Below are 41,662 nucleotides of genomic sequence, written 5' to 3' on the forward strand. Positions count from 1 at the left end.
GAATATAAAATTCTCATGTGTTTTATGAAAATTCTCATGCCTTACTTCACAAATGGAAACAGCAGCTTCTGGTTCTCGGGCCACAGCATGTTATCCAGATCGATCAGCTTCGAGTAGGTATCCACCCGATCGGGAACCTCGATGCCCTCCATGACTTGAACCGCCAGCTGTACGGCTAAATATCCATTATTAAAAGGGTTCTGGATCACCGTCCCCTGCACGATTCCCTCCTGCAGCAGCTCCATCACCTTGGCCGGGCTGTCAAATGTGATAATCTTGACTTTTTCCCCGTAACCCAGCTCCTGAATTTCTTCAGCCGTTCCAATGGATGCAACCTCATTTAATGCGACGATGCCGTTTAGATCGGGATGCTCCGTCATCATTTTACGTGTGAGCTTTCTGGCGAGCTGCTCGTCGGATTCGCAGTATTCAATGTCAACCACCTCGACTCCGGGATACCGTGCCACATAGTCCATGAACCCCTCTTCGCGCTCATCGGCGTTTTTTGCTCCCTTCACAAAATTCATTACGCCGATCCTGCTTTCTGTACCCGTTAGCTTGATCAACCGCTCCGCAGCCTTTTGGCCTGCTTCGTAATTATTGGTCCCTACAAACGTCTTGATCCGGGCGGATGCCACCTCCGAATCCATAGAAATGACAGGAATTTTGTAATATGCGGCACGGTCCGTCACCTGAGCCAGCTTCATATAATCGCTTGCCGATAAAATAATGGCATCCGCATTGTTATGGATTGACTCATCCACAAGACGGATTTGCTCATCGATATCATTTTCATTAGGCGGGGCCTTGAAGGTGAGATTGACGTTATACTCTTTGGCAGCCACTTCCGCACCCATTTTAACCGTATTCCAAAAATCGCCGTGGTTCATTTTGACGATCATGTCCACGTTTTTCGGCTTTTCCAGTACATGCAGGCTCGGAGTCACTCCACTGCAGGATGTCAGCAGGATCGTCAGCGCCAGCATTAAAATGCCCATTATCCGTTTCGCAATCTGACTTGTCATGAGATCCCCCTTTCCTGCCGCTCCGCTTCGTTTTTCTCCACAGGCAGTGTAATCGTCACCGTCGTGCCTTCCTCAAGCTCGCTTTCGAAGCTCAGCCCATAATTTTTACCGTAGTACAAACGGATCCGCTCATTGACGTTTTTGACACCGACACCTGAGCCGCCGCTTCGGATGCCCCCAACGAGCAGCTGATCCATGACCTGCCGGGTCATTCCAAGCCCGTCGTCAGAAATCTTGATCACCAGACGCTCCTCCTGAACGAAAGCATAAATGCGAATAAAGCCTTCATCGGACATTTTCTCGATGCCATGATAAATCGCGTTTTCCACTATCGGCTGAAGAATCAGCTTCAATGTCATACAAGCAAGCGCATCCTCTTCGCATTCGATAACATAGCTGAATTTATTTTTGAAACGTATTTTTTGAATGATCAAATAATGCCGAACATGCTCCAGCTCTTCCTCCAGCGTAATAATGTTTTTGCCTTTGCTTAGACTGATCCGGAAAAACTTCGAAAGAGATGTGATGGTCGCGACAATTTCCTCTTTCTTTCCTTTCTCCGCGAGTCGTATGACCGAATTCAAAGTATTGTAGAGAAAATGCGGATTGATCTGGGACTGCAGCACGTCAAGCTCGCTTTTCCGCTTCGCCTCCTGCTCATGAATGATCTGTTCCATCAGTTGGCGAATGCGATGAAGCATAAAGTTGAACCGTTTGGATAGCTGTACCACCTCATACGCCCCGCTGACTTGAATCGGCGTACTGAAATCACCCTGCCCCACGCTTTGCACCGATTTTTCCAGTCTGCGTAGCGGCTGCGATATTTTCATAGAGACGAACACCGCAAGCACCACAACCGCAGCGCAAACGACCAGCAAAAACCAGAAAACAAACTGATTCAAGTCTTTTTGGGTTGTAATGATTTCATCCGGATAGGCAACCCCGACGATTTTCCAGTTGATCGGTTCAACCGTCCGAATCGTGATATATCTGGTTTCGCCTGTGGATTTGTCCGTGTAACTGCCATAGGCATATTCAAAAACGGGTTCGAGGTTTTCATACTTCAGACCGGCATAAATGAGCTGCTGCTGGGGATGATACACGATATTGCCCAGGTCATCGATGATGTAGGCATATCCTCTTTTGCCCAGGCTGACCTTGCGGCTTAGCTCATCGATCGTCCGGAAATTGACGTCCACCAGCAAAATGCCTTCTTTAGTGACTCCTTGATCTTTGTATTTAATAACCCGGCTGAGCGAAACCACCCATTTATATTGGCCTTTGTACAAATTCTGGATATGCGGAGCCGAAAAAGAGAGCTTCTGAGGCTGATCAAGTGCCGATTCAAACCAGCTCTGCTCTTTCAGCAGGGTGTTGCGACGCATTTCCAAATTCGGAATATCAAGTACAAGCTTTCCCTTCGGTGTAAAGAGCCCCACAGACACCAGATCCTCACGGGTATGAAGCAAAGTCGTCAGCTGCTCTCGAAGTACTGGGCTTGAAATGTCCGGCGTATTGTTGATCTGCTCCTCCACCACTTCATAGATATCCTGCATTCCTTTTACATACAGCTCCAAATGATAGTTGACCTGCTCAATAATCTGCTGAATGTTCAGGTAGGCGTTTTCCTCCGCTGTTTTGGTGAACTTGTTATACAGCATGAAGCTGACCGCAACGACAACAAGAATGGTCATCAGTGTGAATGAAAAGGTAATGATGGTCTGAATGCTCCGAAGCTTAAAGGACATACGAATCCGCGGTAGCTGAATGATTTTTCGTTTACGATGTATCTTCAATCAGTTACGCACCTCCCGCGCCGTTTCTGTATTCTTTAGGTGAGATGCCGAATTTTTTACGGAAACAGAAGCTGAAGTAATTCGGATCCGAAAATCCAATCCTTTCAGCGATCTCAAACGTTTTCAAATCAGATGATCTGAGCAATTCCTTCGCGGCCTCCATCCGGATCTGCATCAGATAATTCACAAAGGTCATTTTGACTTCTTTTTTAAAAATACTGCTGAAGTAGCCCGTGCTGATATGTAAATGCTTGCACACCTTATTTATGGAGATCTCGCAGTCCTGATAATGAAGCCGAATGTATTCTTTCGCATTTTCCACCAGCTGGTTATATCCCGACTGTCTACCTTGCGCAATGGAGTTCATCAGTTTCAGGCAAATCCCGCTCATCCACTGCTTAACCTCCTGCAGATTGTTGTATTTGTAAATTTCCGCGAAAGGATAGGTTCCTGCGCCGAACAATTCCTCCAGTTCCACGCTGAATTCCTTGGCAACTTTCATGACGCAGGTGAGGATTTCCATGAGATATACTTGACAATCCTGCACAGATAACTGCGCGAGCTGCATACCGCTGAACAACTGGCTAAGGACTGCATCCATCTCTTCCGGTGTGCCAACCTTAATACAGCGAATCAGCGTCTGCTCCTTCAATTCGTCAAAGCTTAGCGACTCGTATTGTCCAGATTCGACATCTCCAATCCAGATCACGCGGTCATTGCCAAGAATAAGCCGGTAGTCGAGCGCTTGCATCGCTTTTTGATAGGACTGGTGAATTTCTCCGGGCTGAGTGCATACCGTTCCTGCTCCCACGGTGATGGTAAGCTTCAAATATTTGTATACATTTATGCGGATTTCCTCTAGTACGGCTAACGTCAACTGTGCCGCCTGGCCCGAATCCTGCTCTAACTGGGCAGACAGCAATACGCAATCCTCCAGGTGGATAAACACCTTGAAGCCTTCAAGGCGCTGGCAAATTTCTTCCGCGATATTCAGAACTGCGAACAGCTGAAGGTAGCGGTCCTCCGAATATTTTAATGAGCTGGATGATACCATCTGCACGCCTTCTTCAGGTTCCGTCAAATGGTTATGAACATAATCAAGCCGGAGCACTGAAGCCATAAAGCTCTGACCTTCAAGTTCCATGCCATAGCTGCTGCTCTTCTCCCGTATTTCATCGGTTGACATACTGCGCGATACCAGCTGAGATAAAAAAAGCTCCCTGAGCACAGGAATGCTTTTGCGGTAATGCTCCATCAGGACATGAATATTTTCTTTTTCAGACCTTTCGGCATCCATTTGCAGCTTGACCTTGAGTACAACCTCAACCAGCTCCTGTGACGAAAACGGCTTGAGCACATATTCATCGATTTGCAGCTTGATCGCTTTTTGCGCATACTCAAATTCGTCATATCCTGTCAAAATAATAATCTTGGTCGCCCGGTAATGTTCCCGGATCCAGCCGGCAAGCTGCAGCCCATCCATAAAAGGCATCTGGATATCCGTCACCACGACATCGGGAATATGTTTGTCGATGAGCTCTGCGGCTTCCCTGCCGTTCTCGGCGGTATCCACCACTTGAAAACCGCAGCTTTCCCAATCGATCTCTTCTACCAGACCGTCCCTTACATCTTCCTCATCTTCCACCAGCAACAACTTGTACATTGTCCTCATCCATCCTTAAAAGTCAGTTTTCAGTAAGAAACCCACAGCATAGACGCTGTAATATTGTAAACGCTTACTCATTTTTACAAAGGTATTCTATATCACGGACCGAGAGATTGTAAATACACATCGACACACGGATCGTGACGCAAATACAAAAAGCTCGCCCCCTGCAAAAGGAACGAGCATATCATCATGTACAGTGTATTATTTCAGTTTTCTCACGAATTGATATCCAATTTTCTCAAAACCGATATGTTCATAAAAAGCATGAGCCGGTGCACGTTCAACGCGATTGCCGCTGGTGAGGAACAGGATTTGGCTTCCCTGGTTTTTACTCCATTCCTCGGCGCTGCGGATCAGCCGTTTGCCGATGCCCTGTCCACGGTGCTCCTGCGACACGATCAAAGCAGACACCTGTGTTGCCGTTTCGCTTCTCGCAAAGGATTTCACCTGATTAAGCGCAATCATGCCGATAACTTTCCCATCCAGCTCAGCCACCATCGTACAAAGCTTGGGATTGTTCTCGGAAGCCTGGATACGTTCACGCATAACATTAATGGTTGTCGGATAATTCAATTCTCTCATCAATGCTGTGACTGCTTCGAGATCGCAGCTGCAATCGGTGCTACGAATTTGCAAGGCCGGAGCCAAAATACTACTGTTCATGATCATATTCCTCCACTTTTAAAAGACTGGCGGCTTGTTTAGCCGTATTCCGTGCTTTCTGAAGATCCGTATCAGCGCTTAGGGCGACAGCCATTCTCCGACCATCCCTCGTTTCAGGTTTACCGAATACGCGAACCTGGGTACGGGGCAGGCTGAGCGCATCCTCCATACCACCAACAGTAAAATTCGTACTTGCATGTTTCGCTTTCAAAGTTGCCGAAGCTCCCGGTGTCAGCAATTCAACCGATGGGATCGGAAGTCCGAGAATAGCTCTGACATGCAGGGCAAATTCGGATAAATCCTGGGTGATCATGGTCACCATCCCGGTGTCATGCGGACGTGGGGATACTTCACTGAATATGATTCCTTCTTGGGTAACAAACAGTTCGACTCCGAATATGCCATATCCACCGAGTTCATCGGTAATGGCTTTGGCAATGGACTCTGCTTCCTTCAACTGTTCAGCACTCATCAGATGAGGCTGCCAGGATTCGACATAATCGCCATCCTTCTGAATATGACCAATCGGTTTACAATACATCGTTCCGCTTACAGATCGAACCGTAAGCAACGTGATTTCACTTTCGAATGAAACAAAGGATTCCACGATGACGCGTGTGCTTTTGGCACGTCCGCCTTCAATCGCCGTGTTCCAGCAGGCTTCAGCCTCATCCTCCGTATGGCATACGCTTTGACCTTTACCCGAAGAGCTCATGATCGGCTTGACCACGCACGGGGTTCCAAGATTCGAAACCGCCTCTTTCAACTCCTCAAGATTATCGGCAAAACGGTATCCTGCGGTCGGTAGACCTAGCTTCTCGGCTGCCAGACGCCGTATACCTTCACGATCCATCGTGAGCCTTGCGGCCCGCGCGGTCGGTACGACATGAAACCCTTCTTCTTCAAGCTCAAGCAACGCATGTGTAGCTATAGCCTCAATTTCCGGTACAATTACATCCGGTTTTTCCTGATGAATAATCTGTTTCAGGGAATCGGCATCGAGCATATCAATCACATGGGACCTGTGCGCGACCTGCATGGCAGGCGCATTTGTATAGCGGTCCACGGCAATGGTCTCTACTCCCAGTCGCTGGGCTTCGAGTACCACTTCTTTTCCCAATTCGCCGCTGCCTAGCAGCAGCATTTTCTTGGCATGTGCAGAAAAAGGAGCACCCCACACCACTTCCCAATTCCCCCCTACTAATGTATACCACGAATGTATACCACACTAGCTATTTTCAGGGTTTAAAAGAAAGAATGCAAGAGTGCTCCGACATTTTTCTGTAAAATTCACAAACTTGCCTCATTTTTAGGCCTTAGGGCTGTCGAATTCCAGGGAAAGATTATTGAAATGACAGAAGTTTGTTGTTGAATCTTCCAAAATTCAAGAAATCAAATAAATCTGAACTGCGCTTCAATGAGACCGAAATAGGTACCGCGCTGCTGCATCAACTGCGCATGGTTGCCTTGTTCCTTGATTTCACCGTGATCCAGTACGATGATTTTGTCCGCGTGACGGATCGTTGACAGACGGTGCGCCACGATAAAGGAAGTCCGGCCTTTCAAAAGGACCTTCAGCGCCTGCTGGATTTTCAGCTCGGTTTCCGTATCGATGCTTGCCGTTGCCTCATCCAGAATCAATATTCTCGGATCAGCCAGAAGCGCACGGGCAAAGGACAGAAGCTGGCGCTGACCCATCGAAAGCATGTTGCCGCGTTCCTCAACCTCGGTATCATAGCCGCCAGGAAGCTTCTCGATAAACTCATGCGCATTAACGGCTCTCGCTACGGCTTCAATTTCTTCATCCGTCGCGTCTAGCCTTCCGAAACGGATATTATCGCGGATGGTACCGGAGAAGATGAACGTATCCTGCAGCACGATCCCGATCTGGCTGCGCAAGGTATCCAGCTGCACATCCCGGATATCGTAACCGTCGATCGTGATTTTACCGCTCGAGATATCATAAAAGCGGCTGAGCAGATTGATGATTGTACTCTTCCCTGAACCGGTATGCCCAACGAGAGCGATAGTTTGCCCTGCATCTGCATCCAGATTGATACCCTTCAGCGCCTGACGCCCTTTTTCATATTCAAATACGACGTCCTTAAGCTTAATATCGCCTTTGATCTTAGGCAGTGGTAACGCATCCGGCTTGTCGTCGATACTCGGCTTCTCATCGATGAATTCGAAGATCCGTTCCGAGGAAGCCATCGCCACCAGCAGCTGATTATACATTTGGCCCAAGCGGTTGATCGGCTCCCAGAAGCTGCCTACGTAGCTCGAGAATGCAACCAGGAGACCCACAGTCAGCTCGCCTTGCTGAATCAGATAAGCACCGAACCAAAACAGGATGAGCGTTCCGAATCCACCCGTAATTTCAATCAACGGGCCAAAGCCCTGATTCAGCATCGAAGCACGGTCCCAGGATTTTTTGCTCTCCATGTTCATTGTGTCAAAGAACTGGATGTTTTCCTGCTCCTGTGTGTAAGCTTGAGTAACACGGATGCCCTGAATGGATTCATTCAAATGGGAGTTGATCCGTGAGTTTTTCATCCTTACATCCTGCCAAGCCCGGCGGATCCGCACCCGCAGTTTAGTCGAAATCACGAACATAACAGGCACGGTAAGTACCACTGCGAGTCCCAGCTTCCAGTTGATCATCAAGAGAATGACGACGATGCCCACCAGCTGCACGCAGTCAATCATCAGATTCACGACACCGCTTGTGAACAATTCCTGCAGCGAGTTGACGTCATTCGTCACGCGCACCAGAACGGAGCCTGCGGGTCTTTTGTCAAAGAAGTTAAAGGACAGCTTCTGGATATGCTTAAACAAATCACTCCGCAAGTCATAGATGACCCGCTGTCCGATAATATTCGTATACTTGATCCGGTATGTACTCGCCAGCCACTGAATAATGTACAAAACAAGTACAACAGCCGTAATTGTGTATAACAAGGTGATGCTTGTAGGGCCTTCTTTTGGAGCAATCGCTTTATCGATCGCCATACTGGTGAGATAAGGTACGGTCAGCTTCGTTAAGGTACCTAGAACCATCATCAGAATAACGAGCGGCAGCAGCTGTTTCGTATAAGGCTTCATGTAAGCAAATAGCCTGGTCAGCTGTGCCCAGTTAAACGGCTTTTCAATGATTTCATCATCCTGGTAGACAAAGCGTTCACCGGTCTTCCCGGGTGTTTTGCCCTTCAGTTTCCCTGCATTTCCGTGCGGGTGCTTTTCGGTATTTGTGACCGTGCTCATGAGCTCACCTGCTCTCCTGCATTACCATTCATCCGGGCAATGTGGTCTGCATATTGTATATGGTACACATCCTGATATGGACCAGGCTCGTTGATCAGCTGATCATGCTTCCCGCGCTGTACAACCTTGCCTTCATTCAGAACAAGAATCTCATCGGCATGCCGTAAAGAAGAGATGCGGTGGGCGATAATAAATGTGGTGCGGCCCCGCATAACCTCCTGGAATCCTGATTGGATCTCGTGTTCGGTTTCCATATCGACCGCGCTTGTCGCGTCATCCAGAATAAGAATTTTCGGATTCTTCAGCAGGGCGCGTGCAATGGCTATACGCTGCTTCTGTCCTCCTGACAAGCCCATCCCCCGTTCGCCGACAACGGTGTCATAACCATCGGCCATTTCCATGATAAAGTCATGGGCTTTGGCCAGCTTCGCGGCACGGATAATCTCATCCATGGAAACATCCTTCATACCATAGGCGATATTGTTACGGATGCTGGAGGAGAACAAGAAGGTCTCTTGGAATACGGAAGCGATCTGGCTCCGCAGGCTCTTCACTTGAATATCATTAATATTCACGCCATCCAGCTTAATGCTGCCCCCGTTAACATTGTAAGCATGCATCAGCAGCTGAATGATCGTCGATTTACCTGATCCGGTTCCCCCAAGCAAGCCGATCACCGTTCCTGGAGGCGCCTCCAAATTGATGTCCTGGATCGCAGCCAGCTTGTTTCCGTAAGCAAAGGTTACATGATTGAAAGTCACATGCCCTTTAACGTCCTCAGAACGAAGTTCAATCGCGTTCTCTTTATCCTGCACGTCAATCGGCTGATTCAGAAGTTCCATGACACGTTCCCCCGAGGCCTCCGATTGCGTATAGTTGTTGATGAGGTAACCGATGCTCCACATTGGACCGATGATGTACCAGATTAAGCTGAAGAATGCGACCAGCTCACCCAGCGACAACGATTTGTTGATGACAAGGGTCCCCCCGACGCCAAGCAAAATGACGACACAGGTGCACGCCAGCAGCTCCATTAGTGGGAAGTATCGGCTCCACAAGCCCGACGCATTAATTTGGTTGCTCTTATAACGCTCATTACGCAGCGAGAATTTATCGACCTCGTAAGGCTCGCGCGCAAAGGATTTGACTGTTCTTACTCCCGTAATATTTTCCTGAACGGAGGTGGTCAATGCGCTGAGTGCCAGACGCATTTCCTGAAAAGCAGGATGGATACGATTCTCAAACTTCAATGCGACAATGGTGAGAAAAGGAACGCTGATCATTGTGAGGAGCGTAAGCTGCCAGCTGATGGACAACATCACAACGGCTCCAAAAACCACCATCAGTATCGTATTTAAGATTTGCGGGATACCGAAAGCGATAAACTGGCGAATTGCTTCAAGATCCCCGGTCAGACGGGACATCAGATCGCCTGTTCTGGCCGTGTCGTAATACCGGAAAGACAAAACTTGCAGTTTCTCGTAGCAGCCGTTCCGTAAACGGTATGCCAGATAGTTCCCCATTCTTCCGCCTAGAAGACCGCTTAAGAACTGCATAAGCGCTTTCGCAGCCACTACGACAATAACCGCGATGGCCAGCTTGGGAACACTTTCAAATTGCCGCGGCACGATCGCTTCATCGATCAGCTTCCGCAGCAGGTTCGGGGTAACAAGCCCCAAGGCAGTCGCTATGGCGAGGCAGAGTATAGATAAATATAAATAACTCCGCTTCTCCCAAAAAAAGCTCTGCATTTGCCTGAGAACATTCATGGTTCTCCTCCTTCGAGTCATCTCCAACTTAATCGCTTCACATGGAAGCGATATTGAATATTTATGAAGTTTAACATCGTCTTTCACAGGCGGCAAAGAGGATAACTGGGCATATTTTCGCGGCTTTGGCAATCACTGGGCATTATGTTTGGAAAATCATAAATTACTTATCAAATCATAGAAAATCCTCGATATCTCTGCCTATCCCAACAAAAAAAACTTTTCAGTTGTCAAACACCTTCCAATTCATGTTCCAAGGCTCCTCATGATACGCACGGCCTCCCGAAAACGCTTTAAATTATGTTAACCAACACAGGAATATAATAGGTGTTTATACATAATAATGGGGTTGCTTAACTAAGCGATAAATGGACAAATAATAGGGCTCACTACTGAAATTAGTTCTAGATAATGAGCAAAGTGGCCGCCTCTGCTTCGAAAGAATCGATTCCGTCTCTTTCGCTCCAAAAGCGTTCGTATGAAATAGGAATATCCCAAATAAGAAGCGAAAGGACCTCAAATCCCACTGTAGGTGGGGATGAGGTCCTTTTTTAAGTTAAGCCAGTGATTGTTCCATTTGTTGAAGCTGTGAAGACAGCTGATCCCAAGCTTCAGGTTGTTCCCCTGAATCAAGCGATACGATCGCAGCCGCCATGGCTTCTTCAAGCTGTTCCTTCAGATCTTCTTGCTGTCTCGCTTGAGCTTCCGCAACAATTCGATCGTAGAACGAGGCGAGCACCTCCTGCTTGCGGGACGCTTCCGTACTCAGCGCTTCCTTGATCAAAGGCTCCACCGCATTTCTCAGCTTCTCCCTGCCGCCATCCTCGAAGAAATGCTTCGGCGACTTGAATAATGACCAAAACGATGACCAATCCACAAAGCTGGTCAGACCGGCATCATCCCACTTCGGTGAAGCCCACTGCTGTTCCTCCGGCGGATTTAGCATAATGACCGCGTCATATTCGCGGATGTCATGCGCTGCCTCTTGAGCCGCTGTATGAAGCACCGTCTTGCCCTTGTTCTCCAGCCGGAGTGTCGTTGCCCACAGCTCCTGCTCAAGCTCGTGCACGATCGTCCGCTCCAGCTCTCTTCCACAGTCTGCAAAGATCCGCTTCAGCTGTCCCGCATCCTCCCGGAGAACGGACGGATGGAAGGCCTCGGTAAAGAATTCGCCAAGGCTGAAGCCGATGCGCTGCTTCACGTGGAAGAGCAGCTCACGGGTCTCCTGCTCCACTTCTCGCGAAAGTTCCTGATTCGCAAAGGAATCAATCCGGGCTAACGCCGATTGGTTCACCTCAATAAGATGCTGGCGTCGTTCTTCCCTGGAGCCGGCATCCTGCCTTGCTAGTCTTCCCCATTCCGTCACACGCTGACGGACAGCGGAAATCTCTTGAACCGCACCAGCCAGAGACAGTTTCGGGAGCTCTTCCCCTGCAAAAGCTCCAAGCGCCTTCTGAAACGATTCAAAGGCGGAATCGGCATACAGCTGCGTATCGCCTTCCAGTTTGCCTTCGAGAGCATTCATACTGGAAACCGGATAAATATGCGGAAGTCGGATGCCCCGCGCTTTTAAATTGGTCTCCACATGCTTCACAACCTGAGCCAATTCTTCCTCCGACGATGCGAGATCCGCAGCATTGACGATAAAGAACATTTTATCTAGCGCAAAGCTATCTTTAACACGTCCGAGCTGGGTAAGGAACTGACGGTCGCCCTTGGAAAATGCATGGTTGTAATACGTCACGAATACGATGGCATCCGCATGTTTCATATATTGAAAAGTAACTCCCGTATGCCGAGCGTGAAGGGAATCCGCCCCCGGCGTATCCACCAGGATGATCCCTTGCTCGGTGAGTGGGCAGCTGTAATACAGATCAATCCGGTCAACAAAGCAGGACCGGGTCTCGTCAGCAACAAAAGCTTTGTAGCTGTCCATATCTACCGTCTGAACCGTACCAAGCAGCGGCTGCGCTTCTGCCCAGCCTGCCGCTGCCGCCTTCAGGAAACCATAATGAGGCAGGCCTGCGGGATGAATCCCTTCCGGCTTAAGCTGCTGAATGGCCTGAAGCCAGCCGTCTTTGGACGGTATTCCCAGCTGAAGAACGGAGAAGGAATACTCCAGGTCCTCCTTGAAGGTATCCTGTGATTTCATCATCACCTGGGCTGTACCATGAACGAAGCCATCCTGCGGCGCCAGTATGCGGTTAATCGCCGCGGTGGTCGGATGCGGCGATACAGGTAGCACGCGCTCGCCGAGCAAAGCGTTGGCGAACGAGGACTTCCCGGCGCTGAACGCACCAAACAGCGCCAGTGTAAACGAGCCACCGGCCAAGGCCTCGGCCCGGCTGCGCAGCCCCCGCGCGGCGGAAGCCAGCGCGGGATAGCGCCCGAGCAGCGCCGCCGCATCCTGCAGGCGCGCCGCTGCGGCGTCCAGCCGCTGGCGGCGGCCGAAGGCCGCGCCGCCAAGCGGCACCGCCCCGCTGCGCGGGGCTCCGGCGGGCGCGGCCGTCCGCGCGCCCGCATCTCCCCCTGGCGGCTGCGCAGCCGCCGGGGCAGGAGCGCTCACCGCCGGCAGGAAGCCGGGGGTGAGCGTGACGCGCGCAGGCAGCAGCTGCTGCGCTGCTGCCGCGCGCTCCGCGATGTCCCGCTCCAGCTGCATGTAGCGGGACATCGCGGCGGACTGCTCCAGCAGCGCGTTTAAGGCTGCGATGACGCGCTGCTGCTCCTGCTTGGCGGATGTGTCCGCATCCGCCAGCATATCCTCCGCCGCGTTCATCGCCGCGCGGCGGTAAAGGCCCTTGATATCTGCCGACAGCATGCGGCAGTAATTCAAAACATATTCGCCGGATACCACCGCATCCGGCTTCACAGAGCTTTCCAGCATGCCCTCTCCTAGATCGGGCATGGACGCTTGGAAGCGCTGCTGCCGCTCCTCTGTCCACAAGCTCTTGCCCCAGCGCTTCAGAAGCTCCAAGAGATGCCACTCGACCTGCGAAGCAACCTGCTCCCGCAGCTCATTTACGAACTTGCGCAGACGCTCATGCTTTTCCTGCTCCGTCTTGGAGCCGGTAAACAACAATCCTACCTTGAAGCCGCTCTTCCGGCTCTCCAGGAACAGCCTTGCCGTTTCTCTTAGCTCTGCTGGCGTAATATTAGCGTTATCGAGCAGCGAATCCACCTGCTTACGAATACTTTCCCGTTCCGATTGGGGGAGCTCTTTTAACCGTTCAAGCTCTTTTCTGTAGCCTGCAATCTCGATTTCCAGCTTCGAAGCTTGCTCTTCACCGCCCATTTCCTCCAGAAACTGCTGCTTCGTATCCTCCAGCGAGTCGGCGTATTCCTTCACATGCTGCTCCACGATATGGCGTGCGGAACAATCCAGACTGTAGTTCAGGATCGGCTCCCGTTTTTCGATCAGCTGAGCGATTAGTTCTTGTATTTGTTTCCACTGGTTATAGGGATGCTCCGGTTCCTTCAACGTTGTGAACAGAAGACTTTCGTAGTTGACCTGCCAACGCTTGAACGCAGCCTCCACTTCCGTCCGGTATCTCTCAAAAGAAAGCTCGCGTTCCCGGTGCTTATCGATCTGGTTGACAACCAAGTAGAGCGGTTTGCCCCAATCAGACAGACTTTTGGCAAAGGCGAGATTGTTCTCCGACTGCACATGATTGTAATCCATGACATACAGCACGGTATCCGCCAAATGCAGCGCGGAATGCGTCGCCTTCTGGTGACTGTCATCCGTAGAATCAACCCCTGGCGTATCCATCAGCACACCTCGTCCGCCGAGAAGGGGAATATGATCCCAGACCTCTACCGAGGAGTAAGCGCCTCCATTGGTGCAGTATGTATAAAGTTCATCAAGCGAAACCTTCTGTGGTTTCACGATTTGTCCAGATGATTCCGAAGCTGCTGCCGGATAGATCAATGCATGCGGCTGCCCGTTGCGAATGGAAACCACATTGGCGCTGGTTGGCACTGGACTTGATGGAAGCACCTTTTTGCCGCATAAAGAATTGATCAAGCTGGATTTGCCCGCAGAAAAGTGACCACAAAAAGCAATCGTCATCTCACCCGCCGTCGCCTTTTTCAGCAAATCTCCCATGAGTTTCGAGGATTTGTCATCTCCCCAGCCGTGCAAGCTCTCCTGCAAACGATGCAGTGAGCCAGTATCTGATTGAATTACAGAACTCGACATGCTGCCTTCTCTCCCCTTAATCTCTGATCTATTCTTCGAATGAAGCGGATCTTTCGCTTCGATAACATATGCTGTTACTTCAAATAGTTACATTTTAACATCAAGAAGAGGGAATGAGAAACATTTTAAGCCGGAAACCGCTGAAAACAAAAAAAATAAAACCGAATAGACTTCGGTTTTATGCTTGATGAACCATTTATGTGTTATACGTTTGAGTTTTCCAGCTCAGGTACGAGAATCTCGAACACTTTGCCATGCTGCAGAATCGTCGTTCCGCGGGACTTGTCCTTCATCACGACAACCTCTAGTTTGGTGGACATCCGATTGAGGTAATGCTCGGGAACATCGCCGGAATTGCTGACCGTAATTCCTTCGAATTCTTTTTCTTCGTTCTCAGCCAGCTCGGTATCCATCACTTGATCCATAATATCGGAAAATATTTCAAAATTGTCAGTATAAACTGAGATGCATTTCATAATTATCCCATCCTTCTCCATCTTTGTAGTTCCTATCCTACCTGTTACATATCTTTTCTGATTTGGGACGTCTTCATACGCTTTTTTCCTTCGCGGCATACATCCAGCAGCGGGCATACCTGACATTTCGGATTCTGGGCTTTGCAATGGTATCGTCCGAAAAAGATCAAGCGGTGATGCGTTATCGTCCACTCTTCGCGTGGCACCTGCTTCATCAGCTTTTTCTCCACTTCCAGCACGGAATCTTTCCAGTTCGCCAGAGCCAGCCGTTTGGACACCCTCTCCACATGAGTATCCACGGCAATCGCCGGCACATCAAAAGCGTTGGAAACGACGACATTGGCTGTCTTGCGGCCAACCCCAGGCAATTTCACAAGCTCATCATGCTCCCGTGGCACTTCCCCTCCGTATTGTTCCATAAGAAGCATACAGAGATTCCGGATGTGCTTAGCCTTGTTCCGGTACAATCCGATTCTGCGGATATCCTGTTCCAGCTCCTCTAAAGGAACTGCCACATAATCCTCCGGAGATTTATACTTTTGAAACAGATCCTTGGTAACCTTATTCACCGTTTCATCTGTACACTGTGCGGACAGCAAAACGGCGATCGTCAGTTCAAACGCATTACTGTGGTTTAATTCACAATGGGCGTCCGGAAACATTTCTCCGATCGTATCGAGTATATAACGTACGGTTGCTGCCTTCATCGCTACTTATACCTCCTGAAAAAAAAACGTCTTGATACAGGTAAGACTCTCCGTATCAAGACGGTGTATCTCATGACCATTCCCAAAGCATACTATTGTTTCTGTATCTCTACAATCGTTCCATTGTTTAAATACAGTACAATATTATCATTTTCTTTCAGGGATTGCACGGTCAAGATCTGATTTCCTTGATGAATGTATGCACCCGTGGATAGCGCAAAGTGGCTGATATCATTGACATTTTGGCGTTTCACATATATTTCCTTCGCATAACTGTCATATTTCCAAAAGGTTTGGCTCGTCATATTCAGCACTTTAACGACATAATTCCCATCGGCGTCCTTATGGACTTCTACACGGTTACCTACGGCAATGTTGCTCAGATTAAGAGCACTACCTGCATCATTCATCAATTTGGATGCAGCATCTAGCTTGAAGGTTTCGGTTGTACCTCCATAGTTTTTAACCGTGATGCTTGGCGACGCGGATGCCGCGTTCACTTCAGTGACTTCACCGGTAGTGACCTTCACAACTTGTACGGCGGTTGGTGTTATTCCGTTAAAGGCCACATTCAGCAGTTGACCCGCGTTCAGATCCTGCACGTTAATGGCTTGGCCGTTGTCGTCAGTAAGAGCGGTTTTGTCTACATAGAATTGGCTGATTAAGCCATTGTTTTTCACGGTTAGACGGGAATTGTTGTAATCTACGCTCACCAGTTCAAACTGGACATTCGACTTGAGTTGAATAGATTGAACGGTATCCTGCGTGGGACTCAGTACAGCTGCGATATTGCTGCCGACTTTAATATCAGACAGGGAAGCGTTGCTTTTGCCATATACCGAGACGACCGGATTTGTGAACGGCAGCGTCACGCTTGAACCGTCAGCCGTCAAAAGCGTAAGCTTTTTACCGGTCTGGTCCAGCGCAGTTACTTTACCCTCATAATGGTAAATAACTTCCAGCGACAGGGCACGGTTTGTCAGGTATGTGACATTCACCTTGCGGCCACTTGTCAGGTAAGGCTCAATGCCAGCCAGTGTTGGATTCGGTGAGTTATAAGTCAATTTGGTTTTGTCATCCAGAGTGATAACGAATGGCTTTTTATTCGCATCCATAAGGGTGAGAAGCTTGCTCTTCGGATCATATTGGACAATCGTTGCACCCTTTTTCTGTTCCATTTGACGGTTCAATACCTGGATTTTCGTAATCTGGTCCTGCGGATTCAAGGTAATTTCCACTTGATCCCCATTCACGGAGTCTGCGATCAAGTCGCTAAGCGTCGGAGAAGCGATGCCGCTGATCACAATCTCCGGCTTGTCCGCAAGAAGTTTCACTTCAAGCTGTCCGCCGTCACGTTTGTATGTAATGGTGTCATTGTTAGCTCCTACTTCATAAAGGGAGCCGCGGATGGTTCTTTCCACGCCTTGCGTAACTTCAATCGATTGAACCAGATTGTTTTTAACGGTGTAATTAATCACGGAACCGTTTTTCAATTCGGAAGGAGAAAGCAACTGATTTTGATATTTCACGATCAGGCTGTCATCCCATGTGTAGCTTTCAACTCCACCGGACGAATTTTTAATAACAAGAGATTTGGTGGCTGTATCCACGTTTTGAAGCGTACCAGAACCGGTTTTATTGATCACTCCGGATTTCACCTGCACAATGACCGGCTTTTTCGTGGAACTGAAAGTTTCTTGCTGAATTTGAATTTTGCTTCCAGGAACCAGCGCTGACGGTTCAATCTTCGCACCGTTTTGGTCAAGGAAGGTTGTTCCTGCGTCATAAGTGAACTGCTTGAACGTGTTGTTCGTTTCTACCCACAGGATATTACCCGGAGACAGCTTCTGGAATGTTCCTTCCGTGCTTTCGAGCTGTAGTTTAGAGTCTGTCACTTCCACATATGCCGTTTTGTTTTGAGTGCCGATGACCATCACTTTGGTGTACGGTTTCAAATCTGCAACGCTGATTTTGCTCTCGGAGTCGCTTGTGTAATATACGGTTGAACTATCCAAAACATAAGTCCGGATGCTTCCATCCATGTACAGATCCAGCTTGCCCGGACCAACAGCCGTTACAATACCTTCCGCTGAATTGTTGTATTTCACATCATTATATGCTTCTGCACGACTGAAGAACGTAGCGAGCTGGGCACGGGTTACGGAGCCCTGCGGGTCGAACCGGTTACCGTCTAACCCATTGGTCAGGCCGAGTTCCAAGGCTTCATTGACGTATCCTCTCTTGGAAGCGGAGATTTTACTGTTGTCGGCAAACGAAGTCGGTTTGGACGCCAAAGCAGCTGCTTCTTTTTCCTTGCTGATGGCACGAACCAGAATTTCGGTGGTCCATTCCCGGCTCGCTTTGCGTTCGCCCCAAGTTTCTTTAGAATTCACAGCTACGTTTTCGGTGTTTTTATCAAGAAGACCTTCTTGCAGCGCCAAAGCCACATAAGGCTTGAAATAGTTGTTCACCTGCATATTGGCAGGCAGCGCTATCGCATTGCTGCTGCTGATTTTATCCTCTAACCCCGCAAAACGGATCGCCATCGTAACCGCTTCCTGCTGGGTAACAGAATCGTTCGGACGGAATAAACCGTTGTTCCCTATAATAATGCCTTGGGAAGCTAGCTTGTAAATATGCTTTTCAGCCCAGTATCCGCTTTTGACGTCGCTGAACAGTCCGCTTGCCGTTACGGCTGCTGAGGTTGGTGCCGGTACTGCGTCTGCGAAAACTGCGGTTCCGGTGCCCATAACCATCATGCCTGCGATAACAGCCGATACGACCTTTTTAGAATGTGAAGTAGAATTGCTGCGTTTAGAAACCATGCCTTTTCCCCTCTCTCAAATAAGGATGATGCAGTCATGCATCATCCCGAAAATAAACAAGAAAGAACTAAAGAGATTACGCCCCCTACCGGAAAACCGTAAGGTTATCCGGCAGAATCGGGAGCGTAAACTTTAGTTCATTTCATATTCACAAAAATCACGCTTGTATTTTGTTTCGACAAGAAGGTGTAAAGCTCCTGCTTTTACCCTAATTTTTTCAATGTCTTGTGAGCGGATGGTCCAAATCGACATGACCCATCAGGCTTTCCACCTTCGCACCGTCAACCAGAAGCTCCACTGATTTAACCTCATCGAATTGGAACATCGTCTGGGTCAGTGCGTCCAAAGCGTACTGCTCGCCACCGGCTCCGAGTTTCGCCTCTTCAGGAATGTGAATATCCATGGTTACTTCGCCATTTTTATAATCGAGTTTTTTCAACTCGATTTTCCCCCAGAGCGGAACCAGCTCGGATTTGCCGCTGGACTGCAGAGCCTTGAAGGCTTGCACGTACTTGTCAACGGCATTCTCATAGCTAATTTCTTTTTGGGATTTTTCTAAATTGAGTTCCTGAGGATCTGTGTAATAAACATTAATCAGTTCTTTTTTAGCGGTCGATTCCTTTGTTTGGGAAGATGAATCGGTAGAATCACCTTTTGACGAAGTATCATTGGATGAAGTACCTTTTGATGAGTCACCTTGCGCAGTTCCGGCCGAATCGCCTTTCTCACTGCTGCTCGCATCATTTCCAGGCGTGGTCTCACTGCCGCTGCCTGTTGTTTGCTGCTGCTCCCCGGAGACTGTCTCTTGCTGTCCGCTTGCCGGTGCGGTCGGCTTCGTGCTACAGCCAGCCGAGGTAATCATCACCAAAGCCAAAATGCCTGCACACCATAATTTTCTACTCATATACTGCCGCCTCCTTTAAGGGGACATTCCTTATTTAACACCCAAATAATCTTTGATTCCGTTAGCGATCCCTTGAGCAACTCGCTGCTGAAAGCTATCTGAGAAGAGAGCAGCTTCATCATTTTTGTTGCTGAGGTATCCGACTTCAAGCAGCACAGCCGGCATCTTCGTCTCACGAATGACATGGAAGTTACCGTAACGGACGCCCCGGTCAGGCAAGCCCGTTGCTTGTACCAGGTACTTATGCATCGTATTGGCTAGTGCCTTGCTCGCATCCCGCTGGTAATAGGTTTCGGTACCGGTAGCAGCCGAAGAACCTGCGCTGTTAGCATGAATCGACACGAAGACATCTGCCTTCAAGTCATTGGCGATTTTCGCTCGTTCACTCAATTCAACGAAGGTATCATTGCTGCGTGTAAGAACGACATCAATGTTTGGATCCTGTTTCAGCAATTTTTGAACCTTCAATGCCATCGACAGAGTGAAGTCCTTCTCCCGTTTGCCCGTAATACCGGTTGTTCCCGGGTCTTTGCCGCCATGACCTGCATCAATGACGACAATTTTCTTTCCCTTTCCGCCTGCGGGTGGTTTCGACGGTTGACTGCTGTCTTCCGTATTCAAGTCGATAATATACAACCCGTTTTCATTGGTCAGCTTATAATTTTTGGCACGAGTCAAATCGAGAACAACACGAACAGTCGAAGGATTATTGCTGTAAAGCGAATATCTTACTTTCGAAACATCTGGATAGCCACTGATATCCAGAGATCCCATCGAGTTTTGATCGAGTGGTGCATTGCTGCTGAATGTATCCGAGAAGTTCGCGTTCTGAATATCAACGACGATCCGGTCAGGGCCAGTCATTTTGAAAGCATTGACCTTGGCTTGTCCGGTTGTAGCGATCATCAAACGGTTGTCACTGAAGCTGATCCCGTTAACCTGAGCAGAGCCTGTTCCCGACGTAGCATCATCCCCATTGCCCGCACCAGTTCCGGGGTTCCCGTTTCCAGACTGATTATCTTGGGTATATAAGTATACAATCTTCTTATTGTTATCCCAATTCACTGTCAGCCCCATTTGCTCACTCACGAAGCGTAAAGGTACGATCACGGTATCCGTACGCAAAATCGGTGCAATGTCCATGGAAACCTTCTTACCATTGACATCAGCCGTTTTTTGATTGACAACGAGCTTGATTACATTAGAATCTTTTTTTATGGTCACCGTGCGCGTCTTTTGTTCCCATGCGACGTCAAACCCTAGATTCTCTCCGACGACACGTAATGGAATCATTATATTCCCATTCACATTTTCAACTTTTGCATTTCCTGGCAGAGTCAGTTCTTTATCATCCAAGTAAATTTTGGCATTTCCCGCCGCAGCCTGTCCATTGTGAGGAAACGCCAAAATGAAGACAAATAACATGATTGCCATAAATCCAAATTTCTTCATCCGTCACCCTTCCATTCTTAAATTTTTTGTCATTAGCTCTGACGTTTCGGCTTTGGCTTTCCATCGACATCACCAGACATGTATTAGACGCGCTACTCTTCGAAAAGTTGCGAATATATTCCTCTTTATGCAAAATGCAATCTATGACTAAAGGTAGAAAAAGAGAGTTGTCTATGCATATGACTTCTTATTTAAATTGAAAAAGACCACGAGTGTATAGGGATGATACCCTTAAACTCGCGGTCTTTTAATTATGTTCATCACAGTTTCCTAGTTTCTTTTGATCGGATGATCCAGATCCACATGACCCATCAGACTTTCGACCTGTTGCCCGTCGACGAGCAGCTCGATCGTTTGAACTTCCTTAAACTGAAACATCGTTTTAGACAGTGCATCCAGTGCGTATTGCTCGCCACCTGCTCCCAGACGGGCTTCATCAGGCATATGAATATCGATCGTCATGGCCCCATCCATATACAAGGATTTTAGCTCCATTTTGCCCCAAAGAGGAATGAGCTCACTACTTCCACTTGTCTGAAGCGCCTTGAAAGCCTCTTTATATTTGTCTGCATCTGTTTTGAAGTGGATTTCCTTCTCGCTTTTCTTTAGCTCCATTTCCTGCGGATCCGTGTAATAGACCTCTATGATTTGCTTTTTTTCTTCGGCTTCCTTTGGCTTCTGATCCGGCTTATCCGTTTGGGATGTATTCGTCTGGTTATCAGCTTTGGCAGCTTCGGAACCATTGGAATCATCGGGCTGCGCCGCATTCACAGCAGATGTGTCATTTTGATCCTGAGTCGTTTCCTGTTGTTGTGGCGCTACCGTCGGCTTTTGGCCGCAGCCTACTGCAGCGACCATCAGCACAGCCAGAAGTGCAGTGCTTAAGAGCTTTTTGTTCACTTTACCGCCTCCTTAACTAACGTATGACTTTATTGAATTCCCAGATATTCTTTAATGCCGTTTACGATGCCTTGAGCGACCGAATTTTGCAAGCTCTCACTGAATAATGCCGCTTCATCCTTCGGATTGCTCAGGTATCCAACCTCGAGCAGAACCGCAGGCATTTTCGTTTCTCGGATCACGTGGTAATTTCCGTATCTGACGCCTCGATCGGACAGCCCTGTCGCCTTTACCAAGTAATTATGCATGACATTGGCCAGTGCCTTGCTGGCATCACGCTGATAGTACGTTTCGCTTCCACTGGCCGCTGTTGAATTAGCACTGTTCGCATGAATGGAAATAAATACGTCCGCATTCAGGTCATTGGCAATCCGTGCCCTATCTTTGAGCTCAAGGAACGTATCATCACTGCGTGTTAGCACACAATCGATGTTCGGCTCATTCGCAAGAAGCTCTCCAACCTTCAGTGCAACGCCCAGATTGAAGTCCTTCTCCTTAGTCTTCGAGTATCCGATTGTACCCGGATCCTGATTCCCGTGGCCCGCATCTATGACAACGACTTTTTTTCCATTGCCGCCAGTCGGATTCGCCGGAGTGCTGTCAGCCTTATTCAAGTCGACAATCAAAAGTCCGGAATTCGTTACATCATTGTATACCGAATAATCCTTGGCATTATTCAGATCGATCACGACTCTTACCGTAGAAGGGCTGTTGCTGAACAAAGAGTACCGGATACTGTAAACATCGGGATACCCGCTTACATCCAGCTGTCCTTGATTTCCCGCTCCAGTTGGCGCACCGCCTAGAAAATCGGGTGAAAAGTTTGCGTTCGGTAAATCGACCACAATCCGGTCCGGTCCGGTCATTTTAAACACCTTTGGCGTAACCGCTCCTCCTTGGGTTGCTATCATCAGGCGATTCTCGCTGAAGCTAATTCCGCTGACAACAGCATTTCCGGCTACCGGTGGGACAGTTGCCGAAGGATCTGACCCTTCACCTGGCTCTCCTGATGTGGAGTTCCCAGGCAAAGGATCCGGAATTGGCATATCGCCATTTCCTGCGCCGCTCCCGCTGTCAGGCTTGGAAGCATCCGCATTCGAGGTTAAATACACCGTTTGGTTCGGCCCATCCCAGCTCACTTGGATTCCCATCTGCTCACTGACAAAACGAACGGGAACGACCACCGTGTTTTTTTGCAGCAGGGGCGGGTTGTCCAAAGTCACTTTCTTCCCATTCACCTTTGCGCTCTTCTGATTCACGACCAGCTCGATATCCTTACTATCGTTATGAATCAGAACCTTCTTGGACTTTTGATCCCATTTCACATCGAAACCGAGGTTTTCCCCGATTACGCGGAATGGAACCATGACGCTGCCATTCACATTGGTAATCTTGGCATCCTTGGGTACCTGCAGCTCGTTGCCGTCCAGTAAGATATGTACATTTCCTGTGGCGGCGGCTGCTGCCCGATCCTGCACGGACACCATCATGACGATCATCATCAACAAAAACAATAAAAATCCGGTTTTCTTCATTTTCCACCTCTGCCAAACTAAATTTTTTGCCATCTTCGGGCATGAAAAACAAATATATCTAAAAAAAAAATCATAATCGTCGGAATATAGGCAATATTCGCCATTAGCAGCGTGTTTTCCTGCTTTAACACCGCACATTTTTACTTATTTCTCTTTTTTGACCACAACAAAAAGACTCCCCTTCCCCGTAGGAAAAGCAGGAGTCTTTCAATTCAAAGTTAATCAGTGTTCGTTAAGCAGACAGATGCGAAGCATGCTTTTGCTCGTATGCCGCAATTTTATCTTCATGCTGAAGTGTCAGACCGATATCATCCAGACCCTGCAGAAGGAATTGGCGGCGGTGTTCATCCAGATCAAAATCGATATGAAGACCTTCGCTGTCCGTAATCGTTTTATTTTCCAGATCTACATTGAGCTGATAGCCTTCATGAGCCGCAGTGCGCTGGAACAGCTCTTCCACCTGCTCTTCGGAAAGCTTGATTGGCAGAATGCCGTTTTTAAAGCAGTTATTGTAGAAAATATCCGCAAACGATGGAGCGATGACGCATTTGAATCCATAGTCCATAATCGCCCATGGTGCATGTTCCCGGGAAGATCCGCAGCCAAAGTTCGCTCTGGAAATCAGAATCGAAGCGCCTTGGTAGCGGGGCTGGTTCAAGGAGAAGCCTGGGATGTTATTTCCCTGCTCGTCAAATCTCCATTCGAAGAACAGAAACTGTCCGAAGCCGGTACGTTCGATCCGTTTCAAAAATTGTTTAGGGATAATGGCATCCGTATCCACGTTTACCCGGTCCACCGGGGCAACAAGGCCTGTCAATTTAGTAAAAGATTCCATGTCTGTTCTCCTCCTTAGCTAACCACTTCAGATTTAAAATTCCAGTCGCGTACATCTGTAAACCGGCCTTGGATCGCTGCGGCAGCAGCCATTGCTGGCGAAACCAGATGCGTACGTCCTCCGCGTCCTTGACGTCCTTCAAAGTTACGGTTGGAAGTCGAAGCGCAGCGCTGTCCTGGCTGAAGAACGTCCGGGTTCATCGCCAGACACATGCTGCAGCCGGCATCGCGCCATTCAAATCCGGCGTCAATGAAGATTTTGTCGAGGCCTTCGGCCTCAGCCTGCAGCTTCACGCGTCCGGAGCCTGGAACAACAATTGCTGTTACTTTATCTGATACTTTGTAGCCTTTGGCTACTTGGGCAGCAGCGCGAAGATCTTCGATCCGGCCGTTCGTGCAGGAGCCGATGAACACATAATCCACTTCGATTTCGTTCATTGGTGTACCTGGAGTCAAGTCCATATATTCAATGGCTTTTTCAGCAGCCTTCCGTTCATTTTCCGTTGGCAGCTCAGAAGGTACAGGCACCTTCGCCGTAATATCCGTACCCATGCCAGGGCTTGTGCCCCAAGTGACTTGTGGAATCAGGGATTCGACGTCAAATTCGACAACCATATCGTACGAAGCGTCTTCGTCGGTAACGAGCTGCTTCCATTCTTCTACGCGGCTGTCAAAGTCGCTGCCTTCAGGCACATACTGGCGGCCGCGAAGATATTCGAAAGTCGTTTCGTCCGGAGCGATCATGCCTGCGCGGGCGCCGCCTTCGATGGACATGTTGCAGACCGTCATGCGTTCTTCCATCGTCAGATCACGGATTGCCTCGCCGGTGTACTCGATAACATAACCCGTCGCAAAATCCGTACCATATTTGGCAATAACGCCAAGAATCATGTCTTTTGCTGTAATGCCTGCTTTGCGTTTGCCGACGAAGCGAACTTCCATCGTCTTGGCTTTCGCCTGCTGCAAGCATTGTGTCGCAAGCACATGTTCCACTTCACTGGTTCCGATACCGAACGCCAGAGCGCCGAAAGCACCATGTGTGGAGGTATGGCTGTCGCCGCATACGATCGTTTTGCCTGGATGAGTAAGTCCCAGCTCAGGTCCCATAACGTGCACGACGCCTTGGTCGATCGTCTCGAGGTCATATAAGGTTACGCCGAAATCGCGGCAGTTTTGGGTCAGCGTGTCGATCTGCTGCTTGGAGATCGGGTCTTTAATGTTAAAACGGTCTTTAGTCGGTACGTTGTGATCCATGGTAGCAAAGGTCAGCTCAGGTCGGCGAACCTTGCGTCCGCTAAGACGGAGTCCTTCAAACGCCTGCGGGGAAGTGACTTCATGGACGAGATGCAGGTCGATGTAGAGAATGCTCGGCTTGCCTGCTTCCTGATGAATCACGTGATTATCCCAAATCTTTTCAAACATTGTTCTTTTACTCATCTTATTCACCTCTTCATGGTTATACGTCCTTGGAAGAGCACCGAAGCTTTGGTGTCTCTTGATTGAAATAAATATAGCATTTCACTCTTCATTGATCCAAGATATAATATCTATAAAAGTAATAGGAAATAACTATGAGCAGCAGATGAGATGAAAATAAAAAGATAGGACCGATGAACATGGAACTCAGACAACTGCAATATGCCCTACAGATTGCTTCGGAGCGGAATTTTTCCCGGGCCGCTGAGAAGCTTCATATCGCCCAGCCTTCCTTGAGCCAGCAGCTGTCCAAGCTGGAAAAAGAACTCGGTGTACTTCTCTTTCAGCGGAATACCAGTACGGTCGAACTGACGCATGCCGGGGCGCTTTTTATGGATCAAGCCCAAAAAATCATGGATGCCGTAGATCTGCTGCGCCAGGAAATGTCGGATATCTCGCAGCTGAGAGGGGGCAAGGTCATCGTCGGAAGCATGCCGATCACCGGTGCCCATCTGCTTCCGCACGTCCTTCCTTCTTTTAAAAGAAAATATCCGGAGATTGAAATCGCGCTGCTGGAAGATTCGTCGATGAACCTCGAAAAGCTGACAGCCGGAGGGAAAACGGATTTGAGCCTACTCTCCCTCCCACTGCAGGAGCCTTCCCTAACCTATGAAATCATCGGGGAGGAAATCATAGATCTGGCGGTACCGGCCGGCCATCCCCTGACGGAAAGAACTAAGAACGACATTCCTGTCCCCGTCCGAATCGAAGAGCTTAGTGAGGAATCCTTTATCGTCCTGAAAAAGGGGCAGGGGTTCCGCAAGATTACGTTTGATCTATGTCAGAAAGCGGGATTTGAACCGAAGGTGGTGTTTGAGAGCAACAATATGGAGACCATTCAGTCGCTGGTAGCCACCGGGATGGGGATCACCTTAGTGCCAAGATTCATTTCACGTTCTTCCAGAAACGAATTCGTGCCCGTCTACCTGCCGCTTGCGGAGCCTGTGCCCAGTCGGATCCTGGTGATTGCGTACCGACGTGGACGCTATCTGTCCAAAGCCGCTGAAGCTTTTATCGATACCTTTAAAGAGACGATGCAGGAATTGGTAAAGTAAATATTATTTATCCGTATAAATTTCAGGACGGCGGTCTGCGAACACCGGAATCCGGCCACGGACATCATCTACGAGCTCCGGTGATATCAGTCCGGTCACAATTTCCTCCGATTCACTGCCTTCCGCGATAATTTCTCCCCAAGGGTCAATAATCAAGGAATGGCCGAAAAAATCGGTTCCCCGGCTGCTGCCGACGCGGTTGCAGGCAACGACGTACATCTGATTTTCGATGGCCCGCGCCATAAGCAGCGTACGCCAGTGATGCAGGCGCGGATGCGGCCATTCGGCGGGAACGATCAGCATCTTGGCGCCACCAAGCGCCAGACTGCGGGCAAGCTCAGGGAACCGAATATCATAACAGATGGAAGCCCCAGCCTGGAATCCCCCGAGGTCAAGCGTGACCAGCTCGGTACCGGCTGTTAAATGTTTCTCCTCGTCCATGAGCCGGAACAAATGCAGTTTGGAGTATTCTCCAACCTTCTCGCCCTTCTGGTCAAACGCGTACATCGTGTTAAAGATCTGATCGCCTTGTTTGACAGCAACAGATCCACCCACAATCATAACCTCATGCTTTTGCGCAAAAGATGACAGCCATGCTTGGGTTGCCTGTCCTTCCGGATCAGCAATATCCTGGATTTGCTCAAGTGCATATCCGGTGTTCCACATTTCAGGCAATACCAGAAGATCCGGCTTCGGATTTTGCTGAACCGCTTGCTCCATTAACTCCTCAAGATGTGCTTTATTCGCCTGCGGACTGCCGATTTCGATATCCGCCTGAATCAATGCGACACCCAGCTTATTTTCTTCCTTATATCCCATGCTATTATCCTCCCAACTACGTATCATGCCCTATCAACGGACCCATAGAACCTTCATATTTGTATTCCATCATAAATGCATGGAAACGATCGGGCAAGAGCCCCTATTCCCTCTATACAGCCCGGATAAATCATGATAGATTAAATCTATTCTATTTTGAAGCAAGAACCGGAGTGATGAATATAATGAAATCGACAGACCATCCGCTCTATCAATCGGCTTTTCATATTCAACCTGCAGAAGTCATGACTCAGCTGCCGACACAGTTCTTTGCCACACTCGTACAAAAGGTGAACCGGGAAATCTCCGCAGGCTATGATGTGATCAATTTGGGACAAGGTAATCCCGATACGCCGACTCCGGACCATATCGTCAAAGCCCTTCAGGAAGCGGCGGCCAATCCGCTCTATCATAAATATTCGCCTTTCACAGGCTTCAGCTTTCTGAAGGAGGCGATTGGGAAGCGTTACTTGGAGGATTACGGCGTCGTGCTTGATCCCGAGACGGAAGTAGCCGTTCTGTTCGGTGGCAAAACCGGACTTGTACAGCTTCCACAGATTTTGCTCAATCCCGGAGATCTCTGTCTGGTACCTGATCCTGGCTACCCGGATTACTGGTCGGGCGTTGCGCTCGCCAAGGCGGAAATGTCCTTTATGCCACTGCGTAAAGATAATGCTTTTCTGCCGGACTTTAGCAGCATATCTGAAGCACAACGTAAAAGGGCAAAGCTGATGTTCCTGAATTACCCGAATAACCCGACTTCGGCCACAGCACCTTTGTCATTCTATGAGGATACGGTTAAATTCGCGGCCGAAAACGGCATTGTCGTTGCAAGCGATTTTGCATACGGAGCAATCGGCTTCGATGGGCAGCGCCCTGTAAGCTTCCTTCAAGCATCCGGTGCCAAGGAGGTCGGTGTTGAGTTCTACACCCTTTCCAAAACCTATAACATGGCCGGCTGGCGCGTAGGCTTTGCACTTGGCAACCGCGAGGTCATCTCTATGATTAACCTGCTGCAGGATCATATCTATGTCAGCTTGTTTGGCGGTATTCAGGCTGCTGCCGCAGAGGCGCTAACTGCTCCTCAGACTTGTGTAGATGAGCTAGTTAAGTGCTATGAATCCCGTAGAAATGCTTTCTTCACTGGCCTTGCGGACATCGGCTGGAACGCCGAGAAGCCTGGGGGCTCCTTTTTCAGCTGGCTCCCTGTACCTAAGGGTTACACCTCCGCTTCGTTTGCCGATCTGCTTCTGCAGCAGGCCAAGGTGGCCGTTGCACCGGGAAACGGTTTTGGCGAACATGGTGAAGGCTATGTACGTGTCGGACTGCTGACTTCTGAAGAAAGGCTTCATGAGGCGGCAAGACGGATCGGTGAGCTGAAAATTTTCAGATAACGTTTTGCAAACCCGGTAATTCCGTGGTATTCTATGTGAAATAACGGGTTATTCATACCTATAAAACGTGACGACGGGACCAGTACGAGCGGCAAATCGCGCAAAAAGAGAGTAAATTCCACCGGCTGAAAGAATTTACCCGATTCCCTCCGAATCCTACCCCTGAACGGCCCGCATCAACCTGCGGGACAGTGCCTTCTGTTACAAGGCCTAAAGCCGGATGATAGAACATCATCAATAAAGGTGGTACCGCGGAAGTCAAGCTTTCGTCCTTTAATGTAAAGGATGAAAGCTTTTTTTGTTTTATAGAAATCAAGTTTATAACTATGAAATGGAAGTGATGAATTATGTCGACGCGCGTCGTCGTCAAAATCGGAAGCAGCTCGCTCACATCCGTCGAAGGCGGTCTCAGCAGAGATGCTGTCGGCTTTTATGCAAGTGAGATTGCTGCTTTGAAACAGGCAGGCTGTGAAATCCTGCTGGTAACGTCCGGAGCCGTAGCTGCGGGATTCCGCGCTATCGGATACAGCTTCCGCCCCAAGCTTCTGCACGAGAAGCAGGCTGCTGCAGCCGTTGGTCAGGCGCTGCTCATGCAGGCCTATCAGGAGGCTTTTGCCTCCCATGGCATTACCACCGCACAAATTCTGCTCACCCGTACGGATTTCGGAAACCGCAAACGGATGAACAATGCCGGAATGACCATTGAAGAATTGCTGAAGCAAGGCTCCATCCCGATCATCAACGAAAATGACACCGTCTCGATCGATGAGCTGAAGTTTGGCGACAACGATACCTTATCCGCTCTGGTTGCCAATCTGGTCAAGGCGCAGCATCTTCTCATTTTGACCGACACCGACGGCCTTTACACTGGTGACCCCCGGAAGTATCCAAATGCGGTTCGGTTCGATCATGTCGAGGAAATTACCGAAGAAATCGTTGCTATCGCTGGCGGAGCAGGTTCAGCCGTAGGTACCGGGGGCATGCGCTCCAAGATCGATGCAGCCAAAATTGCCACTAGAGGCGGTGTACCGGTATTTGTCGGCAAGGTGGATTCACACGGTGATCTGCAGGATGCCGTATCGGGCCACGGCAGAGGAACTTATTTTGATACCCATCTTCATTCGCTGCCGGTAAAAAAACAATGGCTTGGATTTATGTCTACCCCTCATGGTTTTCTAAGAGTCGATCCGGGAGCGGAGCAGGCATTAGTGAGCGGCGGACACAGCTTGCTGCCTGTCGGTATCAAGGTGGTTGATGGACATTTTCAAGCAGGAGACGTTGTCGAAGTACTCAGTATGGATGGTATAGTGCTCGGACGCGGCATTGTGAACTATGATGATAAGCAGCTTCACCGCATTCAGGGCATGAGCAGCTCCGAAGTGATTCAGACGCTGGATATGGTACATCGCCTCGAAGTGATTCACAGAGATGAATGGATTACATTAAAATAGAGATTCTGGAGCCCTACGATAAAAGGAGGCTAATGTATGAGTGAAGTAAAATTGAAAGCGGGAAAAGCCCGTACTGCCGCATCTGTACTGAACAGACTTAGCACCCGTCAAAAAGATGAGGCGCTTCAGCTGATGGCTGACAGCTTGAGGAATCATAAAGATGACATCATCGCCGCCAACCAGGAAGACCTTGAGCGCGGTCGCGCACAGGGAACCTCTTCCTCCCTTCTGGACCGGCTTGCTCTAAACCCGGAGCGTATTGAGGCTATTGCTGAAGGACTCGAGCAGATCATCAACCTTTCCGATCCTGTCGGTGACGTGCTCGACCGCATCGAACGTCCAAATGGTCTTGAGATCACCAAAGTCCGCGTTCCGCTCGGCGTTATCGGCATAATCTATGAAGCCCGGCCCAATGTGACGGTCGATGCAGCCGGACTATGCCTGAAGGCAGGCAATGCCGTGGTGCTCCGCGGAGGCTCGTCCGCACTTTCGTCCAACCGCAAAATTGTAGAAGTACTCCACTCGGCCTTGGAAGCTTCATCGCTTCCTGTAGATGCGATTCAACTCATCGAAAGCGCGGACCGCTCTTCCGTGGACGAGATGCTGAAGCTGAACGGCCTGCTTGACGTCATTATTCCGCGCGGCGGCCAGTCTTTAATCCGCAATGTTGTGGAAAATGCCACCGTTCCCGTGATCGAGACGGGAGCAGGCATCTGTCATACTTATGTAGATGAAACGGCTGAGCCCGCGATGGCTGAAGCGATTGCCATTAACGCTAAGGTCCAGCGGCCGTCGGTCTGCAATTCCATGGAGACCCTCCTCGTGAACAGCCGTTTTGCTGCGGAACATCTGGAGCAGCTCGGAGGTCAGCTGCGAAGCGCTGGGGTGGAAATCCGCGGATGCGCAGAAACGTTGAAGCTCATTCCCTGGGCTGTTCCGGCGGAAGAGCAGGATTTTGCCAAGGAATACAACGACTATATTTTAAATGTAAAATTGGTCGATACTCTGGATGAGGCACTCGATCATATATCACGCTATAGCACGAAGCATTCGGAATGCATCGTTACTGAAACACAAGCTAACGCAGAACGCTTCCTTCAGGAAGTCGATGCAGCAGCTGTATACCATAACGCTTCAACCCGCTTCACCGACGGCTTCGAATTCGGCTTCGGCGCCGAAATTGGAATCAGCACGCAAAAGCTTCACGCACGCGGTCCGATGGGACTGCCTGCGCTGACGTCAACCAAGTACCTTATCCATGGCAATGGACAAATTCGCGGGTAGCTTCGTTATTTTCGTAAAAAGTACAAAAACGAGGGCACCTGCCGGGAGGATGACAAAATGAGTCAACAACAAGCGATGATCACAGAATCCATTACATTCTACGGCGCCGGAGCGATGGCTGAAGCTATCGTGAAAGGGCTGATCGGCAAATCCGTCCTACAAGCATCTGACATTACGATGCTGAATCGCAGCAACAGCCGCCGTTTGGATGAGCTTCAGCAGCTGTATGGCGTCAAGGCCAGCAACGATGCGGCAGCTTTGCCTGAAATTCTGCAAAGCTCCCCAGTGATCGTGCTCGCCATCAAGCCGAAAGATGCAGCGGAAGTTCTTAGAAACCTGGGCCCTATGCTCTCCGAGGATACGCTCATCGTTTCGGTGATTGCCGGCCTGACAATCCGTACCATTCAGGATCTGCTTGGACGCAAGCAGCCGGTTGCGCGCACGATGCCGAACACCTCCAGCTCCATCGGTCTAGGTGCCACAGGCATTTCCTATTCCAAGGAAATCAATGACCGGCAGCGGCAGACCGTCATGACGCTGTTTGGCGCCGTCGGTACCGTCACGAATGTGGAAGAAGACAAACTGGAAGTGCTCACAGGTATTTCTGGCAGCGGTCCGGCCTATATCTATTACATGATGGAAGCCATGATAGCTGCTGGAATTCGTGGCGGACTGACCCCACAGCAATGCCGGGAGTTAACCGTTCAGACCGTACTCGGCGCAGCACGCATGGTACAGCTGACCGGCGAAGAGCCTGCCGCACTCAGAGCGAAGGTGACTTCTCCCAACGGCTCGACACAGGCTGCACTGGAAACGCTGGACAAAGGAGACTTTTTCGAAACCGTGATTGCTGCGGTCGTCCGCTGCGCGGAACGCTCGAAAGAAATGGGAGCCGCACTCAAGGAGGGAATTTCGTGAACAGCTGTACTGCAACGTACCGTTTATATGATGATAAAGCGGATTTCCGCAAAAAGGCCGAGTCTATTTCCGTCGGCATGACCGTCGGAAGCTGGACTGAGCTGCCGCAGGCCAAACGGGAATCGATGCAAAAGCATCTGGGGCAGGTTCTGCAGGTGGATGTACATGAACCTGAAGGCGTACAGCCGGGCGAACGCTACGCCGACGTGACCATTGCCTATCCGAATGTGAATTTCAGCAAGGATATTCCGGCGCTCCTCGTAACCGTTTTTGGCAAAATCTCGATGGATGGCCGTATCAAGCTAAACCGTCTCGGATTCTCGGACGATTATCTCTCCGCGTTTCCCGGACCCAAATTCGGCATTTCTGGAATCCGCGATCTGCTTGGCGTATACGACCGCCCGCTGCTCATGAGCATATTCAAATCCGTGATCGGCCTCAATATGGACGAGCTGAAGGATCAATTCACGAAGCAGGCTCTCGGTGGTGTGGATCTGATAAAAGATGATGAAATATTGTTTGAGAATGAGTTCACACCAATCGAAAAACGAGTTGAAGTCTGTCTGAAGGCCGCTGAGGCAGCCAGCCGCGAAACCGGCAAAAAGCTATTGTACGCCGCAAATCTGACCGGTCACACTTCAAGCCTGAAGTCACAGGCTGTAAAAGCGATTCAGGCCGGAGCCAACGCCCTGCTGTTCAACGTGTTGTCCTATGGCTATGATGTGCTGCATGAGCTAAGCTCCGATCCGGAGATTACCGTTCCGATTGCCGCGCATCCAGCCTTGGCAGGGGCATATTACCCATCGCAGCATTACGGTATTTCCGCTTCCGTTCTGCTTGGGCAGCTGATGCGTCTTGCAGGCGCAGACCTTGTCCTGTTCCCATCGCCATACGGCTCGGTGACGATGCCGCGTGAAGAGAACATGGCCATCCGGGATGAGCTGATCTCAAGTGCGCTTCCGATCAAGACCAGCATGCCGGTTCCGTCTGCAGGCATTCATCCCGGCCTTGTGCCGCTGATTCTGCGCGATTTCGGCCAGGACGTTGTCGTTAATGCAGGCGGCGGCATTCATGGACATCCAATGGGAACCGAAGCCGGCGGCCACGCGTTCGTACAGGCGATCGAAGCTGCACAGCAGTCCATCCGCTTGGCGGATTATGCCGAAGCCGACCATCCGGAACTGAAAGCAGCGCTTGAGGCTTGGGGGGGAGAACGATGACAGCTGGCAAAAAGCCCGTTATCTTTTGCGATTTTGACGGAACGATCACCCTCTCTGATAATATCGTTGCGATTATGAAGCAATTTAAGCCGGAAGGTTATGAGCAGATCATGAAGCGGACCGTGGATCAGGAAATTAGCCTACGCCAGGGTGTCGGGGACATGTTCGCCCTTCTCCCTTCCAGCCGCAAAGATGAAATCGTGGATTTCGTAATCATCCGGGCCGGTATCCGGGAAGGCTTTAGGGAGTTTCTTGAGTATGTGAAGCAGGAAAACATCGAGTTTTACGTGACCAGCGGCGGCATGGACTTTTTTATCGATCCGCTTCTCGCCCCTTTCGATATTCCTGCAGATCATATTTTCTGCAACAGCGCGGATTTCAGCGGAGAGCAGGTTGAAATTCTCTGGCCGCACCCTTGTCAGGATCCATGCAACAACGGATGCGGGATGTGTAAGACAACCGTGATGCGCCGCTTCCCTGAGGAGCAATACGAACGGATTCTGATTGGCGACAGCCTGACGGATTTCGAAGGAGCCAAAATTGCCGATATGGTATACTCCCGCTCCATCCTGACCGATAAATGCGCTGAGCTGGGTGTCAAACATGTCCCTTTCCAGAACTTTTTTGATATTATGGACGATATGAAACAGAAACAACAACAAGGAGTGCTGTAACCTATGACGTTTGCAAGCATCAGCCTGGAGCATAAGCAGCAGGTGCTGGACGAGCTCCGGCTAATCAAACAGCAGTTTGCGGCTAAAAACTGGTTCCCCGGAACCAGCGGCAACTTGTCCATGCGTGTGGGTGATTTTGACCCTGAGAAATTCTATTTCGCCATCACAGCCAGCGGCAAAGACAAATCTCTGAGTACGCCTGAAGATTTCCTGTTCGTGGACAACAGCGGCCAAGCCGTGGAAACGACGAGCCTGAAGCCAAGCGCGGAGACCCTCATTCACTGCGAAATCTACCGCCTGACTGGCTGCGCCGCCGTATTTCACGTCCATACCGTGTTCAACAACGTCATCAGCGAATGGTTCGGTGATCAGGGCGCTGTTCCGGCTCAAGGGATTGAACTGATCAAAGCCTTTAATATCTGGGAAGAAAATGCCCCTGTCTCCATTCCGGTGCTGCCAAACTTCGCCCATATTCCGTCCATTGCCGAGCGGGTTCCGGACGTTCTGGATCCAAGTATTCCAGGGATACTTCTTCGCGGCCATGGCATCTATGCCTGGGGCAAAAACGCGTTTGAAGCGAAAAAGCATCTGGAAGCCTTTGAATTTATTTTCGAATACTTATATCACAGCATCCTACTGAAAAACAGCGTCCCTCAAGTGAACGCCATTGGCCATCGTTAAGAGAAATGTGAAAAGCCCTGCTGCATGCTTCATGCAGTCAGGGCTTTATTTGCTAACGCATTATTTTCGTTCATCATTCTTCCGAAGAAGCTCCGCAACGTTGCGGTTCCCCCGCTTTTCAGCAATCGTCAGCGCCGTTTCACCATCGACTGTCTGCTCATGCGCCTGGGCTCCGTTATCCAGCAGCAGACGGATCAGTTCCACATTGTCATCATGATAAGCAGCGGTATGCAGGCACGTATGTCCGTTGCTGTCCATTATTCGGGTTCCCGCCTTGTGATCCAACAATAAACGGATAACGTCCATATCCTTCTCACCCGCAATCGCTGCGTGCAGCGCCGTATTGGAAGGGATGTAGGATACCTGCGAATGCGAAACGGCGTTGACATCAGCCCCGGCAGCAAGGAGAACCCTCACAGCTTCCGCTTGCCCATAATGGGCGGCATACCCCAGAAGCGTCAGCCCGTCTGCATTTTCCATATTCGCCCGTTCAGGGCTAGAATCCACGAGGTCCCTAAGCCTTGATGCATTACCCTCCATAGCGGCTTGAAATAACTCTTCCATCATCTGATGATGTTCCAATAGATACAAATCCTCCTTTTCGGCTCAAATTGTATTATGGTCAAGCATAAAGCATAAATCGGCTGATGTGGAGTCATTTCGCTTGAAGCTCTTTCCACAGCATATCCGCCCGTTTTACGCTCTCGATCGTCCATGGCGGTGCCTTGGGGTGATTTACAAGTTCCTCCGTTGTCATCCAGTACACAGCTGCGACCTCTTCCGGACTTTTCAGATAAGGCTGTCCCTGCGCATACGGACAAATGAAAACCACATTGATGACGGGACACCCCTTTTCGGTGACAAAGGATGAACAATATACGTAATGCATGTTTTCGTCGGTTTCAACGCCAACTTCCTCCAAAATTTCTCTTCTCACAGTCCTCTCCAATATGTCCTGTGTAAATCCTTCCTGCAGGGCGGTTCCACCAGGGAATGAAAGCGTGCCTGCTGCATGCTCCTCCCCGGCTCCCCGTTCAATCACCAGCCACTTGTTCCCTTGAATAACCGCTCCCTCGACATTGACAGCGAACACAACATGACCTCCCTCACTGCATGTTCTCGTATAAACCTATATTTTCCTTTTTTCATTGTAATTGCTATTCCACTAAAAGAAAATAACCGGCGAATGGCCGGTTATAAAAAGAATTGATCAATATGTCAATTGGCATCAATCTGTGCAAATGCCTGATCTGTAAACCAGCGATGTCTTTGCCTCATTGTCTGCTCGGTACCTGGATCCAGCCCCCAATCAGACAAACTGGACGCAGGCTTAAGTGCAGCGAATAAATCCCAGTAGGGAAGCGCGGAGACGTCAGTATGCGGATTGCGCTGCAGGTACTGGTGAGTGAACCGTTCCATGGCATCCGCTCCGTATGCCCACAACATTTCGAGCCTGCTGTTCGCAAGATCGGAGAGCGGATCTCCAATCGCAGCATCCTCCCAATCGATAACGGCAATCATACGTCCATCCTTCCACATGATGTTTCCCGGCCAATAATCCCCATGCAGCAGTACATCTTGATTATGTTGCGGAAGCGGCCACGCCGATTCGAGAACATCCCGGATTTGGCTTTCACACAGTGATTCATCAGGTTGAACAGGCCGCTTATCCAGCTTGGCGGAACACCAATCCCTTTGCCGCGGAAGAAAATCCAACGAGTGCCGTTTCCAATCAACCTGATGAATATCGAATAAAGTATCAGCTGACAGCAGCATTGCATCGGACACATCCTGTGGAGCCATTTCCACCTTCCCGTCCACAAATTCTGTGACGATATAAGGCGTACCAGCAGATCCTTCGGTTTCGTCGTATGCATAAGGCTGTGGAACAGGAAGTCCTGCGTTCCTCAAACCCAGCAGCAGCCTAAATTCATCTCTGGCGATATGTGGATTTTTGCGGCGGTCAGCAGCGCCATGCTGACGGACGACCAACTTTTTCGTGCGGCCATCCGTCTTTTCAATCTCCAGCATCGTCACTTGAGCGGATACTCCGCCTTTGAGCTCTACAGAACGAAGCAACCTGGCTCCCGGTTCCACGAAACGCGCAATTTGTTCCCACCGTTCCTGAGTCACTTTGATTACACCAACTTCTCCTTAATCTTTTGCAACACCTCAAGCTTCAGCTCGGCGGACCGGCTTGAAAGCTCCGCTCCCGTTGTTTGGAATGAACTGCGTACGCTCGTGTCTTTAATGCTGCCCAGATTGATCTCCACTGTAATCCATGCCGATTGGACAGCCGCATCCAGCATGATGAGCGCAATTCCCAGATCCGAAATCACATTTTTGTTCGCCTGTTCCGTAATCTCACTGAGGGCCGAAATGATCTCATAGCTGCGTTTCATGAGGTGAAGCGGTACGGAAGCCGCCTGCACGGCAGCTTTTTGCAGAGCCGTGGAGCGAACCTGCTTTTCCTCATCCGTCGCCTTTGGAAGCCCCAATGCGGCCATATAGCCGTCAAACGACTCCATATCCTTTTTCAAAAAGCTTTCCGATTCACTGATGGCTGATTGCATGAGTTTGACGATTTCCGTCATTTGCTCCCGCACATGCTCATATTTCGGACCGCTTGTAATGTTCGCCACCATGGATCCCATGGATGCGCCCAGTGCGGCGGATAAAGCCGCGATGCTTCCTCCCCCCGGCGTTGGCGAGCTTGAAGCAGCTGTCTGCAGGAATTCACGGATCGTTTGATCAAAAACCTCCTCGGGCTCTTTCGTTTCCAGCGTCTGTGCAGACGTCTGCTGCAGTCGGATCGCCAGTATCAGGTTTTCGAACAGCATGACGGTCGTAAGGGTACCCACGCCGCCCGGTACTGGCGTAACTGCTTTGACAGCTTCTACCGCTTCAGGAACCACATCCCCCGTAATCCCGCTTTCCGTTTCATTAATCCCTGCATCGATAACGACGAGCTCCGGATGCAGCATATCCGCGGTAATCAGTCCGGCATGGCCTGCAGCAGTCATGAGAATGTCGGCATTTACGATATGCCCGGCCAGATTTTGCGTGTGGGAATGACAGACGGTTAGCGTGGCATTTTCGCGAAGCAGCAGCTGCATAAGCGGTCTGCCTACCGTTTCCCCCCGCCCCACCAGGACAACATGTTTGCCTTTCAACGTGAATCCAAAATGCTTCGCGATCCGGATGCATGCCTGCGGTGTCGCCGGATAGATGCCGGTGCCGCCCGTCATACAGGCGAGCTTGTTCGCCGATGAAATGCCGTCCACATCTTTTACAGACATGATCGCGTCCGAACATTTTTGCACACTGATATGCTTCGGTACAGGAAGCTCCAGCATAATGCCGTGCACCGCCGGGTCCTGGTTCAACCGCTCAATCTCCTCCAGCAGACGCTGCTCGGTTACCTCCGGCTCAAACGTGATCAGATCGAATGTTATGCCCAGCTGATGGGCTTTTTTCTCTTTTGCTTTAGCGTAATACTCCGATGCGGGATCGCCCTGTACCAAAATGGTTGCCAGCCGCGGCTGAATCCCTCTTTCTTTTAGTCCGTTTACCTCTGTGATGATCGATTCCGAAACCTCTTTTGCCAGTTCTTTCGTTTTTAGCAGCATGCTCATTCCAGTCGCCTCCGATAGATGTAGTCATATAAACACAAAAAAGTATTTGGAGGGATGAAGCCACCAAATACTTTGCCCAGGCGTACGGCTGTTATGATCCATGTGCTCCCTCGTGGTTTGCCCACGTTACGCCAGTTACACACAGCTAATCAAGTTATTTTTATTGTAGCATAAATTCGCTTCGGAAACAGTCTGAAATCAAGACTAGCCGTTTAGGTTTGGACGCAGTTAAAATCTGGCCCGGCTTCGCTCACTTCCGTTGAAACAAGGTCTACCTTTAGAAGACTGTAAATTTCGAGATCGACAGTTCCTTTTCCCGACCATACAGCCGATTGCCTCAGCAGTCCTTCTTTCGTAAAACCGTTCTTCAGCAGCACCCGCTTGGAGGCTTCATTCGGCGGCATTACCTCGGCCTGAATCCGATTGACGTTCACTTCATCCAGCAAAAATCCAGTCAGCAGCCGTAGTGCCGCGGTCGCGATTCCTTTACCGTAATGCTGCTCCGCCAAAAAATATCCTACGGACAACGAGTTCACCTTCTGGTTAAAATCGAAGGCTTCGATAATACCCAGCAGCCGGTCAGGCTCCTGCACAGCAAAAATCCCCCACTTGATCCTTGCCCTTTTCAGGAAATCGCGTTCAAAATGCCCGATCATCTTCTTGACCGTATCCTTGTTATGTTTCGGGATGATGCCGCAGTATGTAAAGACATTTTCATTGTCATAAATCTCGAAAACCTCGTCCAGATGCTTCTCTTCGATTCTTTTTAAAAAGATCGTTTCCGACTCCAATACTGGAAATAGGCCATAAACTACTTCAAAATTCATATCATCACCGCTCCTTGTTTTCTTTTGAATTGTAAAATCCGCAAATGCTTATTAAAAGTTCACCAGAATTATACACGCTTATTACAGTTCATGCTTGACCGTCTTTGAATTAACTATGTATACTCTTTGGCGGAAGATTAGTTCATAGTTTAATATTTTATAAATGGGGAGGTTGTTTTTTGAATTTTAAAATGAAAGCGAAAACAATGGTAGTAACGGGTTTAATCTCCACTCTATTTGCTACTTCGGCATTTGCGGCACCGCTTCATCCTGTTCAACATAGCGATTGGATGCAAGAGAAACATATCGTGACAGGGTATAATTCAGGAGATTTGATGCTCGCGCAAAATATTTCTCTCGGGGAAGCCGTTGCTTTAATCGCAAGACTGCAAGGGGAACAATTGACGGCATCCACAGGATACTGGGCAACGGGGTATATGAACTGGGGGCTCGGTAAAGGAGCTATTACTAAAGAAGAAGCTGCTCAAGGAAGAACGTTTCCATCGGCAGATCAATTGACGAAAATCGCTAAAGGTTTGGGAGTCGATCTGAAGCTGTCCTCAGCTACGCAAGTGACCCGCGGCGAGTATATCGACGCGCTTGGCGAAGCGGTTACGGAACATGTAACGATCGCGCATACCAATGACGTGCATGGACATATTCAAGAAAATTCGAAAGACAAAGAGTTTGGTTATGCTAAAATCGCCACATTGGTGAAGCAATGGCGTGAAGAAAACAATAACTTCCTCTTGATGGATGCGGGCGATACGTTCCAAGGAAGCATCTACGCGAACCAATTCAAAGGAGAGTCTATTGTTCCGATTCTGAATGCGCTTGACTATTCGGCAATGGCTGCCGGGAACCATGAATTCGATTTTGGTTACGAGCAGCTGCTGAAACTGCGTGATCAGCTTAAATTCCCAATGATCAACGCGAATGTTTACAAAGCGGACGGATCGAATTTGCTTATACCTACATATACCGTAGAAATTGGCGGAGAAAAATTTGCGTTTATCGGATTCGTAACGGAAGAAACTCCAATTGTGACCCACCCGAACAACGTGATTGGCTTGACGTTCAAAGACCCGGTTGATATTGCGAAGAAATTGGTGCCGGAAATGAAAGCAAAAGCGGATCATGTTATCGTCGTATCCCATATTGGTGTGGAAAAAGACCGTGAGATCGCCAAAAACGTGCAAGGCATCGATCTCATTATCGGCGGCCACTCCCATACGCCAATTCGTACGCCTGAAAAAGTGAATGGCACATATATTGTCCAAGACTGGGAGTACGGGAAGTCTCTTGGACGTGAAGATCTATACTACTACAATAAGGATTTGGTAGCATTTAGCGGCGGACTGGTTGAGTATGACGAGAATGTCAAAGCGGATCCTGAGATCGAAAAAATGGTTCAAGAAGTCGTTAAAAAAGTGGACGACGCGATGAATGCCGTGATCGGAAAAACCGAAGTTGATCTGCATGGCGATAGAACGGAAGTCCGTGCCGTAGAGACCAATCTGGGCAACTTTATCGCAGATGCCATTTTAAACAAAACGAAAACGATCAAAGGCCATGAAGCAGATATCGCCCTAGTCAATGGCGGAGGTATCCGTGCGAGCAAGAATACCGGAGATCTAACGAAAAAGGATCTTTATGCTATTCTTCCTTTCCCTAACACGCTTACCATCGTGAAAGCAACTGGAGCAGATATCAAAGCAGCCTTGGAAGTATCCGTTAAAGGCGTAGAGAAGAAAGATGATCTGCCAGGTTCATTCCTGCAAATCAGCGGCATGTCTTATGTCTATGACATTACGAAGCCAGTTGGACAGCGTGTTGTGGAAGTGAAAATCGGAGGTCAGCCGCTGGATCCTGAGAAAACGTATACCGTTGCAACGAATGACTTCATTACGTCCGGTGGAGACGGCTACTCGATGCTGAAGAAAGATGAAGTCCTGAATACCGGATATACATTCTATGATGTCGTGGAAGAATATTTGCAGAATCATAAAGTGATCAGTCCAAAAGTTGAAGGACGCATTGCCGAAAAGAAGTAGAATATATCTGCAATAAAGGAGCCGGCCGCCATGTGAACTGCACCCCAATTGTTAGACACAGTCTAACAATTGGAGGTGTAGTTTTTTTGGCTAAATACTCAACTGAAGAGAAATTAGAAGCTGTCCTGGCTTATCTAGAAGGTAAAGCGTCGTATAAAAC

32 protein-coding genes, 1 pseudogene and 1 riboswitch are annotated in these 41,662 nt (G+C 49.4%); of the genes and pseudogenes, 9 read left to right on the forward strand and 24 right to left on the reverse strand.

All coding sequences use genetic code 11. The features are described 5' to 3' along the window. Nucleotides 1-41: 41 nt before the first annotated feature. The 17 genes from MUG84_RS21510 to leuC all read right to left on the reverse strand — a co-directional run bounded on the left by MUG84_RS21510 (nt 42) and on the right by leuC (nt 25,451). Nucleotides 42-1,025 carry a substrate-binding domain-containing protein gene (locus MUG84_RS21510; protein ID WP_244728797.1) on the reverse strand — a complete coding sequence of 328 codons (984 nt, stop codon included), beginning with the start codon at nt 1,023-1,025 and terminating at the stop codon, nt 42-44. Further along, entirely contained in the window at nt 1,022-2,821 is a 1,800-nt protein-coding gene (locus tag MUG84_RS21515; protein ID WP_425313258.1) for a histidine kinase, read from the reverse strand. Before MUG84_RS21515 ends, MUG84_RS21510 begins: the two co-directional genes overlap by 4 nt. Before the next feature lie 4 nt (nt 2,822-2,825). Continuing rightward, nucleotides 2,826-4,484 carry a response regulator gene (locus MUG84_RS21520; protein WP_244728799.1) on the reverse strand — a complete coding sequence of 553 codons (1,659 nt, stop codon included), beginning with the start codon at nt 4,482-4,484 and terminating at the stop codon, nt 2,826-2,828. A 207-nt stretch (nt 4,485-4,691) separates the two neighbouring features. Beyond that, nucleotides 4,692-5,153, reverse strand: coding sequence for a GNAT family N-acetyltransferase (locus tag MUG84_RS21525; RefSeq protein ID WP_244728801.1), 462 nt, complete (start codon nt 5,151-5,153; stop codon nt 4,692-4,694). Then, a complete protein-coding gene (gene purT / locus MUG84_RS21530; protein ID WP_244728872.1) occupies nt 5,143-6,333 on the reverse strand; it encodes a formate-dependent phosphoribosylglycinamide formyltransferase in 1,191 nt (396 codons plus the stop codon). Before purT ends, MUG84_RS21525 begins: the two co-directional genes overlap by 11 nt. Nucleotides 6,334-6,545: 212 nt before the next feature. Next, complete coding sequence (locus MUG84_RS21535; RefSeq protein WP_244728803.1) at nt 6,546-8,414, reverse strand: ABC transporter ATP-binding protein; 1,869 nt, start codon at nt 8,412-8,414, stop codon at nt 6,546-6,548. Continuing rightward, nucleotides 8,411-10,183 carry an ABC transporter ATP-binding protein gene (locus tag MUG84_RS21540; protein WP_244728805.1) on the reverse strand — a complete coding sequence of 591 codons (1,773 nt, stop codon included), beginning with the start codon at nt 10,181-10,183 and terminating at the stop codon, nt 8,411-8,413. Before MUG84_RS21540 ends, MUG84_RS21535 begins: the two co-directional genes overlap by 4 nt. Nucleotides 10,184-10,739: 556 nt before the next feature. Beyond that, nucleotides 10,740-14,381, reverse strand: a complete 3,642-nt coding sequence (locus tag MUG84_RS21545; protein WP_244728808.1) for a dynamin family protein — start codon at nt 14,379-14,381, stop codon at nt 10,740-10,742. 203 nt (nt 14,382-14,584) lie between these two features. After that, nucleotides 14,585-14,857 (reverse strand): NAD/NADP transhydrogenase alpha subunit, encoded by a 273-nt coding sequence (locus tag MUG84_RS21550; RefSeq protein ID WP_244728810.1) that lies wholly within the window; start codon nt 14,855-14,857, stop codon nt 14,585-14,587. Nucleotides 14,858-14,901: 44 nt separating this feature from the next. Then, a complete protein-coding gene (nth, locus tag MUG84_RS21555; RefSeq protein ID WP_244728812.1) occupies nt 14,902-15,564 on the reverse strand; it encodes an endonuclease III in 663 nt (220 codons plus the stop codon). Nucleotides 15,565-15,656: 92 nt separating this feature from the next. Further along, nucleotides 15,657-18,389, reverse strand: coding sequence for an S-layer homology domain-containing protein (locus MUG84_RS21560; protein ID WP_244728815.1), 2,733 nt, complete (start codon nt 18,387-18,389; stop codon nt 15,657-15,659). A gap of 217 nt (nt 18,390-18,606) precedes the next feature. Further along, nucleotides 18,607-19,293: a GerMN domain-containing protein gene (locus MUG84_RS21565; RefSeq protein ID WP_244728817.1), complete on the reverse strand. Its 687-nt coding sequence runs from the start codon at nt 19,291-19,293 to the stop codon at nt 18,607-18,609. A gap of 30 nt (nt 19,294-19,323) precedes the next feature. Then, nucleotides 19,324-20,745: an N-acetylmuramoyl-L-alanine amidase family protein gene (locus tag MUG84_RS21570; RefSeq protein ID WP_244728819.1), complete on the reverse strand. Its 1,422-nt coding sequence runs from the start codon at nt 20,743-20,745 to the stop codon at nt 19,324-19,326. A 270-nt stretch (nt 20,746-21,015) separates the two neighbouring features. Further along, nucleotides 21,016-21,645 carry a GerMN domain-containing protein gene (locus tag MUG84_RS21575; protein ID WP_244728821.1) on the reverse strand — a complete coding sequence of 210 codons (630 nt, stop codon included), beginning with the start codon at nt 21,643-21,645 and terminating at the stop codon, nt 21,016-21,018. A 29-nt stretch (nt 21,646-21,674) separates the two neighbouring features. Next, the gene (locus MUG84_RS21580) at nt 21,675-23,180 is read right to left on the reverse strand and encodes an N-acetylmuramoyl-L-alanine amidase family protein (protein WP_244728823.1); all 1,506 of its coding nucleotides are present in this window, start codon (nt 23,178-23,180) and stop codon (nt 21,675-21,677) included. 232 nt (nt 23,181-23,412) lie between these two features. Next, entirely contained in the window at nt 23,413-24,015 is a 603-nt protein-coding gene (gene leuD / locus MUG84_RS21585; RefSeq protein ID WP_244728825.1) for a 3-isopropylmalate dehydratase small subunit, read from the reverse strand. 14 nt (nt 24,016-24,029) lie between these two features. Next, nucleotides 24,030-25,451: a 3-isopropylmalate dehydratase large subunit gene (gene leuC, locus MUG84_RS21590; RefSeq protein WP_244728828.1), complete on the reverse strand. Its 1,422-nt coding sequence runs from the start codon at nt 25,449-25,451 to the stop codon at nt 24,030-24,032. 179 nt (nt 25,452-25,630) lie between these two features. Between leuC and MUG84_RS21595 the strand changes: the two genes are divergently transcribed. Continuing rightward, complete coding sequence (locus MUG84_RS21595) at nt 25,631-26,545, forward strand: LysR family transcriptional regulator (RefSeq protein WP_244728830.1); 915 nt, start codon at nt 25,631-25,633, stop codon at nt 26,543-26,545. Nucleotides 26,546-26,548: 3 nt separating this feature from the next. On the opposite strand, the gene MUG84_RS21600 is transcribed toward MUG84_RS21595, so the two are convergent. Next, nucleotides 26,549-27,364, reverse strand: coding sequence for a carbon-nitrogen family hydrolase (locus MUG84_RS21600; protein ID WP_244728832.1), 816 nt, complete (start codon nt 27,362-27,364; stop codon nt 26,549-26,551). A 185-nt stretch (nt 27,365-27,549) separates the two neighbouring features. On the opposite strand from MUG84_RS21600, the gene MUG84_RS21605 reads away from it, so the two are divergent. From MUG84_RS21605 to mtnB, 7 genes are all read left to right on the forward strand, one after another. Continuing rightward, complete coding sequence (locus MUG84_RS21605) at nt 27,550-28,758, forward strand: pyridoxal phosphate-dependent aminotransferase (protein WP_244728834.1); 1,209 nt, start codon at nt 27,550-27,552, stop codon at nt 28,756-28,758. A gap of 347 nt (nt 28,759-29,105) precedes the next feature. Continuing rightward, nucleotides 29,106-30,209 (forward strand): glutamate 5-kinase, encoded by a 1,104-nt coding sequence (gene proB, locus MUG84_RS21610; RefSeq protein WP_244728836.1) that lies wholly within the window; start codon nt 29,106-29,108, stop codon nt 30,207-30,209. A 36-nt stretch (nt 30,210-30,245) separates the two neighbouring features. Beyond that, nucleotides 30,246-31,493: a glutamate-5-semialdehyde dehydrogenase gene (locus MUG84_RS21615; protein WP_244728839.1), complete on the forward strand. Its 1,248-nt coding sequence runs from the start codon at nt 30,246-30,248 to the stop codon at nt 31,491-31,493. A 57-nt stretch (nt 31,494-31,550) separates the two neighbouring features. Next, the gene (gene proC / locus MUG84_RS21620) at nt 31,551-32,411 is read left to right on the forward strand and encodes a pyrroline-5-carboxylate reductase (RefSeq protein ID WP_244728841.1); all 861 of its coding nucleotides are present in this window, start codon (nt 31,551-31,553) and stop codon (nt 32,409-32,411) included. Next, nucleotides 32,408-33,631 (forward strand): 2,3-diketo-5-methylthiopentyl-1-phosphate enolase, encoded by a 1,224-nt coding sequence (locus tag MUG84_RS21625; RefSeq protein ID WP_244728844.1) that lies wholly within the window; start codon nt 32,408-32,410, stop codon nt 33,629-33,631. The genes proC and MUG84_RS21625 overlap by 4 nt, the downstream gene beginning before the upstream one ends. Beyond that, nucleotides 33,628-34,305 (forward strand): 2-hydroxy-3-keto-5-methylthiopentenyl-1-phosphate phosphatase, encoded by a 678-nt coding sequence (locus MUG84_RS21630; protein WP_244728847.1) that lies wholly within the window; start codon nt 33,628-33,630, stop codon nt 34,303-34,305. The genes MUG84_RS21625 and MUG84_RS21630 overlap by 4 nt, the downstream gene beginning before the upstream one ends. Nucleotides 34,306-34,308: 3 nt before the next feature. Further along, on the forward strand, nt 34,309-34,986 hold the full coding sequence (gene mtnB, locus MUG84_RS21635; RefSeq protein ID WP_244728849.1) for a methylthioribulose 1-phosphate dehydratase: 678 nt from the start codon (nt 34,309-34,311) through the stop codon (nt 34,984-34,986). Nucleotides 34,987-35,046: 60 nt separating this feature from the next. Here the strand turns inward: mtnB and MUG84_RS21640 are convergent, their stop codons facing one another. The 6 genes and pseudogenes from MUG84_RS21640 to MUG84_RS21665 form a co-directional block, all read right to left on the reverse strand. Continuing rightward, nucleotides 35,047-35,568, reverse strand: a complete 522-nt coding sequence (locus MUG84_RS21640) for an ankyrin repeat domain-containing protein (RefSeq protein WP_244728851.1) — start codon at nt 35,566-35,568, stop codon at nt 35,047-35,049. Nucleotides 35,569-35,641: 73 nt separating this feature from the next. Continuing rightward, nucleotides 35,642-36,079 carry an NUDIX hydrolase gene (locus MUG84_RS21645; protein ID WP_244728853.1) on the reverse strand — a complete coding sequence of 146 codons (438 nt, stop codon included), beginning with the start codon at nt 36,077-36,079 and terminating at the stop codon, nt 35,642-35,644. Nucleotides 36,080-36,204: 125 nt separating this feature from the next. After that, entirely contained in the window at nt 36,205-37,119 is a 915-nt protein-coding gene (locus MUG84_RS21650; RefSeq protein ID WP_244728855.1) for a phosphotransferase family protein, read from the reverse strand. Between the two features lie 5 nt (nt 37,120-37,124). Then, nucleotides 37,125-37,793, reverse strand: a complete 669-nt coding sequence (locus MUG84_RS21655) for a cyclodeaminase/cyclohydrolase family protein (RefSeq protein ID WP_425313260.1) — start codon at nt 37,791-37,793, stop codon at nt 37,125-37,127. Next, nucleotides 37,767-38,621: pseudogene (locus MUG84_RS21660) on the reverse strand (bifunctional 5,10-methylenetetrahydrofolate dehydrogenase/5,10-methenyltetrahydrofolate cyclohydrolase); the annotation flags it as partial. The pseudogene MUG84_RS21660 and the gene MUG84_RS21655, both read right to left, overlap by 27 nt. Before the next feature lie 67 nt (nt 38,622-38,688). Next, nucleotides 38,689-38,770: riboswitch (ZMP/ZTP riboswitch) on the reverse strand. 63 nt (nt 38,771-38,833) lie between these two features. Further along, nucleotides 38,834-39,448, reverse strand: coding sequence for a GNAT family N-acetyltransferase (locus tag MUG84_RS21665; protein WP_244728857.1), 615 nt, complete (start codon nt 39,446-39,448; stop codon nt 38,834-38,836). A 191-nt stretch (nt 39,449-39,639) separates the two neighbouring features. Here MUG84_RS21665 and MUG84_RS21670 point away from each other — a divergent pair, with 191 nt between their 5' ends. Continuing rightward, on the forward strand, nt 39,640-41,502 hold the full coding sequence (locus tag MUG84_RS21670) for a bifunctional metallophosphatase/5'-nucleotidase (protein WP_244728877.1): 1,863 nt from the start codon (nt 39,640-39,642) through the stop codon (nt 41,500-41,502). Nucleotides 41,503-41,662 lie beyond the last annotated feature (160 nt).

It is taken from the genome of Paenibacillus mangrovi, assembly GCF_022898935.1.
Taxonomy (GTDB): Bacteria; Bacillota; Bacilli; order Paenibacillales; family Paenibacillaceae; genus Paenibacillus_AQ; species Paenibacillus_AQ mangrovi.

Excerpts from the sequence above, each read along its gene's own strand:
- MUG84_RS21600 (WP_244728832.1), bottom strand. The coding sequence starts at position 27,364 with ATGGGATATAAGGAAGAAAATAAGCTGGGTGTCGCATTGATTCAGGCG.
- MUG84_RS21670 (WP_244728877.1), top strand. The coding sequence starts at position 39,640 with ATGAAAGCGAAAACAATGGTAGTAACGGGTTTAATCTCCACTCTATTT.
- proC (WP_244728841.1), top strand. The coding sequence starts at position 31,551 with ATGAGTCAACAACAAGCGATGATCACAGAATCCATTACATTCTACGGC.
- MUG84_RS21605 (WP_244728834.1), top strand. The coding sequence starts at position 27,550 with ATGAAATCGACAGACCATCCGCTCTATCAATCGGCTTTTCATATTCAA.
- MUG84_RS21520 (WP_244728799.1), bottom strand. The coding sequence starts at position 4,484 with ATGTACAAGTTGTTGCTGGTGGAAGATGAGGAAGATGTAAGGGACGGT.
- MUG84_RS21615 (WP_244728839.1), top strand. The coding sequence starts at position 30,246 with ATGAGTGAAGTAAAATTGAAAGCGGGAAAAGCCCGTACTGCCGCATCT.
- leuC (WP_244728828.1), bottom strand. The coding sequence starts at position 25,451 with ATGAGTAAAAGAACAATGTTTGAAAAGATTTGGGATAATCACGTGATT.
- MUG84_RS21665 (WP_244728857.1), bottom strand. The coding sequence starts at position 39,448 with ATGAATTTTGAAGTAGTTTATGGCCTATTTCCAGTATTGGAGTCGGAA.
- proB (WP_244728836.1), top strand. The coding sequence starts at position 29,106 with ATGTCGACGCGCGTCGTCGTCAAAATCGGAAGCAGCTCGCTCACATCC.
- MUG84_RS21525 (WP_244728801.1), bottom strand. The coding sequence starts at position 5,153 with ATGAACAGTAGTATTTTGGCTCCGGCCTTGCAAATTCGTAGCACCGAT.
- MUG84_RS21545 (WP_244728808.1), bottom strand. The coding sequence starts at position 14,381 with ATGTCGAGTTCTGTAATTCAATCAGATACTGGCTCACTGCATCGTTTG.
- leuD (WP_244728825.1), bottom strand. The coding sequence starts at position 24,015 with ATGGAATCTTTTACTAAATTGACAGGCCTTGTTGCCCCGGTGGACCGG.
- MUG84_RS21570 (WP_244728819.1), bottom strand. The coding sequence starts at position 20,745 with ATGAAGAAATTTGGATTTATGGCAATCATGTTATTTGTCTTCATTTTG.
- mtnB (WP_244728849.1), top strand. The coding sequence starts at position 34,309 with ATGACGTTTGCAAGCATCAGCCTGGAGCATAAGCAGCAGGTGCTGGAC.
- MUG84_RS21565 (WP_244728817.1), bottom strand. The coding sequence starts at position 19,293 with ATGAGTAGAAAATTATGGTGTGCAGGCATTTTGGCTTTGGTGATGATT.
- nth (WP_244728812.1), bottom strand. The coding sequence starts at position 15,564 with ATGAAGGCAGCAACCGTACGTTATATACTCGATACGATCGGAGAAATG.
- MUG84_RS21580 (WP_244728823.1), bottom strand. The coding sequence starts at position 23,180 with ATGAAGAAAACCGGATTTTTATTGTTTTTGTTGATGATGATCGTCATG.
- MUG84_RS21540 (WP_244728805.1), bottom strand. The coding sequence starts at position 10,183 with ATGAATGTTCTCAGGCAAATGCAGAGCTTTTTTTGGGAGAAGCGGAGT.
- MUG84_RS21510 (WP_244728797.1), bottom strand. The coding sequence starts at position 1,025 with ATGACAAGTCAGATTGCGAAACGGATAATGGGCATTTTAATGCTGGCG.
- MUG84_RS21535 (WP_244728803.1), bottom strand. The coding sequence starts at position 8,414 with ATGAGCACGGTCACAAATACCGAAAAGCACCCGCACGGAAATGCAGGG.
- MUG84_RS21630 (WP_244728847.1), top strand. The coding sequence starts at position 33,628 with ATGACAGCTGGCAAAAAGCCCGTTATCTTTTGCGATTTTGACGGAACG.
- MUG84_RS21560 (WP_244728815.1), bottom strand. The coding sequence starts at position 18,389 with ATGGTTTCTAAACGCAGCAATTCTACTTCACATTCTAAAAAGGTCGTA.
- MUG84_RS21550 (WP_244728810.1), bottom strand. The coding sequence starts at position 14,857 with ATGAAATGCATCTCAGTTTATACTGACAATTTTGAAATATTTTCCGAT.
- MUG84_RS21595 (WP_244728830.1), top strand. The coding sequence starts at position 25,631 with ATGGAACTCAGACAACTGCAATATGCCCTACAGATTGCTTCGGAGCGG.